Source organism: Mesorhizobium sp. M0040, assembly GCF_040323505.1.
Lineage (GTDB): Bacteria > Pseudomonadota > Alphaproteobacteria > Rhizobiales > Rhizobiaceae > Mesorhizobium.
Genome location: NZ_JAMYVA010000049.1, coordinates 1 through 41,691 on the forward strand (window position 1 = coordinate 1; position 41,691 = coordinate 41,691).

A 41,691-nucleotide genomic window follows, 5' to 3' on the forward strand; every position below is an offset into this window, starting at 1 on the left:
CCGTTCTTCATCCTATCGGAGGACAGCCAGCCGGCCAGATGTTCGAACATCGCCGCCACATCTCAGGTGGCCACCGCTTCCGCGATTACTTCATGTTCGTTCTCATCAACGAGAAGCGGCGACAGAAAGTTAGTCTTGCTGTCTTCAACTTCCAGGGAAAGGGGTTCTTCAGTAGAAGAGGCAAGATTCATAAAAATTTCGTGAGGGAATCGTGGTTGCTAAGCTCTTGTCATAGAGAGCTCGCCTACCCGCAGGTTGTCAAGACTAACACCGTGCGTGTCCAATAGGCTGAGCGCAGCACACGGTGACATTCACCTTCGAGAAGAGGTCGGGGTGGGTCGAGCGGCCGTTCTCAAAATCAAGTTGAGGCGGTGATCGACCGCGTCAGGCAGGCGAATGAGGAGCCGCCATTATTGGCGAGATCGACTGCATCATCAAACGGCCCGGCCATCCGGCCGCCGGCATTTGTGTCCGAAATCGGCTAAAACAACAAGCCGCCGCGATATTTTTTTCACGGAGCGGTCGCAAAACGCCCGCGCCATCCGTCCCCCGACCATCAGGAGCCCGCTATACCAAACTCATCGTCACCGAATTCATCAGCGTCGATGGCATCGCCGAGGTCGAGAAGCTGCCGGGCGTGACCTGGAATGATGAAATCAGGACGACGAGCTTGCCGACAGCGGCGCCATGCTTTGGGGCGCACGACCTATGAGATTTTTGCCGGCTCGTGGCCCAAGGAAACCGGAGATTTCGCCGACCGGTTCAACGCGCTGCTGAAATATATCGCCTCGACGAGCTTGACGCCGCGCGGATCCCTCCCGCGATTGATGCGATCAAGTTCGCAGCCACCTGGCGGAAGGCGGAAGGTTCTGATCCGCCCTTTCTTGCTGCTGCGGTAGAAGACGTCTTGATTCAGCCACAAGCCCAAATTGCTGGATTTGGCAGCCCAGGAAGGATAGGCTTGGTTTTTGGTTCAAGCGATGGAACAGAGACTAGCCGCAATTCTGGCTGCCGATATGGCGGGCTACAGTCGGCTAATGGAGGCCGACGAATCCGGCACGCTCGCACGTCTTCGGACCCATCGCATAGAACTGGTCGATCCCGCCATCGCGAAGAACAAGGGCCGGATCATCAAGACCACCGGAGACGGCATGCTCGTTGAGTTCCAGAGCGTGACCGATGCCGTGAAATGCGCCGTGGAAATCCAACAGCGCATGAAACGGCGCAATTCGGATGTGCCGCAAGAACGGCGTATCGAATTCAGGATCGGCATAAATCTCGGCGACATCATTTTCGACGATGAGGATATTTTCGGCGACGGCGTCAATATTGCCTCGCGCATCGAGCAACTCGCCGACGTCGGCGGTATCTGCGTGACCGCAGCGGTGGCGACCCAAATTGCCGACCGTCTCGAAATTGCCATGGAGGACCTGGGCGAGAAGACGTTAAAGAACATCAGCCGCCCGGTTCGCCTCTATCGCGTTGGGTTTGATAGTCCTGCCCTGCCGGAAGTCGAGGCAAAGCGATCCATCTCGAAACCTTCGATAGTGGTGCTGCCATTCACCAACATGAGCGGCGACCCCGAGCAGGAATTTTTCGCGGACGGACTGACCGAGGACATCATCACCGAACTGTCCCGCCACCATGAGCTGTTCGTCATCTCGCGCAATTCCAGCTTCGTCTACAAGAACCGCGCCGTGAATGTGCGCGAGGTGGCCGAGAAACTCACCGTCCAATACCTGGTGGAGGGAAGCGTCCGCAAGATCGGCGACAGGGTGCGCGTGACGGTTCAGCTCATCGACACGGCGAACGACGCTCATATTTGGGCAGACAAGTATGACCGGAAGCTAGACGACATATTCGCGATTCAGGATGAGGTGACCGCGGCGATCGCAGCCACGCTGCCCGGTCGTGTCGAGGCGGCTCAGCGGGACCAGCTCGCGCGGGCGAAACCTGCAAACATGGCCGCGTATGAATGTGTGCTTGCTGCCAAGGTGCTGCATCACCGAAGCACGGTTGCGGATAATGAACGCGCGCAAACCTTGATAGAAAGGGCCGTCACGCTCGACCCCGATTATGCCCATGCCCATGCCTGGCGGGCCTGCATTCTTGGCCAGGCCTGGGTCCATAACTGGTGCGAAGACAGGGATGCGGTCTGGAACAACATCATGGCAGCGCTGGACAGGGCGCTGGCGCTGGACAACAACGATGCCGATGTCCACCGCATTCTCGCGGCAGTGAACGTGAACAACAATGAGCTGACCACTGCGCGCTACCATCAAGAGCGCGCCCTCGCCCTCAATCCCAATTACGACCTCGTGGTGGTGCAGCAAGGCGAATTATTGACGTGGCTCGGGAGGCCGGAAGAGGGAATTGAGTGGATCCGCAAGGCAATGCAATTGAACCCGCACCACCCGGAGAGGTTCTGGAGCCATCTGGGAAAGGCGCATTTCGCCGCGCGCCAGTATGGCGAGGCGATCGAAGCTTTCATGCATCTGTCAACCATGGACTCGGCTCAGCACGCTTTCGCCGCTGGCTGCTACGGCTGGCTCGGCGACGAAATCGCGGCCGCGGCGCATCTAGGCAAGATCAGAACGCTCGATCCCCAATTCGACCTCGATTCATTTATCGCCACCCTGCACTTTGCCCAGGAGTCTGATGTGCAGCACGTCCGCGAAGGACTGCTGAAAGCCGGTATTGCCCACCTGTAGCCAGCCCGTAACTAAACCCAGATCCAATCGGCAAAAAAGACCGGCCCCCGATGCGGACCTTGTGGCATGACCGAACGACGGGCAGGTCGGAGAAGCTTTTCCCACGGTATCGGTCTTTGGAAGCGAACAGGGAAAACCCTCCCCCTGAAAAAGCGCCGCGCTAGTTGACGGCGCATGTCGCATAAGGCCCGCGCCATTCGGCCCTGCCAGAAAGGAACCCGCCATGAGAAAACTCATCATCACCGAATTCATCAGCGTCGATGGCATTGCCGAGGTCGAGAAGCTGCCGAGCGTGGCCTGGAACGATGAGATGCAAAAGTTCAAGGACGACGAGCTTGCCGACAGCGGCGCCATGCTGTTGGGGCGCACGACCTATGAGATCTTTGCCGGCTCGTGGCCCAAGGAGACCGGAGACTTCGCCGACCGGTTCAACGCGCTGCCGAAATATGTCGCCTCGACCAGCTTGCAGGCGCTCGACTGGCAGCCGGCCGAGCTGCTGCAGGGCGCGTTGCCGGACGCGGTCAGAGGGCTGAAGCAAGGCAGCGGCGGCAACATCTATGTGCATGGCAGCCTCAGCGTCGCGCAGGAATTGCTGCGCCACGGCCTGGTCGACCGCATCAGGCTGCTCAGCTACCCCGGTGCCGTCGGCCAGGGCAAGCTGCTGTTCCCGCCCGGCGCGCAATTGCCGCTCGAGCTGATTTCGGCCAGGCAATTCAGCAACGGCGTGGTGGCGCTGGAGTATGCGGCTGGGATGGGCAAGCCGTGATGACAGCCAATCTCCCCCCTTGAGGGGGAGATGCCCGGCTGGGCTGAGGGGGGCGTCTCGCGTAATGCGCCAACCCCTACCGACGCAAGAGGCAGGCCGCGCCCGGTCGAACCGACCCCCTCTGGCCTGCCGGCCATCTCCCCCTCAAGGGGGGAGATCGCAGCTTCGCCCATCAGCGCCCCCGCCCGCCTGCCTCCAGCTTCTGCTCGGCCGCGATCAGCATCTCGACAAACCTCGTCACCTTGGGCGGGCGGAAGCGGGCGGCGGGGTAGACTGTATAGATGCCGCCGGAGGGCAGCCGCCACTCGGGCAGGATCTGCACCAGCCGCCCGGCGGCCAGTTCGTCCCGCACCAAAAAGTCCGGCAGCACCGACAGGCCGGCGCCGGTGCGGACCGCTGCCAGCACTGCCGGCGTTGCGTCGATCGAAATCGTTGCCTGCATGCGCACGGCCTGCTGCTCGTCATCGCCGCGCGAAAATTGCCATAGCAGCGGTTCGCGCAGCGCCATGTTGGCGACGAAGGGCAGCCCGGCGAGGTCTTGCGGTTCGCCGGCGGTGAACCGGCCTGCAAAGCCGGCGCCGCATACCATGAATTGTTGGAAGGTGCCGATGCGCCGGGCCTGCAGGCTGGAATCGGCCAGCCAGCCGACGCGGATGGCCACGTCGATGTGGCCGGAAACCAGGTCGATCGTCTCGTCGCCCAGTGTCAGCTCCACCCGGCAGGCGGGATAGCGCGCGCTGAAGGCGGCGACCACCGGCACCACCGCCGATGTGCCGTAGTCGTTGGACGCGGCGATGCGCAGCGTGCCAGTCGGCTCGGCGGCGGCCTGCGCGAGCTCGTCGAATGCATCCTCGGCCTGCTGCAGGACCTGCAGGCAGCGGGCATGGAACGTTCGGCCGGCCTCGGTCGGATGGACGCGCCGCGTCGTGCGGATCAGCAGCGTCGTTCCGACATCGCGCTCCAGCCGCGCCACCTGCTGGCTGACCACCGCCTTGGTGATGCCCAGCCGCTCGGCGGCCCGCGTGAACGAGCCGGCATCGACCACCGCCGCGAAATAGGCCAGCCGGTTCAGGTTCATGCTTCTCTCATGGCAGAGGCAGTCTCATTGTCAGGCAATGGCATACATTACGTCTATTTTGTCGGCCTTCAATACGCATTCCGCTTTTGCCATCTTGCGGGCATCGAGGCTGCGCGCCGCCGAGTTCCGCATTCCCAGGAGACATCCATGTTCACACGGAGAGCCATCATGAAAACCACCCTCGCCGCCGGCGCTGCCGCGGTCTTTGCTCCCGCCGGGCTTGGCCATGCGGCAGGCGGGCTTTCCTGGAAACATTTCCCCGCCGGGCAAAACGGCTTCTTCCGCGCCCCGGTGCTGGTCTCCGGCGCCGCCGAAGCCGTGCTGATCGATGGCGGTTTCACTTACCCGGACGGCCGGGCCGTGGCCGAGGCGATCAAGGCGACCGGCAAGACGCTCACCACCATCTATGTCAGCCAGTCCGACCCGGACTATTATTTCGGCCTCAAGCCGATCAAGCAGGCGTTCCCGCAGGCACGGGTGATCGCCGCGGCCGAGACGGTGGCCGCCATCAACGGCAATGTCGAAAAGAAGCTCGCCGTCTGGGGGCCGCAGCTCAAGGAGAATGGCCCGCAGGCGCTAGTCGACGTCGTCATCCCCGAAGCATTCGACGGCAAGACGCTCAGCGTCGATGGCGAGACCATCGAGATCGTCGCCGCGGAAGGCCTCGCCAACCGGCGCTATCTCTTCGTGCCGTCGCTGAATGCGGTGTTCGGCGGGGTGATGATCTTTGCCGGCGTGCATGTCTGGACCGCCGACACGCCGACCAGGGAACTGCGCGCCGCCTGGCTCGCCAATCTCGAAAAGATCGCGGCGCGCAAGCCGGCGATTGTCGTGCCCGGGCACATGACGCCTGAGGCGGCAACCGACCTTTCGGGCGTCGAGCACACCAAGACCTATCTCGTCGCGTTCGAGGAAGAATTGGCCAAGGCCAAAGACGCTGCCGCGCTGAAGAGCGCCATGGAAGCCCGCTTCCCCGGCCTCGGCATGGGCGTCGCGCTCGACATCGGCTCCAAGGTTGCCACCGGCGAGATGAAGTGGGGCTGAGATGGCCGCCAATCGCGAGCTGATCCGCGCCACTTACGAAGGATACGCTCATGGTCCAGCGGGCGCTGACGCCGGACGCTTGATTACAGTCATCCGCCGAGACGGTTGGTGCGCTTGATGGCTTCGGCTTTGGCCCGGGCCTCGACCGCCTTCTCGATCTCGCGCTTCAGCTCGTCCTTGATCGCCACCGTCTCGGCCATCAGCGCCTCGACCTTCATGAAATCGAGCACCCGGTATTTCGAAACGGCCGGCCTGATCAATATGTCGGGCCGGCTCTGGTTCAGCTTGCTGGCGATGATCGACTGCATCATCAGCTGCGTGGCGCCGAACATCAGGTCGACGGAGGTCGGAAATTTGCGGCCGGCCTCGGTTGGCGCGCCGACCACGTCGACGGCGATGATGATGTCGGCGTCGAGCTCGATCAGGTCGAACGGCACGGGATTGTAGATGCCGCCGTCGATCAGCAGCCTGCCGTCGCGCATCACCGGACGGAACACCGCCGGGATCGCCGCCGAAGCGGCCAGCGCCGAATGCAGCTCGCCTTCGTCGAACACGGCGAGCTGGTGGCCATAAAAGTCCGTTGCCGTCACCTTCAGCGGTATCTTCAATTCGGCGAAGGTTTCGGGAATGGCGTCGGGCAGGAACGCCTTGAGGATGCGCTCGACATTGAACTGGCTGACCCGCAGGCCGCCCTGCATCGCCTCGGCAAAAGTGCCGGGCCGCGCCCGCCACATGCGCGTCGCCACTTCGGCGCGGCGGCCGAGGATCGAGCGCGTATAGTCGTGGATGTCCTTGCCGGTCATGCCCGAGGCCATGCCGGCGCCCATGATGGCGCCGATCGACGAGCCGGCGATTGCTGCCGGCCTTATGCCCAGCTCGTCCAGCGCCTCGATGACATGGATATGCGCCAGCCCACGCGCCCCGCCGCCGCCAAAGGCGATGCCGAAGCTAGGCGCCATTTTGGGTGCCCCACGTGGCGGAGCTATCGAATTTGGGCAAATGCCCCCTCGCCCGGATTGTCGGCAGTTTGCGGTCGTGGCGCGTCTTTCCTTCTCCCCTTGTGGGAGAAGGTGGATCGGCGCGGAGCGCCGAGACGGTTGAGGGGTGTTGGACGGAGCTCGGTCGATGCCAAGCTGGAGCACCCCTCATCCGTCGCCTTCGGCGACACCTTCTCCCACAAGGGGAGAAGGGGGAGCCAACCGGCGCAGGCCAGTGCGGGAAAAGTGGGCTCATCCCTTGTTGGCCGCGCCGAGCTTCGGCCCGACCACCATGACGGCCGGCTCGGCGGAGAGCAGCTTTTTCGCCACCGCTTTCACCTGGTCCAACGTCACCGCGTTTATCAGGGCGGCGCGGCGCTGCATGTAGTCGATGCCGAGCTTGCCGAGCTGAATCTCGACCAGCGTTGAGGCGATCGCGCCCGAGGAATTCAGATTGTTGATGGCATAGGCGCCGATCATGTATTTCTTGGTCGCCGCCAGCTCGGCTTCGGTCGGCCCCTCCTCGGCCATGCGCTTGACCACGTCGCGCACCACGGCCAGCGTCTCGGCCGCCCTATCGGCGCGGGTCGAGGTGGTGATGGACAGCGCCTCGGAATGCTGGTGGTCGACGAGGTCGGAGCTGACGCTGTAGGCCAGGCCGCGCTTCTCGCGCACCTCGTCGAACAGCCGCGAGGTGAAGGTGCCGCCGCCGAGGATCTCGTTCATCAGCACCGCGGCGAAGAAATCCGGCGCATTCCGCTTCACGCCGGGATAGGCGAGTTGCAGCGAGGCCTGCGGCTGGTCGTAAACGACCTCGAGCTGCTGGCCGAGCCTCAGGTCGATGTCGGGAACGGGCGTAAGCGCCTGCTTTTCCGGCAGGCTGCCGAACACCAGGTCGAGCTTCTGCTTCAGCGTCTCGGCGTCGATGGCGCCGACCACCGCGACATGCAGGCCGTCACGGGCGAAACTTGCCTTGTGGAAGGCGCTGAGATCGGCCGGCGTGATCGTCGCGATGCTTTGCCTGGTGCCCTGGTCGGGCCGCGCATAGGGATGCCTGCCGTAGATCGCGTCCAGCCATTTGCGTTGGGCGAGCGTATCGGGATCGCGCTCGTTGGCGATGATGCCGGACAGGATTTGCGAGCGGATGCGGTCGATCGGCGCCTGGTCGAAGCGCGGCTGGTTGACCGCCACGCGCAACAGGTCGAAGGCGCCGTCGCGCTGCTCGGCCAGCATGCGCATCGAGCCGTAGATGCCGTCGCGCTGCGCATCGAAGCTCATCTCGGCGCCGACATCGTCAAGCTTGATCTGGAAGGCCTCGCTGTCGAGGTTGCCGGCACCTTCGTCGAACAGGCCGCTCATCAGATTGGCAAGCCCTTCCTTGCCGGGCGGATCCTGTGTCGCGCCGCCATCGAAGACGAAGCGGATGGCGACGATCGGCACCGAATAATCCTCCACCAGCCAGGCGGCAATGCCCTTCGACGAGGTCACCTCCTGGATGTTCATGGCGGCGCGAGCGGAAAGCGCCGGCAGGATGACAAAGAGAAGGGAGAGGAACAGGGTTGCTAGAAGAGAGCCGGCGTGCTGGCGCTTCCCTTCTCCCCTTGTGGGAGAAGGTGGATCGGCGCGAAGCGCCGAGACGGTTGAGGGGTGTTGGACGGAGTGCCGTTGGTGCCAAGCTGGAACACCCGTCATCCGACCGAGCTTCGCTCGGCCCCCTTCTCCCACAGGGGGAGAAGGGGAGGAGCCCACGAGGGGAGAAGACAGAGCGGGACCATGCTGGCTCATCATCAAATCAATTCCCAGCTTGGGTTTGCGGCAGAAGATAGCCGGTCGTTGCGTGGTCGAGATTGAGATAGCGGGCAGCGACCGCCTTGACCTGGTCGGCGGTGACCTTGCGGATGCGGTCCGGCCATTGCTGGACGTCCTGCACGTTACCGCCTGTGGCGAGCGTCGAGCCGTAGATGTTGGCCATGTCCTCCTGTTTGTCGCGGGCAAAGATCATCGAGCGCACGAAACGGTCCTTGGATTTTTCCAGCTCGTCGCTGGTGACGCCGTCTTTCGCGATGCGGGCGATCTCGGCGTCGACCGCGGCCTCGATGTCGGCAAGCTTGGCATCGCCGCGCGGCGCGCCGTAGACGGTGAAATTGGTGTCGTCGAGCATGGTGCCCTGGAAGAAGGCGCCGGCCTCGGCGGCGATGCCTTGCCTGACGACAAGCTCCTGGTAGAGCCGGCTGCGGTTGCCGCCGCCGAGGATTTCGGACAGCACGTCGAGCGCTTCGGCTTCGCCGGGCTTTGCCGTGTGATAGGACGGAACCACCCATTGCGTGGTAAAGCTCGGCACGCTGACGCGCCCGTCGGTCAGCGTCACCGTGCGCCTGGTGTTCTGCTCGGGCTCGACGGGGCGGATGCGCGGCGGCAAGTCCGGGCCGCGCGCGATCTTGCCATAGGTCTTTTCGGCCAGCGCCTTGACCGTTTTCGGCTCGACATCGCCGGCCACCACCAGCACGGCGTTATTGGGTGTATAATATTTGTTGTAGAAGGCCATCGCGTCGGTGCGGTTCAGCTTCTCCATCTCCTGCATCCAGCCGATGACCGGAATGCGGTACGGCTGGTTCTGCCACAGCGTGGCGTCGATCTCCTCGTCGAGCACCGCCTGCGGATTGCTATCGATGCGCGAGCGGCGCTCCTCGAGGATGACGTCGCGCTCGGTTTTGATGACGTCGTCGTTGAGGATGAGACTGCGCATGCGGTCGGCCTCGAAGCCCATCATCTCACCGAGCGCCTGAGGCACCACCGTCTCGTGAAAGGCGGTGTAGTCGTAGGAGGTGAAGGCGTTGTCCGAACCGCCGATGGCGGCGACGGCACGGTCGAGCTCGCCCGCCGCATGGTTGCTGGTCGCCTTGAACATCAGATGCTCGAAGAAATGGGCAATGCCGGACTTGCCCGGCGGCTCGTCGGCGCTGCCGATCTTGTACCAGACCATATGGGTGACGATGGGGGCGCGGTGATCGGGGATGACGACGACCTCCATGCCATTGTCGAGCAGGAAATCGGTGACGACGCCATCGTCAGGATTGTTATCCGCCACAGCCGGCGCGGCCATCACCAGAGCCAGTCCCAAGAGCGTTCCGCGCAGCCATTCAGCCTGAAATGTCATAGATGGCTCCGGTTTGTAGTGGGACGATAGGCGGGGTTGCTGGTCGAGGCAAAACGAATTGTTCGTCATTTTGAAGGCGCCATCGTGGAAGCCGAACTCAGGCGGCCTCGATGAACCGGATGACCGTCTCGCCATAGTTGCGCTCGTCGACAACCGAAAAGCCCGACCCTGCCTCGAACGGCGCCGCCGCCGCTTCCTCGACGACGCAGAGCGCGCCGGGGGCGAGCCAGCCACCGGCCTTGGCCGAGCGCAACGCGCGTTCGCCAAGGCCTTTGCCATAGGGCGGATCGGCGAAGACCAGGCCGAATGCGGCGATGGTGCCCGCCTCGCCCAAGCCCGTCGCGTCGCGGCGGAAAATCTTGGTGCGGCCGGTGAGGCCGAAGGCCTCGACATTGGTGCGGATCAGGCCGCGCCCTTCGGCGGATTCCTCGATGAAGACAGCGTAGGAGGCGCCGCGCGACAGCGCTTCGAGGCCGAGCGCGCCGGTGCCGGCGAACAGGTCGAGCACGCGCACGCCGTCCAGTCTTTCGGGAAAGCGATGCGCCAGCACGTTGAAGACCGCCTCACGCGTGCGGTCGGTGGTCGGGCGGATGGCAAAGGTGCGGGGCGTCGCCAGCGGACGCCCGCGAAACTCACCGCCGACGATCCGCATTGCTTCCTTTCGGGCCGCCGCGCGGCCGGTCGCCACCGCCATCCGGGCGCTCTCCGCGCGGTTTGCCGAACGGCTTTGCACCGCCGCCTTGCGGCTTGCCGCCGGGCTTGCCGTAAGACGGCTTGAACGATGCCTTGCGCGCCTTGTTTTCTGCCGCCTTGGCGGCGTCTGCCTCCGCCCTGCCCTTGCCGATCGGCCGTGCGCCCGGCGCCATCCAGACATTGGCCTTGCGCTGGCCCGGCGGCTCGATCGGCCGCTGCTCGCGTTCGGATTTTTTCCCACCGAAGCCGCCACGAGGCTTGTCGCCACGGGGTTTGTCCCCGAAGTCGCTGCGTTCAGGTCTGGGGCCACGCTCGCCAAAGCTCTTTTTTGGCCCAAAGCTCCTGTCAGGGCTTGTCGACAGCTTGCCGAGCGCTTCGTCGCGGCTGCCCTCGCGCCGCTTGCGGTTCTTGATCAGGCCGCCCTCGCCGATCGGCCGGCGTTCGCCGTCGCGGGTGAATTTCGGCCGCTCGGGCTCCTCCTCGCGCTCACGCCTGACCGGCTTGTTGGAAAACGGCTTGGCGATATCGGCATCGAAATTGGCGCCGGACTCTTCGACCAGGCGCTCGCCGAGCTGGTCGCGCAGCACGCGGCCCTTGATCTCCAGCACATGGCCTTCCGGTAAATCGTCGAGCTGGAACGGCCCGTAGGAAATACGGATCAGCCGCGTCACGTCGAGACCGAGCGCGCCCAGGATGTTCCTGACCTCGCGGTTCTTGCCTTCGCGCAGGCCGAGTGTCAGCCAGGCGTTCGAGCCCTGCTCGCGGTCGAGCGTCGCTTCGATGGCGCCGTAAAAGACGCCGTCGACGGCAATGCCTTCGCGCAGGCCGGCAAGCGCGCTTTCCTCGACCTTGCCGTGGACGCGCACGCGGTAGCGTCGCAACCAGCCGGTCGCCGGCAGTTCGAGCACGCGCGACAGGCCGCCATCATTGGTGAGCAGCAGCAGGCCTTCGGTGTTGATGTCGAGCCGGCCGATGGTCATCAGCCGCGGCAGCCCGGGCGGCAGCACGTCGAAGACGGTCTTGCGGCCTTCGGGATCGCGGTTTGTCGTGACCACGCCGGCCGGCTTGTGGAACAGGAACAGCCTGGTGCGCTCGATCGGCGGGATCTCCATGCCGTCGAGATGGATGATGTCGCCGGGCATGACGTTGAAGGCCGGCGAGGACAACACCTTGCCATTGACCTTGACGCGGCCGGCCGCAATCAATTCCTCGGCGTCGCGGCGCGAGGCCAGGCCGGCACGCGCCAGCCGCTTGGCAATGCGTTCGCCGGCTTCTTCCGTCGCCTCGACGCGACGCGGGCGCGGCTTGAAGCCGCCTTCCGATGCCGCCTGTGCCCTTTGTGCCCCTTGCGGTCGATTGCCGCCAAAATCACGCTTGGGACGATCGCCAAAATCACGCTTGGGACGGTCGAAGCGCCTCTCACCGCGCTCGCTTTCGGCAGCTGCTGGCCGGTCGCCGCGCGGTGCGTAAGGCTTGCGCGGACCTTCGCGCTTTTCATAAGGCGTGCCCTCCGGACGCGGCCCTTTGCTGAACGGCTTGTCGCCGCCTTTGAAGTCGCGCTTCGGCCGCTCGCCTTCGGCAGCTGCCGGCCGGTCGCCGCGCGGCGCATAAGGCTTGCGTGGACCCTCGCGCTGTTCATAAGGCTTGCCTTCCGGACGCGGCCCTTTGCTGAACGGCCTGTCGCCGCCTTTGAAGTCGCGCTTCGGCCGTTCGCCTTCGGCCGCCGCCGGCCGGTCGCCGCGCGGAGCGTAAGGTTTTTTGGCGCCGAAGGACGGCTTGCCACCCTTGCCGGGAGCGCCATCGCGACCACGCGGCCCCGCCGGCTTCGGGCCGGCCTTGCGCGGGAATTTCTTGTTTTTGTCGTCCATGTGGCCTTTGCTCGTTTGCGCGGGTAGTACCAGGATCGCGCTCTAGTGGCGAGGAGATAATCGGAATGGAAACCGCGTGAAGCGGCGGGATTTCATGGCGCTGGCGCTTAAAGAAGCCGAAGCCGCCGCCCTGCGTGGCGAAGTGCCGGTTGGCGCGGTCGTCGTCGGCGGCGATACGGTCGTTGCGAGTGCCGGCAACCGCACCCGCGAGTTTGCCGATCCCACCGCCCATGCCGAGATGCTGGCGATCCGCGAGGCCTGCCGCAAGCTTTCCAGCGAGCGGCTCAGCGGCCACGATCTCTATGTGACGCTGGAGCCGTGCGCCATGTGCGCCGGCGCCATCTCCTTCGCCAGGCTGCGCCGGCTTTATTTCGGCGCTGCCGACGAGAAGGGCGGCGCAGTGGTCAACGGCGTTCGCTTCTTCACGTCACCGACCTGCCACCATGTGCCCGACATCTATCCGGGCATGGCCGAGAACGCTGCAGCAGCATTGCTGAAGGACTTTTTTCGCGAGCGACGCGGACCTTGATTTTCTGGTCCGGCAGACGGTCCAAATCCAAGTCAGCCAATCCAGCCAGCCAATCCAGGGCAAGGACGTCTCTGGCGCCGTCAGCCTACCAGGGCAGCCAGTCGAACATGCCGCCGCTCTTACTCTTGGCGGCCGCCTCCCTCTTGAGGCGGCGTTCCTTCTTGTACTCGTCCTCGCCGAGGTCACCCTGCGGCGCGGTGGCGGCGGCAGCGCGGTATTGCACCGGCGGCTCGCTCAGATATCTGCGGGTGGTCGGGTCGCCCTGTTTGCCTTCAGCCCGGCGGCGCATGATTTCCGCGGCGCGGCTCTTGTCCGAATCGGCCGGAGTCCAGGCTGGCGGGTGGCTCGAGCCCGACTGCTTCAGCGCGGCCTTGACCGACGCCGGATCCGTCTGCACGTCATCGATGACCTGCGCCTGGTAGGCCGGATCGTCCTGATGCAGGGTGGCATCGGCGCGCAGGCGGGCACGGCGCTGCTCCGGCGATTCGGGCCATTCGGCGCTCGCCGTCTCGATGCTTTCCTGCGGCGGCGGCAAGACTTCCTTCTGCCCCGGCCCTGGCTTCACCAGCGTGGGGCGCGGCTTGTAGTCGATACTATCCTTGCGCTTGGGTGCGAAGGAAAAAGCCCCGGTGAGGTCGCCGGCAAGCTGCGCGCCCGCGGTCTTGTCGGTCCCGTAAGTGGGCGAGCCCATGCAGCCGGACAAAGCGAGGCCCGATACGACAAGCGGCGCCAGCAGCGCAACGCGCGCGTAAGTTCTCTCGGTCATGCCAAAAAGTCCCACTGTAGACAGCCTCTCGATTGCCGCCGGCCAAAGAAAGGTCCGGTCCCCATCGCCTATGCTCTTCCGACGGAATTCCGGCGACAATTTGTCGTCCGGAGTTTCGCGTGTTTACCTCAACCACTCGTTAAGGGCAACGCGCGAGGGCCGATCGGCCCCCGCCGTGGCATTTGTGCACCGCCTCAAAGACGGCTCAAAGCCTTCAGCTCATGCAGAACAGCGGCGTCACGGGCCGAAACATCCGGGAATTCCGGATCTGAGCCGACATCGGCGGTGTAGCGCCAGGAGCGCGCGCACTTCACCAGGCCACGGTCCTCCGCCTTCTCGACGACCACGGCGACGCCCTTGACGTCGTCGAGGGTAAAGCTGCCCGCCGGCGCATTGCCGTGCATGATAACCAGATCGCTGGTGATCGCCGTCTCGGCCATGTCGACATCGGCGATCGCCGCTTCGAGCACGGCATCGTCGAGGGTGACGACCGGCACCGCTTCCAGCGAAGAGCCGATGACCTTCTGCGCACGGGCGATTTCCAACGCCCCGGTGACGACACGGCGGACCTGCCGCACCTTGCGCCACTTTTCCGCCAGCGCCTCGTTCTTCCAGTCCGCCGGGATCTCCGGGAACTGGTCGAGATGCAGGGAGACCGCATCCGGATGACGGTCGAGCCAAGCCTCTTCCATGGTGAAGGGCAGCATCGGCGCCAGCCATTTCACCAGGCAGTCGAAGAGATGGCGCACCACCTGCACGGAAGCCTTGCGCTTCACGCTGGAAGGCGCTTCGCAGTAAAGCGCGTCCTTGCGGATGTCGAAATAGAAGGCCGACAGCTCGACCACCATGAAGTCGAGCAGCGCGCGGGTGATGCGCTTGAATTCGAACGCGTCGTAGCCCGAGCGTACGACTTCATCGAGTTCAGCGAGCCGGTGCAGCATCAGCCGCTCCAGCTCCGGCATCTTGTCTAGCGGCACCTCCTCACCGTCGTCATGGGCGAGCGTGCCCAGCATCCAGCGGATGGTGTTGCGCAGCTTGCGGTAGGCGTCGATATTGGTCTGCAGCACGTTCTTGCCGAGCCGCTGGTCTTCCCAATAATCGGTCGTCACCACCCACAGCCGCAAGATGTCGGCGCCGGACTGCCTGATGACGTCCTGCGGCACGACGGTGTTGCCGAGCGACTTCGACATTTTCCGCCCCTCCTCATCCATGGTGAAGCCATGGGTGACGACGGTGTCGTAGGGTGCCCTGCCCCTGGTGCCGCAGCTTTCGAGCAGCGAGGAGTGGAACCAGCCGCGATGCTGGTCGGAGCCTTCGAGATAGACGTCGGCCGGCCATTTCAGGTCGGGCCGGTCCTCAAGCGTGAAGGCATGCGTCGAGCCTGAATCGAACCAGACATCGAGGATGTCCATGACCTGCTGCCATTTCGAGGCATCGTGATTGCCGAGGAACCGCTCCTTGGCGCCGGCGGCGAACCAGGCGTCGGCGCCTTCTTTCTCGAAGGCGTCCATGATGCGCTGGTTGACTGCCTCGTCGCGCAGCACATTGCCGTCGGCATCGGCAAAGACGGCGATCGGTACGCCCCAGGCGCGCTGGCGCGACAGCACCCAGTCGGGGCGCTCCTCGATCATGGCGCGGATGCGGTTCTGGCCGGCGGCGGGCACGAAGCGGGTATCGTCGATGGCTTTCAGGGCGCGGCTGCGCAGCGTCGTCCCGTCGCCAAGCTCCTTGTCCATATAGACGAACCATTGCGGCGTGTTGCGGAAGATGATCGGCTTCTTCGAGCGCCAGGAATGCGGATAGGAGTGCTTCAGGCGGCCGCGCGCGAACAGCGCGTTGCGCTTGATCAGCTCGTCGATGACAGCCTGGTTGGCGTTGCCCTTCTTGCCATTGTCGTCGATGACGCGCGCCGCTCCACCCTCGCGGTCCGGGCCGAAGCCCGGCGCGTCCTTGGTGAAGAAGCCGGCATCGTCGACGGTGAAGGGGATCGCGGTGTCGATGCCACGCTGGCGAAGATCAGAGGCAGCATCCATCCAGGCGTCGAAGTCTTCGCGGCCATGTCCCGGCGCGGTGTGGACGAAACCGGTGCCGGCATCGTCGGTGACGTGATCGCCGGCGAGCATCGGCACGGGAAAATCGTAGCCCCCGCCCAGAGCTTTGAGGGGATGCGAAAGCGTAAGGTTTTCAAGCTCTTCGGCGCCAACGCTGCGAAGCCGATTCAGAGTGACCTTGGCCTTCGCGGCAGCGTCGTCCGCAAGCTTCTCGGCAAAGATCAGCTTTTCGCCGGGCTGAGGACCAAAGGCGTTCTCGGTCGCGGTAACCTCGTAGAGACCATAGTTGATGCGCGGCGAGTAATTGACGGCGCGATTGCCGGGGATTGTCCACGGCGTCGTCGTCCAGATGACGACGTTGGCATCAAGCAGATCGAGCGACGTCTGCGTCAGCTTGGGATCCAGGGCTGGCTGCCCATCCTCGATGTTGATGACCTTGCGAGCGAGGCTGACGACCGGAAACTTCGCCCAGATCGTGTCCGACTCATAGTCCTGGTATTCGACCTCCGCCTCGGCCAGCGCGGTGCGCTCGACCACGCTCCACATCACCGGCTTGGAGCCGCGATAGAGCTGGCCGGACATGGCGAATTTCAGCAGCTCGCCGGCGATCCGCGCCTCGGCGTGGAAAGCCATCGTCGTATAGGGATTGTCGAAGTCGCCGATAACGCCGAGGCGCTGGAATTCGGAACCCTGCACCTTGATCCAGTGCGCCGCAAACTCACGGCATTCCTGCCGGAACTCGTTGACCGGCACCTCGTCCTTGTTCTTGCCCTTGGCGCGGTACTGCTCCTCGATCTTCCATTCGATCGGCAGGCCGTGGCAATCCCAACCGGGTACATAGTTCGAGTCATAGCCGCGCATCTGGAATGAGCGGGTGATGACGTCCTTGAGGATCTTGTTCAGCGCATGGCCGATATGGATGTTGCCATTCGCATAGGGCGGGCCGTCGTGCAGCACGTATTTTTCGCGACCGGCTGCGTCTTCGCGCAACTTGCGGTAAAGGTCCATGTCCTGCCAGCGCTTGACCAGCAGCGGTTCCTTTTCCGGCAACCCGGCGCGCATCGGGAAATCCGTCTGCGGCAGGTAGAGCGTTTTGGAATAATCGATCGTCTCGGCGGTCTCGGTATCAGTCATTCGTCTGCCATATGCGTTGCCGGCGGCAAAAGAGCCCGGGCGTTGAACTATCATGATCTGGAAAAAGCGCGAGAGGCCGCGCGCAAGATTCCCGGCGGCTCCGGCGGCGGTCAGGCCGCCCGGAACACCGGGCCTGTAATTCGTATCGCAGTCGCGAGAAGGCGCGAAAAGCTCGTCATGGCTGGGCTTTTAACCGACACAGGCGATGTTGAAAAGCCCGAACTCTCGGCGGTTTCCTGTCGGGGCATCATGGTCGTTAGTTTGTTGTCGTGGTTTTCCTTGCATGATGTGCCACTTGCGCCTATATTTAGGGGCAAGTGGCAGCGGAGCCAGCTCATGTCTAGTCTGCATACCAAGGTTCGCCCAGAAGCCGATCCCGCCGACGCCGCAATTCCCGATACCGCGACGGAACGGTTTCTTGTTCATGTCACCAGGGTCGAAGGGCTCCGTCAACGGGGCTTCAGTAGTGATGAAATCTACAAGATCGTCGGCCCGCGACGGACCCTGGCGCGTCGTAAAGAGCGAAACGAGACTCTGACGATCACCGAATCCGACCGCGTCCAGCGACTTGAGCGGGTTTCAGCGATGGCGGACCGGGTTTTCGGCAGTCATGAAAAGGCGCAGCGTTGGTTGCGCAAGCGCAGCAGAGTGCTCAACGAGATACCGATCAACCTCTTGCAGTCCGAGACGGGTGCCGTCCTGGTGGAAGAAGAGCTCCATCGCATCGATTACGGCATTCTCGCCTAACACATATGCGGCTGTGGCGCATTTCCAGCTACGCCGATCTCTCCGGCGCCGGTGGCATGGTCAGCGCCGGCCGTTGGCATGTCATGGGGACACCGATCGTCTACTGCGCCGATCATCCAGCTACAGCGCTTCTCGAAATTCTGGTGCATGTGGACGCGGAAGACCTGCCCCAGACCTATCAGCTTCTGGAAATCGAAGTGCCGGACGGCGTTACCGTTGCATCTCTGGAATTATCTGATGACTGGAAGCACGATACAGCCACGACGCAGCGGCTCGGCACGGATTTTATCGCCACAGCCAAGCACGCCGTTATGGAAGTCCCCTGTGTGATCGTCCCGTTTACAAGGAACTATCTCTTCAACCCAGATTTGCTGGCGCGCGACGGCATCCACATCGTTGAGGTCACAACGCATCCTATCGATACCCGATTGCTGGGGTAGACATCACATCGAAAAATCGAAGCGATAGGTCGTCGACACGCCGATCATGAACTGATCCCTGGAGCCGCGCTCCTTGACCAGGCTGGAATCGGCGGCCGGGCCCATCAGGCGGGAATATTCGCCGAACAGACTGGCCGTCATCGGCTCGGTCACCTTCCAGGTCACCGCGCCGCCCAGGCCCGCCGACTTCACCCCGCCGCCGGGATGATATTCGCTAAGTCCCGAGGCCAGGGACTCCTTGGCATCAACGCCGTAATAGGCGTCGAAATAGTCCGATGAGGCGAACGAAACGCGCGGTCCGGCCGAAATCCTGACGTCGGACGTCACATCGTAAAAGGCGTCGGCGGCGATGTCGGCGACAAAGCCGTTATGGGCGCGAATGCCGTGCCGCAATTCGGCGCGGGCACGCAGCCAATCCAAAGGATAGAATTCGAAGAAGCCGCCAGCCTCGCCGCCCCAGTGCACCGGGTCGAGACCCTTCAATTCGTCGGCGTCACCACCGTCGCGGGAAAACAGGAACTTGCCTGTCAGGCCGGCGCGGACGCCGCCATCGTCGATCAATGCCAATGAGATATTGTCGTTGCGCGAGGTGAAGCGCGCCGCGGGACCAGCCTTGCCGAGCGAGATGATCGGCGAGGCACTGAGCAGGTACTTCTTGCCGCCCTCGAAATTCGGGGCAACCATGCCGGTGGCGCCGACCGTCAGGTACCAGTCTCCGGACAGCCAGCCGAAGGTGCCCTCGCCGGCCTTGGCAACGCCGCAGGTGCCGAGCATGAATGCGGCCAAGACCGTCGGGATCGTCAGGACAGACCGCATCGTTACTCCATACGTCGAACGCATTGGCCGATACAACCAGCCTTGACTGAAGCCATGGCGCCAGTTCGGTAAAATTTGACTTAATATCCGCAACATCGGCAGCGTTGGCCGGCCTGTTGCGCGTTGCAGTCGATTGTTTGGCGCACCAAGATTCCAGATCAAGTGTTTGGAATACGATAGCAGTTGCCTCGGCAGGGGTTACAAACATTCGCGGACAAACATGCCTGCGCTGTGAAGAGCGCGGCGACCGGCGCTCAACCCCGCATTCCAAACCGGCCAAGCGTGAATCATATGCGGCCAAATTTCGAGACCTACTTTGACGTCAGCCGCGCCAGCGGCTTCGGCGAGCCGAGTTGCGTCCGACAACAGCGTCTCGGCCGAACCGGCTTGTATCAGCATTGGGGGAAATCCGCTCAGATCGGCGAACAAAGGCGAGATCAGCGGATCGCGCCGACCAACGCCATTGGGAACATAGGCCGTTGCCAGTTCCTCCAAATACGCCCGGTGGATGATAGGGTCGATTGCGTCCTTGGTTGATAGTGTCGTGCCGGACATCGAAAGATCCGTCCAAGGCGAAACCAGCCAAAGACATCGCGGCAACGGCTCGCCTGCCGTGCGCAATATACTGACCAGACACAGAGTGAGGTTGCCGCCCGCACTGTCTCCGCCAACCACGATGCGATCCGACGCGATGCCTTGCCGGCTCAGAAAGCGCCATGCGGTGAGTGCGTCTTCATGTTGCGCAGGGAAAGGATGTTCCGGTGCGCGGCGATAGTCGATCGCGAGGGTGCGTATTCCCATTGCCCGACCTGCCTCGGTAACCATTCGACGATGACTTTTAAGGGAGCCGGAGCAGTAGCCACCACCGTGGAAAAAGAGCAGAACCTTATCCCTGTCACTCCCAGGCGCCAGGGACCACTCTCCCTCAAGGCCATCGAAAACCACGCGCTCGCATCGGATGTCCTCCGCGACCGGCCAGACCGAACCGACTTCGTCGAGCCGCGCCCGGCGTTCGTCCCAGCGGACCGTTCGTGGTTTTGACGTCAACAGCCTGCGGACGGCGTTGATCTCTGTCAGATCGAGGTGTTCGTCCACATCGCCCATTTTGCTCCCCCAGTCTTGCCAAGCGCCGAGAAAGGCGAACAGCCAAACGTCATCGACAAGATACCGATTGCCCGCTTGCAAATATAGCGACGAACCAAGCGCCACGATCATCTTGCGATCAGCCAGATCAACATCAACGAGAAATCGCCCGACGTCCGTGCCATATTGGCGGTGCGCTGCCGTGTCAGCCAATTTTCGATTTGCTCGACGGTGCAAGGTTCAAAAGAGGGGGAATTCCGATGCCGGACAATTCGTATGCCGGAACCACTGCCGAGCGGCTTGTCAATCCGCGCAGCGTAGGACGATTGGGGCTGATCGTGATGGCGCTGTTCCCCACCCTGTGGGGTTTTCTCGGTCTGTTGAACGATGCAACCGACTTCAAAGACACTCTGGTGAATGCCGTGAAGCCGATGATCGAAATGACCAACACCTACGGCAACCCATGGCAGCAATGGCGTGCCATCACCATGCCATGGGCTGCCTCTGTGGCACTCCTCGGCATCATGGCCGTCGAGACCCTAGCGGGGATATTCGGACTGATCGGGCTTGTGCTTATGCTGCGCAAGTTGGTTGGCAGCAGCAGCGATTTCGCTCATGGCAAGGCATGGATGATGCTGGGCTGCCTGTGCGCAATCCTGGTGTGGGGCATCGGTTTCACGGTGATCGCCGGCGACTATTTCCTGTCATGGGAGGCCAAGACCATGCCGCTGTCGAACCAACTCGGCGGAACAATCTACTTCTTGCCCAACGCGCTCGGGCTAATCGTCGCGACCCTGCATCGCGAAGGCGGCGATTACTGAGACCTCGACGCAAGGTTGTGACATGCGGATGCGACCGGCGTTGCGGCATTTGGAGGTCGGGCTCTGTATCTAAGCTCGACGTTGCGGCCGCTTTGCGGACAGGAGCTATTCTCCAACTAAACCTCAGCGTGACCACCGGTTTGGCACGAGGCACAAGCCCACGTTTCACGGAAATGAACTCGCAGCGGCTGCTCTTGCCAAAAGCAGACGTCTCGCAGGCGTACCGCCCGAGCATGGGTGTGACCCTCACAGCCTGCTCGCTTTACGAGAGGGCCTATCGGCGTTACCTTCAAAGCCGACAAAAAAGGCCAAGTAGTCTTGAGGGAGAGGGCGATGACACTGCACGGCGACGCCTTGAAAGATGCGATCAGCCAGACGCGGGCGAAATGGGGATGGTTCGTCGCGCTCGGGGTGCTGCTGCTTGTCTTCGGCGGCATTGCCTTCGGCAATCTGTTCATCGCAACCGTCGCCTCGGTCTTTGTCGTGGGCTGGCTGATGCTGATGGCCGGCATTGTCGAGATCATCCATGCCTTCGGCGTGAAGACATGGGGCCGTTTCTTCTATTGGCTGCTCAGCGGCCTCCTCTACGCCGTCGCCGGCTTCTTCGCCTTCGACAATCCCGTCCTCGCCTCGACGGTGCTGACCTTCCTCCTGGCGCTCGCGCTGCTTGCCTCAGGCGTGCTCAGGGCCTGGGTAGGCTACAGCCACCGGCCGCAGCCGGGCTGGGGCTGGGTGGTCGCGGCCGGCGTCATCAGCGCGCTGGCGGGACTGGTCATCGCCATGGGCTGGCCGGTCAACAGCGTGTGGGTGCTGGGCCTGTTCCTGGCCGTCGACCTGATCTTCCAGGGCTGGACCTTCATCGCCCTTGGCTTGGCGCTGAAGAGATAAATTCTGGTTGAGCATGATCTTAATCGGAAAACCGGATCCCACTTTTTGCTGCGCTGACCTTCGGTTCGGGACCATGCTCTAAAAAGCTATGGCCGCGTCCAGCCCGGAAAGCGGCCTGACGCCGGCGAGCAGTGCCTTCGCCTCGGCCTCGTCACGCTTCATCTGGGCGACCAGCGCGTCAAGCCCGTCGAACTTCACCTCCGAGCGCAGGTAGCCGAAGAAGGACACGGCACAAATCTCGCCATAGAGGTCGCCGGAAAAGTCGAAGACGAAGGTCTCCAGCAGCGGCGCGCCATTGTCGTCGACCGTCGGCCGGCGGCCGAAGCTGGCGACGCCATCGCGTAGCGAACCGTCGGCGCGGCGGAAGCGGACGGCATAAATCCCTTCCTTGAGGGTGGCTTCCGGCGAAAGCGTCATGTTTGCGGTCGGAAAGCCGAGTGTCCGGCCGAGCTGCTGGCCGCCGATCACCTCCGCCTCGACGGTGAAACGGTAGCCGAGCAAGCCGGCGGCCTCGGCCACATTGCCCTCGCACAGCAGCGTGCGTATGCGGCTCGACGACACCACCTCGGCGCTTTCGTCGCGAAACGCATCCACCAGCGTGACGCCGAAGCCGTGGCGCTCGCCGGCAGCCATCAGATAGGCCGGACCGCCCTGGCGGTCCTTGCCGAAATGGAAATCGAAGCCGGTGACGGCGTGGCTTATGCCGAGGTTGCGCTCGAGCACGCCGGTGACGAAAGCCTCCGCCGACAAGGAGGCGAACTCGCGTGTGAACGGCTGCTCGACCAGCGCCGCAAAGCCCAGATGCGACAACAGCCGCGCCTTCATCGGCGGCGGCGTCAGCACGAACAACGGCATGTCCGGCCTAAACACCTTTCGCGGATGCGGTACGAAGGTCAGCACCAGGGCGGGTACGCCGCGACGCTCCGCTTCGGCGCGCGCGCGTTCGAGCACCGCCTGGTGGCCGCGGTGGACGCCGTCGAAATTGCCGATAGCCACCACGCCGCCGCGCAGATGGGCCGGCAGCGGTGCGGTTGCGGAAATGCGTTCGAACATGGCCGTCATGGCTTGAACCTATTGCAGCCTGGGAATCACCGCGACCGGCCTGTAGCCATATTTTTCCAGGAAGGCCGCGAGCCTGGCCGGATCCGGCTGCAGCGTCTCACCGTAATCGCGGGCATGGATGCCGCCCGATACGTAGAGCACGTCGAAGCCATTGTCGGCCGCGCCCTTGATGTCGGTCATCATGCCGTCGCCGATGGCCAGAACTTGCGAACGCTCGACCGGGCGGCCGAGAATGACGGCGATCTCCTTCATGGCGACGTCATAGACCGGCGCGTAGGGTTTGCCGGCGATCAGCGTGCGTCCGCCAAGCTGTGCGTATTCGCGGGCCAAAGCGCCTGCGCACCAGATCATGCGTTCGCCGCGCTCGACGACGATGTCGGGATTGGCGCAAATGAAGGGCAGGTTCCTGGCACGCAGCCTCTGCAGCAGATCGGCATAATCTTCCGGCTTCTCCACCTCGTCATCGAACAGGCCGGTGCAGACCACGCCGGATGCTTCGAACTCCTCGACGAGTTCGACGTCGAGGCCCTCATAGAGCGTGAAATCCCGATCGGCGCCTATATGGAAGATCTTTCGCGGCCCTTCGGCGATCAGGTCGCGGGTAACGTCGCCGGACGTCACGACACGGTCGTAGGCGGCGGGAGGAACGCCGATGGCGTTCATCTGTGCCACCACGTCGGCGCTGCGACGCGGCGAATTGGTGATCAGCACGACAGGTATTTTCGCCGCGCGAGCAGCGATCAGCGCGGCAGCCGCCGCCGGGAAATGCCATTCGCCATTGTGCACCACGCCCCAGACATCGCACAGGATGGCTGAATAGACTCCCGACAGGTCTGCGAGCGAACCAATGATGTCGGGCGAATCCGCCATGCCGTTGTCCCTGTACTATGATGCTTGCAAGCGCCGCGACCGACGGTCCGTAGCGGCCGGCCCGGATTAACCGAAGCATTTCGCTCTGTCACCAGCTTTCGTTGTGCCCGCAAGATTGCCGCCCGGGGACGCCGGCGAGGACGTGTGGTTAACGGGCATTGAAAAACCGTGTCGACCTTGAACGCATTTCAGCAATCGGAAATTTAAACATGCATGGCATCGTCCGGGAGAAATGGGGCGGGCGGGAATGCTGAAGGCAATAATCGGTGAATTCCGACACGACAGACGTGGCAACTACTCGTTAATGACTGCAATCACCATTGTGCCGCTGATGGCCGGTCTGGCGCTCAGTGTCGATTACGGGGAGTTGCTGCGCCAAAAGCACGAAACGCTGAACGCACTTGATGCGGCCGGCCTCGCCGCTGCCCAGCAGATCGTTGCCGGCGCCAGCGACGACGACGTCAAGGCCTACGCCAAGACATTTTTCGAAACCAATCTCGCACGTATCGACCCGGCGAACACAACGCTGACCGTCACGCTGCCCAACAACAATGCCGGCGGCGGCACCTTGAAGCTCTGCGCCGGCCTCACCTTCCACCCCTATTTTCTACCGGCCGCCAGCCTGCTGATCGGCGGCACGGCAAGCGACACGACCTTCACCGAATGTTCGGAACTCCGCCTCAAGAACACCCTCGAAGTCGCGCTTGTACTGGATAATTCCGGCTCGATGAGCGATCTCGGCTCCGGCACCGGCGAGAAGCGAATAGACCTGCTGAAGTCGGCCGCCAAGCAGCTTGTCGATACGCTGGCGCTTCAGGCGCAGCAGATGAAGCAGATCACCAAACCGGTGCAGTTTTCTCTCGTGCCGTTTGCGGCCTCGGTCAATGTCGGCCCTACCCACGACCAGGACGGCTGGATGGATCAGGACGGCATCTCCCCGATCCAGCACGAGGATTTCGACTGGACGACGATGAGTGCCGCCAACAATCCGGACAAATATGCCGAGAAGCTCAACGGCGTCTGGTACAAGCGCGGCACCGGCTGGGGCGAGACCAAGGACCAGCCGCTGACGCGTTTCAGCCTCTACGCCGACATGACGGTCGAATCGGGCCGCGAAGAGGTACCCAATTCGAAGCAATATGTCTGCGACACATACAAGAAGAACGGCACCTGCCAGTACGGCCACTGGAGCGCACCGGAATATATCTACACCACAAGCCGCTATGCGAGCTGGCAAGGTTGCGTCGAAGCACGGCCATATCCCTACAATGTCGACGACACCACGCCCGATACAGCCGCGCCGGCCACGCTTTTCGTGCCGATGTTCGCCCCGGATGAGGCTGGCACTCTGTGGCTCGATTTCAACCGTGACGGCATCAACGACGTCATCAGCACGTCCTACAATTACGGCAACAACTGGTGGGCCGATTGGCCCTATGTCGCCGGTCCTACGGCTTCCCAGCGCCAGTCTGACATGCGCAAATATTTCCTGGTAAAACCATACGGTTCGCAATCCGCAGCCGCGGGCGATGGGCCGAATTCCTCCTGCACCACCAACCCGATCACGCCGTTGAAGGACGTCAGCCAGGACGCAGAGAAGCAGGAGATCAAGGACGCCATCGACGCCATGGCGCCGAACGGCAACACCAACGTGCCGGAGGGCCTTGCCTGGGGCTGGCGAACTGTATCGAGCAACCCACCGTTCACCGATGGTCGGCCGAACAGCGAGAGGGGCAACGACAAGGTGGTCGTGGTGCTGACCGACGGAGCCAATACTTATGGTGCCGTCAGCGACGGCAGCTACGCCAACAACAGGTCGACCTACGCCGCCTACGGCTACACTGGGCTGACCTATCCGGGATCTGGAAGCGTAACCCGCCTGTTCATGAATACCAGCACCGATATCGGCAAGACCACCTATACCGGTGCCAACTACACGGCAGCACTCGACGAGCAGATGAAAACGCTCGGCGCCAATGCAAAGAATTCGAACATTCTGGTGATGACAGTGGCGCTCGACCTGTCGCCCACAGATGCCGGCGACAAGAAGGCAATCGATGCGCTGAAGGCGTGTTCCTCGGATTCGCGCTTCCGCAAGGATCCGGCGGACCCGAGCAAGCCGGCCAAGCTGTTCTGGAATGCGACGGGCGCGACGCTGTCCGACAATTTCAAGGAAATCGCCAACGAATTGTCGAACCTGCGCATCGTCGGCTGAAGGCGATGGGATTGGCAACTAAGGCAGGGGGCCCGGCGCGCTGGCGCAAAGGCTCCTGCCGTCATGCCCTTGCGGGTGATGGAAGCATGTGGTGAGTGTCCCCACCCGGAGATGCGCTCTTGCCTGAACCCGCCAACCACCTTGCCTTTGCGCTGGTCTGCCTCGGCATGGTGCTGACGCCCGGCCCGAACATGATCTATCTGATCTCGCGCTCGCTGTCGCAAGGGCCGAAGGCCGGGCTGATCTCGCTGGGCGGTGTGGCGCTCGGTTTTTTGTTCTATGTGCTGTCGGCGGCGTTCGGCATCACCGCGCTGCTGCTCGCCGTGCCCTTTGCCTATGATGTGCTGCGCCTTGCCGGCGCGCTTTATTTGCTGTGGCTCGCCTGGCAAGCGGTGAAGCCCGGCGGGCGCTCGCCCTTCCAGATCCGCGAACTGCCGAAAGACAGGCCGCGCAAGCTGTTCGCCATGGGCCTGATGACCAACCTGCTCAACCCGAAGGTGGCAGTGCTCTATCTGTCGCTGCTGCCGCAATTCATCAGCCCCGGCAAGGGCCACGTGCTGTCGCAGCTTCTGGTGCTCGGTGCCACGCAGGTCGCGATCAGCCTGACCGTCAACGCCATCATCGCGGTGACGGCCAGCTCGATCGCCATCTTCCTCGCCGGGCGGCCGCTATGGCTGGTGATCCAGCGCTGGATGATGGGCACGGTGCTGACCGCGCTGGCCGTCAAGATGGCAACCGACGCGCAACGCTGATCGGTCCTACATCGGCCGCCTGACCTGCTGTGCCCGCTCCGGTTCGACCACCCTGCGGTAGAGATGCCAGGTCGCGTGGCCAAGGATGGGCATGACGACGGCAAGCCCGGCAAATAGCGGGATCGAGCCGATGACCAGGAGCACGGCGACCATCAGGCCCCACAGCGCCATCTGCAGCGGGTTTGTCATAACTGCCCTTGCCGACGTCTCGACTGCCGAGACCGCGCCGACATCGCGGTCGAGCAGCAGCGGAAAGGCGACGACAGTCGTCGCCAGCACGATCACGGCGAAGGCGAACCCGGCCAGGTTGCCGAGCAGGATCAGCGTCCAGCCCTTGCTGGTCGTCAGCACCTCGCGAATAAAGCCGACGATAGAGGCCGGAGGCTGATTGCCGTACAGGCTGGTGTAGATCGATTGCGCGGTGAACAGCCAGAGCAGGAACAGTACCACCAGCATGATACCGATGACTGCAATCGCGGGCAGCGCCGGGGAGTGGCGCACGTCGAGCGCATGCCACCAGGATGTATCCATGCCGAACTCGCGCCGGCGGCTGATTTCGTAAAGGCCGATAGCGGCGAACGGACCGACCAAAGCGAAGCCGGACATCAGCGGATAGATGAGCTGGATGGCGTTCGAGCCCGAGGTCCACTGCGTCAGGATCAGGCCGACCACCGGATAGATCAGGCACAGGAACACATAATGCGACGGCTTGGCCCAAAAATCCTCTACGCCGAGACGGAGCGCATCGATCAGATCCTCGGTGCTGATGCGGCGCACCGTGGGCTGTACATGCATTCCACGTGCGTCCGCCATTACATGAAAGCCGGCCATAACCTTTCTCCCGTGTGTCGGGGCGGTCACCGCCAGGATGGCCGCCCGCAGCTGCCACTTCAAGAACGCCCGTATGATAGCGGATCCCGGCGTGCTTGTCGCCACCGCCCGGCGCCGGGGCGCCGGGCGGCTGAACGAGCGGATTAGGCCGCGAAGCGATCGATCACCTCGGCCAGCGGCACGTGACCGAGGCAAGCGCCTGACCCGGCGGGCTTTTCGCCAGCCTCGACAACGAGCGCGTATCGCACGGCCGGATCGGCTTCGATGCGGCGGCGTAGCGCCGCCACCCTGGGATAAGCGGCGCCGTCGACCGCCTGGTGGAACTCCGCCCAGCGCGCCACGCCGATCAGCGTGGTATCGGCAAGCGTCAGCCGGTCGCCGACCAGGAAATCCGTGTCGAGGATCATCGCCTCAAGCTGGTCATGGCGGTTGGTAACGACCTTGCGGCCGAAATCACGCAAGGTCGCCAGCAGCACCGGTTCGGCCGACTCCATTTCATATGCCGCCCAGAGCGGGGTGAAAGCGGCGGTGAAACCGGTGTTCACGAAAGCCATCAGCTGATGCATCCGGTCGCCCTCCGGCGAGCGAGGATCGAAGCTGATAAGGCGTTGCGTGTCGCGGGCTTCGAGCCAGGCGGCAATCGCCATGGTCTCGGTGAGCACCCTGCCCTCGTCCGTGATCAACACCGGCGTTTCCTGACGGCCGTTGATGCTGGCATAGGCGTCGTTCTTCATCTCAGTGAGCATATCGACGCGACACAGGCGGTAGGGTTGTCCGACGCGTTCAAATGCAGCGACAAGCCCCATCGAACTTCCCAGCGGGAAGCCGTAAAGGAGAATAGGTTCCATTTCTTTCTCTCTTCCATGTTAGGGGTCACGCTGCGCAGCGAAACTTAACCCTAAACGCTGGTCGCCCCATGTAAATTACGCACTATTCTGTAACCAGGTCCCCGCCATGAAAGATGTCGTCTCACGCTGCCCGATCGAGGAGACCATGCGTGTGCTCAGCGGTCGCTGGCCCACCTTGCTGCTCTATTATCTCAAGGACGGTACCAAGCGCTTCAGCGACCTGAGGCGTGACAATCCGACAGTGTCGCACCGCATCCTGGCGCTCGAACTACGCAAGCTGGAGGAAGCCGGGATTGTGCGGCGAACAGCGCATGCCGGCTATCCGCTACACGTGGATTACGACCTGACGGAGCCCGGTCTCAAGCTTGTGCCGCTCATCGACGCCCTGGGCGATTGGTGGGAAGATACCGAGGACGATCGGGCCGACCGGGCTACATCGACGCCGGAAGCCAAACTCGTGGCGGCGGAATAGCCGACCGGCGATCACCGCCGCAAAAAACGCCGGCGAGAGCCCAGAGCGCTCCAAGCCGTTCATACATTAGATTCCGCTAGACCAAGGCGACCGGCTATGGCGCGCGCCATTGTGGCCAGCCAAACCGGGACAAGGCACCGCCATCCGGCACCAACTCCTGTAGCATAACTCGCCAATCCCGATCACCTGACCCGCCGTTCGATCTCGTTGCCCGATCAGATCGGCTTGACCATGCTGGCTGGCTGTCGCTTTCGATCCTGACGTGAACGAAGAGCCTACTTATCCTCTTGAAGTTTCTCCTGAGACTTTGCCATTTGATCGTCCCCAAGTTCCATATTGTGCATCGTTGCAATCAACCATTTGTCATGATCCCGCGTCGCCACTACGCTGATTAATCCGCGCCGACGCGGCCATTCGTTTCCCATCGGATCGAGCGCGCCAGTCATGGACCACCGCAGGTTGAGCGTGGCAACATCAGGGCGAACAAGCTTGTTCCGCACGCTTTCGGCGGATAGATGGCTGTGCTTGAACATCTTCTCAAAAATTGGGGCATGGAACTGCTCGATCTTGTCACGCCCAGTCGCCTGCATACCGAAGACGTTTGTAAACTCGGCATCTGCCGCGAATACGGCGGCAAAGGCGCGAGCATCGTGACGATTCCAAGCTTCGATCAGCCTGTGCGCGACACTTTCCACCCCTTCAGTTCGGACGTTGCCCGTAGCCATGCTGATCTCCTGTCATATAGTTCGGTTGCCATACTATATGGGCACCATATAAGTTTGGAAAGATGGATAATCAGCCATACACGCAGTCTCTGCTTCTCTATGCTTATCAATCGTCGGCGAGCGCTTTGGTCCAGGTTCTCCGGGAGAGCGGCCATTCGGCAATCAAGCCCAAACACGGCGCTGTATTCGCCAACATCGACGCGGAGGGAACCCGACCCAGCGTCCTCGCAGAGCGTGCGGGCATTGGCAAAGCATCGATGGGTGAGTTGATCGATGAACTGGAGCGCCTCGGTTATGTTCGGCGCTCGCATGATCCGAACGACCGACGGGCCAAATTAATCGTTGCAACTAACGCGGCGCTTGCGGTGATCCGGACCGTCCACGATTTCAATCAGCGTCTCGAAGACCAATACCGGAGGCTGCTTGGTGCTCAGGCGTACGAATCGCTCCGGTCGTCACTGCAAGCGATATCCCCCAGAGAAAATTTGCAACCGAGGATACCTCGCCAGCGCTCGTCAAGCCGCAAAGATGGGGCAAAAGAAACTCTCGGTCCGTGAATGCCTGACTGGGTATCGAGCCCCTGGGCGTATCGAGCCCGAACAGCCGCCTGGGCGAATGCCGCCATCCGAGCAAGCCTGTTTCGATTGAGCAGTGAAATCAATCTGACACATCACGTCGAAACCATCATCACGCATTTTCACCGCCCTGCCCGGCAAAAGCCATGATCGCGGTTATGTCAGGCGGGCATGACCGTTACGAAAATCGAAAATTATGAGGCCCAACCAAGCCTAAGCAGGCGCGTGCTGCTCAGAGCTGCCGGCCTTGGCGCCCTTGCCGGGCTCGTCGCCTGCGCCACCGTGCTGCCCACCGGCGAAGGCGCCGGTGTCTCTGCCTCCGCCGCAGGCACGCTGGCCGGCATCCGCGCTTCGGCGGGTCTCGGGCCGCTTGTCCCCGATGCGCCGCTCGAGCAGGCGGCGCTGCAGCAGGCCGGCTATATGGCGCGCGGCGGCCGAATGAACCACACCACCGGCTGGGGCAAGGACTTTGCCTCGCGCGTCAAAGACAATGGCATTGCCGGCGCTGCCGCCGAAAACATCGCCGAAGGCCGCTTCGACCAGCAGAAGCTGTTTGATATCTGGGTGCATTCGCCAGGCCACCGCCGCAACATGCTCGACCCGCGCTTCACCCGCTTCGGCCTCGCCTATGTGCGCGACGGCCGCGACAGCACGCTTCGCTACTGGTGCCTTGTGCTCGGCAGATAACTTCCGCCATTTGGTCGGCGGAAGCCTGCAGGATGGCCGACCCGTCAGTCTTTGCGGCCGCCGCCGAGCAATTCCTCGACGTCCTGCGCACAAACCGGCCTGCTGAAATGATAGCCCTGCATTTCGTCGCAATTGTTCCTGCGCAGGAAAGCCACCTGATCATCTGTCTCAACGCCCTCGGCGATGACCCTCAGGTTGAGATTTTGCCCCAATGAAATCACCGCGCTGGCCACAGCCTGATCGTTCTCGTCGGCGGCGAGATCCTTGATGAAGGACTTGTCGATCTTCAGCCGCGCCACGGGAAAGGTCTTGAGTGCGCTGAGGCTGGAATAGCCGGTGCCGAAATCATCGATCGAGATCTGGACACCCAGGCTTTGCAGGGCGTTCATGGTGGCGACCGCCAGCTCGATATCCTGCATGATAAGGCTCTCGGTCACCTCCAGCTCGAGATACCTGGCCTCCAGGCCGCTGTCCTTCAGCGCGCTGACGATGCGATCGATCAGGTTGCGCTCCCTGAATTGCCGCGCCGACACATTCACGCAAACGGTCAAGGGCGGCAGTCCTGCGTCTTGCCAGGCTTTGTTCTGCCGGCACGCCTCATGCAGAACCCAGTCGCCGATCGGTACGATCAGACCTGTCTCCTCGGCGGTCGGGATGAACATCGTCGGCATTACCGTGCCAAGCGTTGGGTGGTTCCAGCGTATCAGCGCCTCGACCGCAAAAACCCGACCTGACCGAAGGTCCACCTGCGGTTGGTAGAGCAGCGTGAATTCCGAACGTGCCAAGGCGTTTCGCAACTCTTCCTGAAGCACGAATTTTTCATGCGCCCTGGTGTTGAACTCCGGAGCGTAAAACTGGAAATTATCGCGGCCGAACTCCTTGGCGCGATACATGGCCGCATCGGCATTTGCCAGCAGCATATCGGGATCCGTTCCATCCTTGGGATAGTTGGCAATGCCGATACTGGCCGTCGCCCGCACAAGATGCGCTCCGAGCTGAACCGGCTCGGCGAGTGCAGCCCTGAGCTTTTGCAAGGTCTCGGAAACGAGATCGACGTTCGCCGGCTGGTCGAAAAGCACGACGACGAATTCGTCGCCGCCAAGTCGCACGACGGTATCGGTCGCCCGGACGCAGTCGACCATGCGACTTGCGACGATCTTCAGGAGCTCGTCGCCGGCATTGTGGCCGAGCGTGTCGTTGACGAATTTGAAATTGTCCAGATCGATGAACACCACTGTCACCCAGCGATCGTATCGCTGGGCGTACAAGACCGCCTGTGAAAGCCGGTCCTCCAACAAGGCGCGATTGGGAAGCCCGGTCAGCACGTCATGATTGGCCATGAAGTGGATCCGGTCTTCGGCCTGTTTGCGTTCGATGGCGATCCCGGCGATGCGCGTGGTGAAATCGATGAGGCGAGTCTCGGCCTCGGTCGGTTCGCGCACCGTCATAGAATACATCGCAAAAACGCCGAGCACGGCGCCCTGATGCGACAGGATCGGCGTCGACCAGCATGAACGCAAACCGTGTGGCCGCGCGAGTTCGCGATAGTCCTGCCAAAGCGGATCCTGCATGATGTCAGCGACAATCACCGGCTCGCGCCGATAGACTGCGGTACCGCAAGACCCTGCCCTTGGGCCTACCGCGGCGCCGTCGACGGCGTCGGTGTAGTCTCTCGCCAGGCTCGGCGCGGCGGCGTGGCGCAAGTGGCTGCCATCCTTGTCGAGCAGCAAGACCGAACCGAATATCCCCGCCAGTTGGGACTCGACCAGACGCATGAGCCGCTCGAGCACGTCTTCGAGGGGAGCGCTCTTTGCGATCATCTCGAGGATATGCGCCTGCCCGTCGCGAAGGATTTCGGCCTGCTTGCGCGCAGTGATGTCGCGGGCAATGCCGACGAGGCCGAAAATGTTGTTCTGAACGTTGCTCAACGGCAGTTTCGTAGACAGGAACCATTTGCCGGTGCCTGACGCATCGACGACGAACTCCTCCTCGTCGATCATCGGCTGTCCGTCGCGCATCAGTTGCTGCTCGATGAGGCGAAATTTCTGCGCAAGATCCGGCGCGTGAAGGTCGAAGTCGCTCAGACCGATCATGTCGCTCGTGCTGTCTCGACCGCTGTCGGACGCAATGGCTCGGTTGGCGACGACGAAGCGGCTTTCGGTGTCCTTCACCCACATGTAGTCAGGCACCAGGTCGATCAGCGTCTGCAAGGAGATACGCTCGTCGACGACCAAGCGGTTGGCGCTGAGCTCGCTGATGTCCTCATGCGTGGCCACCCAGCCGCCGTCAGGCATCGGCTGATGGCAGACCTGAATTGTCCGGCCATCGGCGAGCTCGGCTGTCCAGTTCCCCGAAGCCGTGCCCGAATTGACTGCCCGGGCCAACGCCAGATAAGCGTCCGCATTCATTGCCGAGGTTCCGACAGCGACGCGCCGCTCGACGATTTCGCGCAGCGCCGCACCCGGCTGCAATTGCTCCGGTGCAAGGCGATAGATTTCCGCATAGCGTCGATTGCACAGGATCAGCCGTTCATCGGCATCAAAGAAACAGATGCCTTGCGAGATGTTCTCTATCGCGGTCTGGAACCGCAGTGCCTGGTCCTGAAGTGCCGCAATCGTGGCGCGAAGCTCGCGCTCGAGGGCCTCATATGAGGCAGTCGCCAGTTGTGCCAGCGTCGTCAAATTTGCGGATTCGGGCGCGTCGGCGGTTTGCCTGGATGACTTCGTGGCCAAACACAATTCCTCCCGCTGATGCTTGAGGCAAGCAAAGGAGGCTCGCCTTCAACCCAAAAGCGACTGCATATTGGTCCGGATATACTAATGGCAGGTGAACCTGGCTCAACGCCGACGCTACCGGCACAGGCAACGGAAGCCGTGAGCCGGTCGCGGTGCCGGAGCCGTGAGACTTAGTCCATATGCGCGGCAGGCGCGCCACCGGCGGGCGGCGCAGCCTTTGGCTTGCGCAGCAGGAAAACAAAGGGGACAGCAAGCAGTGTCATCATCATCAGCAGCTTGAAGTCATTGACGTAGGAGATCATCATCGCCTGGATATTGACCATGCGATCCATCAGCGACAGCGCCGTCGGATCGCCGCCCGCCGCTGCCGGCGATGCCGCCCAGAGGTTGGGATTGAACGGATTGATATAGGCCGAGAGCTCGGCGTGGTTGATCTGCGTGTTGCGTACCAGCAGAACCGTCACCACCGATACGCCGATCGACGAGCCAAGATTGCGCACCAGGCTGAACAGCGCCGTTGCATCGGTGCGGAAGCGTGCGTCGAGCGTGGCGAAAGCCACGGTGGACAGCGGCACGAACACCATTCCCATTCCAAGGCCCTGGATCACGCCGGAACTGAGGATAAGCCAGTTGTCCATCTGCGGCGAAAAGCTCGACATCGTGTAGAGCGATTGCGCGGTCAGCAGGAAGCCGATGACGACGAGGATCCTGGCATCGATCCTGTGCATGATCCGCCCGACGAACAGCATCGCGATCATCGTGCCGACACCGCGCGGGCCCAAGACGATGCCTATGGTGAGGGTCGGATAACCGAAGATGGTCGACAGCATTGGCGGCAGCAGCGACATGCTCGCCAGGATGAGCACGCCCATGACAAAGATGAACGCGAGCCCGGTGACGAAATTGCGATCGAGGAAGATCTTCGGGTCGATAAAGGGGTGCTCCGCCGTCAACGTGTGGATGGTGAATACCCAGAAACCGGTGATGGAAACACCAAGCTCGATCCATATCTCGATCGAGGAAAACCAGTCGACCTCGCCGCCGCGATCGAGCATCAGCTGCAGCGCGCCGACACCGAGCGAGAGCATGGCGAAGCCGAAGAAATCGAAGCTGCGCACGCGACGGGCGACGCTGGGAAGATATGCGGCCATGCCAAGGAAGGCGATGATGCCGACCGGCAGGTTGATGAAGAACACCCAGCGCCAGTTGAAATTCTCGGTCAGCCAGCCACCCAGCGTCGGGCCAAGGATTGGTCCCAGCATGATGCCCGCGCCCCAGATGGCCATGGCCTGGCCGTGGCGTTCCCTAGGGTTGATGTCGAGCAGGAAGGTCTGCGACAGCGGCACGATGGCGGCGCCGAACACGCCTTGCATGAGCCGGAACAAAACGATGGTCTCAAGGCTCCAGGCGATGCCGCACAGCATTGAAAAGACGGTGAAACCGACCACGGCCGTCAGGAACAGCTCCTTGCGGCCGAAGCGGTCGGCAAGCCAGCCGGTCACCGGCGTCATGATCGCCGCGGCAACGATGTAGGAGGTCAGCACCCAGTTGATGTTGTCGGGGGAGGCGCCGAGATCGCCGGTCATGGTCGGCAGCGCAACGTTGGCGATCGTCGTGTCGAGCGCCTGCATGATCGTCGCAAGCATGAGCGCAACTGTGATCAGGCCGCGGTGCGGTACTTCGCGAAAGGGTTCTGGGCTGCTCATGACCTAAAACTTCCAGCAGGTAACAAAAACGTGTACATTAGGTTTCCGGACGGCGAGGCCCTCGCTGTAGAGAGACCCTCATCGCGGTGGGACGCGAGCATCGATGTGGGGGTTACATCGACTGAGCGTCTCCACAAGCGGGCGCCTGCCGCCCGGAAACCTGAGGACCGAAGATCCTGCGCGGCGTTGTCTGCTCAGGCAGGCTACAGCGCAGCCCGTCTACGCATTCAACTTTTCCTGCGCCTCCCTCGGACCAATCCTGCATCCATCTCGCTGTTTGCTATGCGGCCGCTACCAGGCCTCTTTACCTGGCCTCGCCTGCCGTGGCGCGGCGGAAAATGCTCGGCAGCCCGCGGGAAACGCCGGTGTCTACCGTGACGGTCGCGCTCATGCCGGTGCGCAGCGCCGCCTTGGCGTCGGCATCGGTCAATTCCAGGCGGACCGGAATGCGCTGCGTGACCTTGACCCAGTTGCCGGTAGCGTTCTGCGCGGGCAGCAGCGAGAACTCGGCGCCGGTGCCGGCGCCGATCGCCTTGACGGTGGCTTCGAACGTCTTGCCCGGATAAGTATCGACCATGATTTCGGCCTTCTGGCCGGGTTTCATGTTGGTGAGCTGGGTTTCCTTGAAATTGGCGTCGACCCAGGTGTCGCCGGTCTCGACCAGCGAAAACAGCGGCGTGCCCGAACCGACATACTGGCCGACCTTGAACGAAGCGGCCTGGCTGATGATGCCGTCGGCAGGTGCCTTGACCGTAGTCTGGACCAGATCGTAGGCCGCCTTGTCGCGTGCGGCGAGCGCCGCCATTACCGTTGGATGCTTGTCGGTCTCGATGTCGGGATTGCCGCCAAGTGCCGCCTTGGCGCTGACGATCCCTTGCTGGGCCACGGCCAGCTGCTGCTTCGCCTTGTCGAGGTCGTTCTTGGCTTCGTCCAGAGACGACTTGGCGTTGATGCCCTTCTGGGCAAGGTCGGCGGCGCGGTCATATTGCGACTGCGCGTACTGGACCTGGCTTTCGTCGGACTTCTCCTGCGCCAGCGCCTGGCTGTAGGCCGCACGCAACTGCTCGACATTGAGCCGTGCGCCGGCCACCGCCGCGTCGGCCTGGGCCAATGCGATCCGGTAGGGCTCGGGAGCGATAGCGAACAACACGTCGCCCTGCTTGACAGACTGGTTGTCGAAAATATCGACCTGAACGATGCGGCCCGCCGTATCGGCGGCTATCGACACCTTGGCCTGCTGCAGATTGGCGTTCTCGGTCTCCTGATAGCGGCCGCCGGTCACCCAGACATAGCTGCCGCCGGCGATCAACGCAGCGGGCAGCACAAACATCAAAAGGAAGCGGCCGGCACGGCGCTTCTTCTTCGGCGCCACCGGTGCCGGAGCTATCTGCGGAGCGACCGTTACCGGAGCTGCCGCCGGCTTCGCGGGAGCTTCCATCTCCAGCTTGGCCGCATTCTCATCTAGTTTGGCTACCGCGTTCATCCTGCTGCGCCTTCCGTATTCTTCACTTTTTCCGAGGGCGGCGTCTCACCATCTGCAAGATTCTGCACCATTGTCTCCAGCGCCCTGACCAGGACGCGGCGATCTTCCGGCGAAACGCCAACGAGCGATTCCTCATAAACCTCGCCGGCAAGGCTCTTGACGTGGGTGTAGGCCGCGTTCGCCTTGGCGGTCGGGAAAATCATGCGCACTCGCCTGTCGGTTGCGTCGGAACGGCGCTCGATCCAGCCGCCCTCCTCCATGCGATCGACAAGACGCGAGACGCTGATCGGCTCGATTTCGAGAAGCTCGGCAAGCCGCGCCTGCGCGACACCCGCCTCCTTGGCGACACGTACCAGAAGCCGCCATTGCGCCGAAGAAAGGCCGAAACCACTGGCGCGCGCCTCGAAGCGCTTGCGCATCAGGCGCTGCACGTCGTGGATCAAAAAGCCCAATCTGTCGATGCCTTCGGAAACCATGAGCGGCATATATAATAAGCGTGCTCATAATTCAAGGAGCCGGATTGTGCCAGAAGCCGGCAAGTGTGCATGGCAGTCGGTGCAGGGCGATCGTGGTTAGCAATTTATTACGCCGGGCGCTTGTGACGAGCATGCAGAAGATCGGCGTTCAGGTGCTCAGACTATCGATCTCATCCAGGCGGAAAACGCTTCGATATGCGCTTGTCGGGGGTGATTGGGTACGCAGGCAAGGTAAAAGCCATAGCCTGGCAGACAGAGATCATGTGCCTTGACTAGCCTGCCAGCCTCGAGTTCGCCACTGACGACCACATCGCTGCAGATAGCGATACCTTGGCCTGCCGCTACCGCGTCAATCGCGTGCAGCTCTTCGCGGAAGCTTAGGTCCCATGCCTGGTTGGCATTGGGGATGCTGGGATCGATCGAGCGTGCGATCGCCAGCCATCGTTGCCAAGTCGGCGCTTCCGGGTCGCGGTTCGTCCAATTGAAATGGATGAGCGGGTATTGCAGCAGATCGGCGGCGCGCTCGATCTGTCGGTCGCCTCCTGCGAACAGCTCCGGGCTGCATACCGGAAAGAATGCGTCCCGAAAAATTTCCTGCGCGGGAACATCCCGCGGCATCCTGCGCGCATAGCGGATCGCGACGTCGGCGTCACCGGCTCGCAGGTCCAGAACGGCGTCTGTCCCGATGATCTCCAGTGGAATGTTCGGATGCTGTTCGCGCCACTTCGACAGGCGCGGAACCAGCCATCGGCTGGCAAATGCATTTGGGCTCGTCACGCGCAACGGGCGTTGGCCAACTCCGGCCGAGGCTGATGCTATTGCCGCGGCGAAAGCATCGAAGCCGCTGCAAATTACCGGGAATAGCCGTTCGCCCACGCCTGTGAGCACGAGCGGTCGTGGGCGCCGCCGGAACAGCAGTTGCCCACAGACCTCCTCCAGCAATCGAATCTGGTGGCTGATGGCCGTTGGCGTCACTCCGAGTTCCGTCGCGGCCTTCCTGAAGCTCATCAGCCTGGCAGCGGCTTCGAAGGCGCGAAGCGACCCGAGCGGCGGAAGTTTTCTCATCCAGGCAGTTTAGATGAATTTAGCTCATCCAGCGACTGAGATATTCGATTTTGCAGCGAATGGCGCCGCATGAGATCATTATGATCCGGTGAACGACAGCGGCCTGTCCAACCGTGCTGGATCACGAAGGGTATCCCTCGATGAGCATGTTCAAGCTTATAGACGGTTCCGAGCCGACGTTGCAGGCGCCAGATATCGCCCGGCTCAGGCAGGCGATTAGCGGCGATCTGATCCTTGCGGACGACCCTGGCTATGACCAGGCGCGCAGAGTTTGGAATGGCATGGTCGATAAGAGGCCGGCGGCTGTCTTCTATTGCGCCGAATCCAGCGATGTCGTCACGGCCGTCAACTTCGCCCGATCGCAAGGCTTCCTCGTCGCCGTCCGCGGCGGTGGTCATAACGTCGCCGGCAGTTCGGTATGCGACGGCGGCTTGGTGATCGATGTGTCACGCATGAAGCGGATCGAAGTCGACCCGATCCGCCGTGTTGCGCGCGCAGAAGCCGGCCTGAACCTGGGCGAGTTCGACGCAGCCACACAGGTCCATGGTCTTGCGACGACCATGGGTGTCAACGCGGATACCGGCATAGCCGGACTGACACTCGGCGGCGGGTTCGGCAAGCTTGGCCGCAAACATGGACTGAGCTGCGACAACCTTGTCGCTGTCGAAATCGTGACGGCGGACGGCCGGTTGCTCACGGCAAACGCGGCCGAAAATGCAGATTTGTTCTGGGGCATTCGGGGCGGCGGCGGCAATTTCGGAATAGTCACCACCTTCGAATACAAGCTCCATCCCGTGGGTCCGCTCCTCATCGCGGGATCGATGCTATACCGCTACGAAGAGGCACGCGAAGCGATGCGGTTCTATCGTGCGTTCTCGAGCGGCGCCCCGGATGAGCTGAGCCTGGATGCAGCACTTGTGACGGCGCCCTCGGGCGAACGCTTCTTCAGCATATCGGCGTGCTACATCGGCCCACTCGACGAAGGCCAGCAAATCATTCAACCTCTGAGAGAGTATGGCACGCCAGTTGAGCGCCGGATTGCTCCTGTCCCCTATCTTCAAATCCAATCGGCCGGGGACAGCCTCTTTCCGCGCGGGCGGCGCTACTACTGGAAGGCGCAGTTCATGCGCGAAATCACAGATCAGGCGATCGATACCATGCTTGCGGCTTACATGACTGCACCCAGCGAATCGCTTCTAGTCCTGCAGCAGGTTGGCGGCGCCATCTCGCGAGTACCGATGGACGGAACGCCCTACGCCAACAGAGATGCACTTTACGATTGCTTCCCGATATCGATCTGGGACAATCCGTCTGACGACGAAACGCACATCCGATGGGCGCGCGACCTGTGGGATGCAATGAGACCGTTCTCGACCGGCGGCGTCTACGCGAATAATCTCGGCGAAGAGGGCACTGATCGGGTTCTGGCGGCTTACGGCGAGAATTATCCGAGGTTGGCCGCACTAAAGAACAAGTATGATCCCACCAATTTCTTTCGCTTGAACCAAAACATTAAGCCTGCGACCTGAGCGACCGCCCCAGGCCGATGCTCGAAATTCTGCGGCGCTGCTACAGCTCCAAATTCCAGTTCTGGCCGACCAGATCCTTGCCGAAGGAATGGTGGCGCTCCTCGTTGGTCAATTTAAAGCCCGCAGCCTCATAGATGTGGCGAGCGGCGGCGAGCACGCCGTTGGTCCACAGCGTCAGTGTCCTGTAACCCCTGGCGCGGCAAAAGCCGACACATTCCTCGACCAGCCGCTTGCCGATGCCGAGGCCGCGCGCCGACGGCTCGACATAGAGCAGGCGCAACTTCGCCACCGCGTCCGACTGGCGCACGACGAAGACCGAGCCGACGACCTCCCCTTCCCGCTCGGCGATCCAGCTGCGTTCCCATTTCGGATCGAAGGATTTGACGAAGGCACCGAGGATTTCGGCGACCAGCGCTTCATAGGTTTCGTCCCAGCCATATTCCTGCGCGTAGAGCAGGCCCTGGCGATGAATGATCCAGCCGATGTCGCCGACTTGCAGAGGCCGCAGCATATAGGGAATTTTGGGCTCGGCGCTTCCGCCCAACAAACGCTGCACCGTCTGCATGGCCTTGACCAGCCTGTCCTGTTCGGCAACCGAAAGCCGTTCGAGCAAAGCCGCGACCTGGTCGTGCGAACCCTGGTTCAGCGGCGCGAAGGCCTGCCGCCCGGCCTTGGTCAGCGCGATCGACGAGCGCCGCGCATCCGCCTCGATCGTGGCGCGCTCGACCAGATCATGCTCCTCGAACTTCTTCAGCAGCCGGCTGAGATAACCGGCATCGAGGCCGAGATCGCGCGCAAGGTCGGTGGCGGTCAGGCCATCGCGATGCGCCAGCTCATAGAGCACCCGCGCCTCGGTCAGCGAGAAAGTGCTTTTCAGCAGCCCTTCGTCGAGCAGCCCGATCTGGCGGGTGTAGAAGCGGTTGAAGGCCCGCACCGCGTCGATCCGCTCCTTGCCTGGGTGATCATGAATGGTCATGGCATCCTCCTCCCGGCAAGATCAGCGATTTAGTTGACTTAGTCAAGTATCCGTTTGAAGCAATTGTCCTGATGATGCTCACCGGGCGCCTTGACTCGCGCGAGTTGCCAGCCTATTTCAGCGCCACGTTAGCACTCCCCCAAGATGAGTGCTAACCACATGTCCGGCGCCGCCGGACGGAGGAACTGTTCTCACCATTCTCATCGAGGAATAAAAAATGGCAAAGTCGAAGTTCCGCCCGCTTCATGACCGCGTGGTCGTTCGTCGGGTCGAATCCGAATCCAAGACCGCGGGCGGGATCATCATCCCCGATACGGCTAAGGAAAAGCCGCAGGAAGGCGAGATCATCGCCGTCGGTTCCGGCGCCCGCGACGAAGCCGGCAAGCTCGTTCCGCTGGACGTCAAGGCCGGTGACCGCATCCTGTTCGGCAAGTGGTCGGGCACCGAAGTCAAGCTCAATGGCGAAGACCTTCTGATCATGAAGGAATCCGACATCATGGGCATCATCGGCTGAATACCGGCCTCACCCTCGTTTAAATCTTCGGGCTCAATCCAAGCCCCTGCCAGGAGCTAAAAATGGCTGCCAAAGACGTAAAATTCTCCCGCGACGCTCGTGAGCGCATGCTGCGCGGCGTCAACATCCTCGCCGACGCGGTGAAGGTCACGCTCGGCCCCAAGGGCCGCAACGTCGTCATCGACAAGTCGTTCGGCGCACCGCGCATCACCAAGGACGGCGTCACCGTCGCCAAGGAAATCGAGCTTGAGGACAAGTTCGAAAACATGGGCGCGCAGATGGTCCGCGAAGTTGCTTCGAAGACCAACGACATCGCCGGCGACGGCACCACCACCGCGACCGTTCTGGCACAGTCGATCGTCCAGGAAGGCCACAAGTCGGTTGCCGCCGGCATGAACCCGATGGACCTCAAGCGCGGCATCGACCTCGCCGTCGCCGACGTCGTCGCGACGCTGATCAAGAACGCCAAGAAGATCAAGACCTCGGAAGAGGTTGCCCAGGTCGGCACCATCGCCGGCAATGGCGACGTGTCGGTCGGCTCGATGATCGCGGAAGCGATGCAGAAGGTCGGCAATGAGGGCGTCATCACCGTCGAGGAAGC

Annotated in this window: 38 protein-coding genes; 17 read left to right on the forward strand and 21 right to left on the reverse strand. The window is 62.4% G+C overall.

Annotated features, from left to right (window positions below):
* From NKJ91_RS27600 to NKJ91_RS27610, 3 genes are all read left to right on the forward strand, one after another.
* Positions 1 to 287, forward strand: a 287-nt coding sequence (locus tag NKJ91_RS27600) for a hypothetical protein (protein WP_352458043.1), incomplete at its 5' end; no start/stop codon positions are given.
* Positions 288 to 980: 693 nt separating this feature from the next.
* Complete coding sequence (locus tag NKJ91_RS27605; protein ID WP_352458044.1) at positions 981 to 2,711, forward strand: adenylate/guanylate cyclase domain-containing protein; 1,731 nt, start codon at positions 981 to 983, stop codon at positions 2,709 to 2,711.
* A 223-nt stretch (positions 2,712 to 2,934) separates the two neighbouring features.
* Entirely contained in the window at positions 2,935 to 3,477 is a 543-nt protein-coding gene (locus NKJ91_RS27610; RefSeq protein WP_352458045.1) for a dihydrofolate reductase family protein, read from the forward strand.
* 172 nt (positions 3,478 to 3,649) lie between these two features.
* Here NKJ91_RS27610 and NKJ91_RS27615 read toward each other — a convergent pair whose 3' ends face one another.
* Complete coding sequence (locus NKJ91_RS27615; RefSeq protein ID WP_352458046.1) at positions 3,650 to 4,555, reverse strand: LysR family transcriptional regulator; 906 nt, start codon at positions 4,553 to 4,555, stop codon at positions 3,650 to 3,652.
* 147 nt (positions 4,556 to 4,702) lie between these two features.
* On the opposite strand from NKJ91_RS27615, the gene NKJ91_RS27620 reads away from it, so the two are divergent.
* A complete protein-coding gene (locus NKJ91_RS27620; protein WP_352458047.1) occupies positions 4,703 to 5,599 on the forward strand; it encodes an MBL fold metallo-hydrolase in 897 nt (298 codons plus the stop codon).
* An 89-nt stretch (positions 5,600 to 5,688) separates the two neighbouring features.
* Here the strand turns inward: NKJ91_RS27620 and NKJ91_RS27625 are convergent, their stop codons facing one another.
* The 5 genes from NKJ91_RS27625 to NKJ91_RS27645 form a co-directional block, all read right to left on the reverse strand.
* Positions 5,689 to 6,558, reverse strand: coding sequence for a patatin-like phospholipase family protein (locus NKJ91_RS27625; RefSeq protein WP_352458048.1), 870 nt, complete (start codon positions 6,556 to 6,558; stop codon positions 5,689 to 5,691).
* Between the two features lie 270 nt (positions 6,559 to 6,828).
* Positions 6,829 to 8,079, reverse strand: coding sequence for a M16 family metallopeptidase (locus tag NKJ91_RS27630; RefSeq protein WP_352458049.1), 1,251 nt, complete (start codon positions 8,077 to 8,079; stop codon positions 6,829 to 6,831).
* Positions 8,080 to 8,368: 289 nt separating this feature from the next.
* Positions 8,369 to 9,733, reverse strand: a complete 1,365-nt coding sequence (locus tag NKJ91_RS27635; RefSeq protein ID WP_352458050.1) for a M16 family metallopeptidase — start codon at positions 9,731 to 9,733, stop codon at positions 8,369 to 8,371.
* A gap of 97 nt (positions 9,734 to 9,830) precedes the next feature.
* Positions 9,831 to 10,385 carry a 16S rRNA (guanine(966)-N(2))-methyltransferase RsmD gene (gene rsmD, locus NKJ91_RS27640; RefSeq protein ID WP_352458074.1) on the reverse strand — a complete coding sequence of 185 codons (555 nt, stop codon included), beginning with the start codon at positions 10,383 to 10,385 and terminating at the stop codon, positions 9,831 to 9,833.
* Positions 10,366 to 12,294: a pseudouridine synthase gene (locus NKJ91_RS27645; RefSeq protein WP_352458051.1), complete on the reverse strand. Its 1,929-nt coding sequence runs from the start codon at positions 12,292 to 12,294 to the stop codon at positions 10,366 to 10,368. The genes rsmD and NKJ91_RS27645 overlap by 20 nt, the downstream gene beginning before the upstream one ends.
* Before the next feature lie 76 nt (positions 12,295 to 12,370).
* Between NKJ91_RS27645 and NKJ91_RS27650 the strand changes: the two genes are divergently transcribed.
* A complete protein-coding gene (locus NKJ91_RS27650) occupies positions 12,371 to 12,823 on the forward strand; it encodes a nucleoside deaminase (protein ID WP_352458052.1) in 453 nt (150 codons plus the stop codon).
* Between the two features lie 85 nt (positions 12,824 to 12,908).
* Here NKJ91_RS27650 and NKJ91_RS27655 read toward each other — a convergent pair whose 3' ends face one another.
* Both NKJ91_RS27655 and ileS read right to left on the reverse strand, forming a co-directional pair.
* Positions 12,909 to 13,589 carry a hypothetical protein gene (locus tag NKJ91_RS27655; RefSeq protein WP_352458053.1) on the reverse strand — a complete coding sequence of 227 codons (681 nt, stop codon included), beginning with the start codon at positions 13,587 to 13,589 and terminating at the stop codon, positions 12,909 to 12,911.
* A 194-nt stretch (positions 13,590 to 13,783) separates the two neighbouring features.
* Positions 13,784 to 16,774 (reverse strand): isoleucine--tRNA ligase, encoded by a 2,991-nt coding sequence (gene ileS / locus NKJ91_RS27660; RefSeq protein ID WP_352458054.1) that lies wholly within the window; start codon positions 16,772 to 16,774, stop codon positions 13,784 to 13,786.
* 42 nt (positions 16,775 to 16,816) lie between these two features.
* Between ileS and NKJ91_RS27665 the strand changes: the two genes are divergently transcribed.
* Positions 16,817 to 17,521: an Xre family toxin-antitoxin system antitoxin gene (locus NKJ91_RS27665; RefSeq protein ID WP_352458055.1), complete on the forward strand. Its 705-nt coding sequence runs from the start codon at positions 16,817 to 16,819 to the stop codon at positions 17,519 to 17,521.
* Between the two features lie 5 nt (positions 17,522 to 17,526).
* Complete coding sequence (locus tag NKJ91_RS27670; RefSeq protein ID WP_023674343.1) at positions 17,527 to 17,961, forward strand: RES family NAD+ phosphorylase; 435 nt, start codon at positions 17,527 to 17,529, stop codon at positions 17,959 to 17,961.
* 3 nt (positions 17,962 to 17,964) lie between these two features.
* Here NKJ91_RS27670 and NKJ91_RS27675 read toward each other — a convergent pair whose 3' ends face one another.
* Together NKJ91_RS27675 and NKJ91_RS27680 are read right to left on the reverse strand one after the other, a co-directional pair.
* Positions 17,965 to 18,777 carry a MipA/OmpV family protein gene (locus NKJ91_RS27675; protein WP_352458056.1) on the reverse strand — a complete coding sequence of 271 codons (813 nt, stop codon included), beginning with the start codon at positions 18,775 to 18,777 and terminating at the stop codon, positions 17,965 to 17,967.
* Between the two features lie 198 nt (positions 18,778 to 18,975).
* Positions 18,976 to 19,881: an alpha/beta hydrolase gene (locus NKJ91_RS27680; protein WP_352458075.1), complete on the reverse strand. Its 906-nt coding sequence runs from the start codon at positions 19,879 to 19,881 to the stop codon at positions 18,976 to 18,978.
* Positions 19,882 to 20,081: 200 nt separating this feature from the next.
* Between NKJ91_RS27680 and NKJ91_RS27685 the strand changes: the two genes are divergently transcribed.
* Positions 20,082 to 20,681 carry a DUF2165 family protein gene (locus NKJ91_RS27685; RefSeq protein WP_352458057.1) on the forward strand — a complete coding sequence of 200 codons (600 nt, stop codon included), beginning with the start codon at positions 20,082 to 20,084 and terminating at the stop codon, positions 20,679 to 20,681.
* Positions 20,682 to 21,014: 333 nt separating this feature from the next.
* Positions 21,015 to 21,569 carry an HdeD family acid-resistance protein gene (locus NKJ91_RS27690; RefSeq protein ID WP_352458058.1) on the forward strand — a complete coding sequence of 185 codons (555 nt, stop codon included), beginning with the start codon at positions 21,015 to 21,017 and terminating at the stop codon, positions 21,567 to 21,569.
* Positions 21,570 to 21,647: 78 nt separating this feature from the next.
* Here NKJ91_RS27690 and NKJ91_RS27695 read toward each other — a convergent pair whose 3' ends face one another.
* Both NKJ91_RS27695 and NKJ91_RS27700 read right to left on the reverse strand, forming a co-directional pair.
* Positions 21,648 to 22,631, reverse strand: coding sequence for a bifunctional riboflavin kinase/FAD synthetase (locus NKJ91_RS27695; RefSeq protein WP_352458059.1), 984 nt, complete (start codon positions 22,629 to 22,631; stop codon positions 21,648 to 21,650).
* A 9-nt stretch (positions 22,632 to 22,640) separates the two neighbouring features.
* Positions 22,641 to 23,501 carry a TIGR01459 family HAD-type hydrolase gene (locus NKJ91_RS27700; protein WP_352458060.1) on the reverse strand — a complete coding sequence of 287 codons (861 nt, stop codon included), beginning with the start codon at positions 23,499 to 23,501 and terminating at the stop codon, positions 22,641 to 22,643.
* A 247-nt stretch (positions 23,502 to 23,748) separates the two neighbouring features.
* Here NKJ91_RS27700 and NKJ91_RS27705 point away from each other — a divergent pair, with 247 nt between their 5' ends.
* A complete protein-coding gene (locus NKJ91_RS27705) occupies positions 23,749 to 25,716 on the forward strand; it encodes a pilus assembly protein TadG-related protein (protein WP_502903640.1) in 1,968 nt (655 codons plus the stop codon).
* Between the two features lie 119 nt (positions 25,717 to 25,835).
* The gene (locus NKJ91_RS27710) at positions 25,836 to 26,468 is read left to right on the forward strand and encodes a LysE family translocator (RefSeq protein WP_352458062.1); all 633 of its coding nucleotides are present in this window, start codon (positions 25,836 to 25,838) and stop codon (positions 26,466 to 26,468) included.
* 6 nt (positions 26,469 to 26,474) lie between these two features.
* On the opposite strand, the gene NKJ91_RS27715 is transcribed toward NKJ91_RS27710, so the two are convergent.
* On the reverse strand, positions 26,475 to 27,299 hold the full coding sequence (locus tag NKJ91_RS27715; protein WP_352458063.1) for a DUF2189 domain-containing protein: 825 nt from the start codon (positions 27,297 to 27,299) through the stop codon (positions 26,475 to 26,477).
* Between the two features lie 143 nt (positions 27,300 to 27,442).
* The gene (locus NKJ91_RS27720) at positions 27,443 to 28,147 is read right to left on the reverse strand and encodes a glutathione S-transferase family protein (RefSeq protein ID WP_352458064.1); all 705 of its coding nucleotides are present in this window, start codon (positions 28,145 to 28,147) and stop codon (positions 27,443 to 27,445) included.
* A gap of 106 nt (positions 28,148 to 28,253) precedes the next feature.
* On the opposite strand from NKJ91_RS27720, the gene NKJ91_RS27725 reads away from it, so the two are divergent.
* The gene (locus tag NKJ91_RS27725) at positions 28,254 to 28,619 is read left to right on the forward strand and encodes a winged helix-turn-helix transcriptional regulator (protein WP_352458065.1); all 366 of its coding nucleotides are present in this window, start codon (positions 28,254 to 28,256) and stop codon (positions 28,617 to 28,619) included.
* Between the two features lie 275 nt (positions 28,620 to 28,894).
* On the opposite strand, the gene NKJ91_RS27730 is transcribed toward NKJ91_RS27725, so the two are convergent.
* The gene (locus NKJ91_RS27730) at positions 28,895 to 29,344 is read right to left on the reverse strand and encodes an SgcJ/EcaC family oxidoreductase (protein WP_352458066.1); all 450 of its coding nucleotides are present in this window, start codon (positions 29,342 to 29,344) and stop codon (positions 28,895 to 28,897) included.
* A 62-nt stretch (positions 29,345 to 29,406) separates the two neighbouring features.
* Here NKJ91_RS27730 and NKJ91_RS27735 point away from each other — a divergent pair, with 62 nt between their 5' ends.
* Positions 29,407 to 29,901 carry a MarR family winged helix-turn-helix transcriptional regulator gene (locus tag NKJ91_RS27735; RefSeq protein ID WP_051406070.1) on the forward strand — a complete coding sequence of 165 codons (495 nt, stop codon included), beginning with the start codon at positions 29,407 to 29,409 and terminating at the stop codon, positions 29,899 to 29,901.
* 189 nt (positions 29,902 to 30,090) lie between these two features.
* Positions 30,091 to 30,606, forward strand: a complete 516-nt coding sequence (locus tag NKJ91_RS27740; protein ID WP_023674330.1) for a CAP domain-containing protein — start codon at positions 30,091 to 30,093, stop codon at positions 30,604 to 30,606.
* A 44-nt stretch (positions 30,607 to 30,650) separates the two neighbouring features.
* Here NKJ91_RS27740 and NKJ91_RS27745 read toward each other — a convergent pair whose 3' ends face one another.
* From NKJ91_RS27745 to NKJ91_RS27765, 5 genes are all read right to left on the reverse strand, one after another.
* Positions 30,651 to 33,338, reverse strand: coding sequence for an EAL domain-containing protein (locus tag NKJ91_RS27745; protein ID WP_352458067.1), 2,688 nt, complete (start codon positions 33,336 to 33,338; stop codon positions 30,651 to 30,653).
* A 173-nt stretch (positions 33,339 to 33,511) separates the two neighbouring features.
* Positions 33,512 to 35,047: a DHA2 family efflux MFS transporter permease subunit gene (locus tag NKJ91_RS27750; RefSeq protein WP_352458068.1), complete on the reverse strand. Its 1,536-nt coding sequence runs from the start codon at positions 35,045 to 35,047 to the stop codon at positions 33,512 to 33,514.
* Positions 35,048 to 35,351: 304 nt separating this feature from the next.
* Positions 35,352 to 36,530 carry an HlyD family secretion protein gene (locus NKJ91_RS27755; RefSeq protein ID WP_352458069.1) on the reverse strand — a complete coding sequence of 393 codons (1,179 nt, stop codon included), beginning with the start codon at positions 36,528 to 36,530 and terminating at the stop codon, positions 35,352 to 35,354.
* Positions 36,527 to 37,006 (reverse strand): MarR family winged helix-turn-helix transcriptional regulator, encoded by a 480-nt coding sequence (locus NKJ91_RS27760; protein WP_352458076.1) that lies wholly within the window; start codon positions 37,004 to 37,006, stop codon positions 36,527 to 36,529. The genes NKJ91_RS27755 and NKJ91_RS27760 overlap by 4 nt, the downstream gene beginning before the upstream one ends.
* Positions 37,007 to 37,162: 156 nt before the next feature.
* On the reverse strand, positions 37,163 to 38,071 hold the full coding sequence (locus NKJ91_RS27765; RefSeq protein WP_352458070.1) for a LysR substrate-binding domain-containing protein: 909 nt from the start codon (positions 38,069 to 38,071) through the stop codon (positions 37,163 to 37,165).
* A 140-nt stretch (positions 38,072 to 38,211) separates the two neighbouring features.
* On the opposite strand from NKJ91_RS27765, the gene NKJ91_RS27770 reads away from it, so the two are divergent.
* The gene (locus NKJ91_RS27770; protein WP_352458071.1) at positions 38,212 to 39,600 is read left to right on the forward strand and encodes an FAD-binding oxidoreductase; all 1,389 of its coding nucleotides are present in this window, start codon (positions 38,212 to 38,214) and stop codon (positions 39,598 to 39,600) included.
* Positions 39,601 to 39,640: 40 nt separating this feature from the next.
* Here NKJ91_RS27770 and NKJ91_RS27775 read toward each other — a convergent pair whose 3' ends face one another.
* Positions 39,641 to 40,576, reverse strand: coding sequence for a bifunctional helix-turn-helix transcriptional regulator/GNAT family N-acetyltransferase (locus NKJ91_RS27775; protein WP_352458072.1), 936 nt, complete (start codon positions 40,574 to 40,576; stop codon positions 39,641 to 39,643).
* A 217-nt stretch (positions 40,577 to 40,793) separates the two neighbouring features.
* Here NKJ91_RS27775 and groES point away from each other — a divergent pair, with 217 nt between their 5' ends.
* Both groES and NKJ91_RS27785 read left to right on the forward strand, forming a co-directional pair.
* A complete protein-coding gene (gene groES, locus NKJ91_RS27780) occupies positions 40,794 to 41,090 on the forward strand; it encodes a co-chaperone GroES (protein ID WP_006203049.1) in 297 nt (98 codons plus the stop codon).
* A 62-nt stretch (positions 41,091 to 41,152) separates the two neighbouring features.
* Positions 41,153 to 41,691: TCP-1/cpn60 chaperonin family protein (locus NKJ91_RS27785; protein WP_352458073.1), on the forward strand; the 539-nt coding region annotated here is incomplete at its 3' end.

Coding starts and splice junctions, on each gene's coding strand:
- NKJ91_RS27700 (WP_352458060.1), bottom strand. CDS start 23,501: ATGGCGGATTCGCCCGACATCATTGGTTCGCTCGCAGACCTGTCGGGA.
- NKJ91_RS27670 (WP_023674343.1), top strand. CDS start 17,527: ATGCGGCTGTGGCGCATTTCCAGCTACGCCGATCTCTCCGGCGCCGGT.
- NKJ91_RS27630 (WP_352458049.1), bottom strand. CDS start 8,079: ATGAACATCCAGGAGGTGACCTCGTCGAAGGGCATTGCCGCCTGGCTG.
- NKJ91_RS27750 (WP_352458068.1), bottom strand. CDS start 35,047: ATGAGCAGCCCAGAACCCTTTCGCGAAGTACCGCACCGCGGCCTGATC.
- NKJ91_RS27675 (WP_352458056.1), bottom strand. CDS start 18,777: ATGCGGTCTGTCCTGACGATCCCGACGGTCTTGGCCGCATTCATGCTC.
- NKJ91_RS27625 (WP_352458048.1), bottom strand. CDS start 6,558: ATGGCGCCTAGCTTCGGCATCGCCTTTGGCGGCGGCGGGGCGCGTGGG.
- NKJ91_RS27755 (WP_352458069.1), bottom strand. CDS start 36,530: ATGAACGCGGTAGCCAAACTAGATGAGAATGCGGCCAAGCTGGAGATG.
- NKJ91_RS27760 (WP_352458076.1), bottom strand. CDS start 37,006: ATGGTTTCCGAAGGCATCGACAGATTGGGCTTTTTGATCCACGACGTG.
- NKJ91_RS27770 (WP_352458071.1), top strand. CDS start 38,212: ATGAGCATGTTCAAGCTTATAGACGGTTCCGAGCCGACGTTGCAGGCG.
- groES (WP_006203049.1), top strand. CDS start 40,794: ATGGCAAAGTCGAAGTTCCGCCCGCTTCATGACCGCGTGGTCGTTCGT.
- NKJ91_RS27610 (WP_352458045.1), top strand. CDS start 2,935: ATGAGAAAACTCATCATCACCGAATTCATCAGCGTCGATGGCATTGCC.
- NKJ91_RS27715 (WP_352458063.1), bottom strand. CDS start 27,299: ATGGCCGGCTTTCATGTAATGGCGGACGCACGTGGAATGCATGTACAG.
- NKJ91_RS27735 (WP_051406070.1), top strand. CDS start 29,407: ATGGATAATCAGCCATACACGCAGTCTCTGCTTCTCTATGCTTATCAA.
- NKJ91_RS27615 (WP_352458046.1), bottom strand. CDS start 4,555: ATGAACCTGAACCGGCTGGCCTATTTCGCGGCGGTGGTCGATGCCGGC.
- ileS (WP_352458054.1), bottom strand. CDS start 16,774: ATGACTGATACCGAGACCGCCGAGACGATCGATTATTCCAAAACGCTC.
- rsmD (WP_352458074.1), bottom strand. CDS start 10,385: ATGCGGATCGTCGGCGGTGAGTTTCGCGGGCGTCCGCTGGCGACGCCC.
- NKJ91_RS27635 (WP_352458050.1), bottom strand. CDS start 9,733: ATGACATTTCAGGCTGAATGGCTGCGCGGAACGCTCTTGGGACTGGCT.
- NKJ91_RS27765 (WP_352458070.1), bottom strand. CDS start 38,071: ATGAGAAAACTTCCGCCGCTCGGGTCGCTTCGCGCCTTCGAAGCCGCT.
- NKJ91_RS27655 (WP_352458053.1), bottom strand. CDS start 13,589: ATGACCGAGAGAACTTACGCGCGCGTTGCGCTGCTGGCGCCGCTTGTC.
- NKJ91_RS27725 (WP_352458065.1), top strand. CDS start 28,254: ATGAAAGATGTCGTCTCACGCTGCCCGATCGAGGAGACCATGCGTGTG.
- NKJ91_RS27690 (WP_352458058.1), top strand. CDS start 21,015: ATGACACTGCACGGCGACGCCTTGAAAGATGCGATCAGCCAGACGCGG.
- NKJ91_RS27605 (WP_352458044.1), top strand. CDS start 981: ATGGAACAGAGACTAGCCGCAATTCTGGCTGCCGATATGGCGGGCTAC.
- NKJ91_RS27645 (WP_352458051.1), bottom strand. CDS start 12,294: ATGGACGACAAAAACAAGAAATTCCCGCGCAAGGCCGGCCCGAAGCCG.
- NKJ91_RS27695 (WP_352458059.1), bottom strand. CDS start 22,631: ATGACGGCCATGTTCGAACGCATTTCCGCAACCGCACCGCTGCCGGCC.
- NKJ91_RS27775 (WP_352458072.1), bottom strand. CDS start 40,576: ATGACCATTCATGATCACCCAGGCAAGGAGCGGATCGACGCGGTGCGG.
- NKJ91_RS27740 (WP_023674330.1), top strand. CDS start 30,091: ATGACCGTTACGAAAATCGAAAATTATGAGGCCCAACCAAGCCTAAGC.
- NKJ91_RS27730 (WP_352458066.1), bottom strand. CDS start 29,344: ATGGCTACGGGCAACGTCCGAACTGAAGGGGTGGAAAGTGTCGCGCAC.
- NKJ91_RS27620 (WP_352458047.1), top strand. CDS start 4,703: ATGTTCACACGGAGAGCCATCATGAAAACCACCCTCGCCGCCGGCGCT.
- NKJ91_RS27705 (WP_502903640.1), top strand. CDS start 23,749: ATGCTGAAGGCAATAATCGGTGAATTCCGACACGACAGACGTGGCAAC.
- NKJ91_RS27680 (WP_352458075.1), bottom strand. CDS start 19,881: ATGGGCGATGTGGACGAACACCTCGATCTGACAGAGATCAACGCCGTC.
- NKJ91_RS27720 (WP_352458064.1), bottom strand. CDS start 28,147: ATGGAACCTATTCTCCTTTACGGCTTCCCGCTGGGAAGTTCGATGGGG.